The organism is Rhodococcus sp. FG69 (assembly GCF_057808915.1).
In genome coordinates, this window is sequence record NZ_JBMDIX010000042.1 from 1 (window position 1) to 51,234 (window position 51,234).

Annotated in this window: 45 protein-coding genes, 1 pseudogene and 2 riboswitches; of the genes and pseudogenes, 30 read left to right on the top strand and 16 right to left on the bottom strand. The window is 64.5% G+C overall.

The window, feature by feature from the left end:
- The 5 genes and pseudogenes from ACODSO_RS24840 to ACODSO_RS24860 form a co-directional block, all read left to right on the top strand.
- Nucleotides 1–1,005: pseudogene (locus tag ACODSO_RS24840) on the top strand (copper oxidase); the annotation flags it as partial.
- Nucleotides 1,006–1,039: 34 nt separating this feature from the next.
- Nucleotides 1,040–1,855 carry an FAD binding domain-containing protein gene (locus tag ACODSO_RS24845; RefSeq protein ID WP_489039333.1) on the top strand — a complete coding sequence of 272 codons (816 nt, stop codon included), beginning with the start codon at nucleotides 1,040–1,042 and terminating at the stop codon, nucleotides 1,853–1,855.
- On the top strand, nucleotides 1,852–4,551 hold the full coding sequence (locus ACODSO_RS24850) for a molybdopterin-dependent oxidoreductase (protein ID WP_489039334.1): 2,700 nt from the start codon (nucleotides 1,852–1,854) through the stop codon (nucleotides 4,549–4,551). The genes ACODSO_RS24845 and ACODSO_RS24850 overlap by 4 nt, the downstream gene beginning before the upstream one ends.
- Nucleotides 4,552–4,619: 68 nt before the next feature.
- Complete coding sequence (locus ACODSO_RS24855; protein ID WP_489039335.1) at nucleotides 4,620–5,504, top strand: class I SAM-dependent methyltransferase; 885 nt, start codon at nucleotides 4,620–4,622, stop codon at nucleotides 5,502–5,504.
- Entirely contained in the window at nucleotides 5,501–6,202 is a 702-nt protein-coding gene (locus ACODSO_RS24860; RefSeq protein WP_068379582.1) for a type 1 glutamine amidotransferase domain-containing protein, read from the top strand. Before ACODSO_RS24855 ends, ACODSO_RS24860 begins: the two co-directional genes overlap by 4 nt.
- A 1-nt stretch (nucleotide 6,203) precedes the next feature.
- Here the strand turns inward: ACODSO_RS24860 and ACODSO_RS24865 are convergent, their stop codons facing one another.
- From ACODSO_RS24865 to ACODSO_RS24875, 3 genes are all read right to left on the bottom strand, one after another.
- Nucleotides 6,204–7,622 (bottom strand): GGDEF domain-containing protein, encoded by a 1,419-nt coding sequence (locus ACODSO_RS24865; RefSeq protein WP_489039336.1) that lies wholly within the window; start codon nucleotides 7,620–7,622, stop codon nucleotides 6,204–6,206.
- Between the two features lie 75 nt (nucleotides 7,623–7,697).
- Nucleotides 7,698–9,371 (bottom strand): phospholipase D family protein, encoded by a 1,674-nt coding sequence (locus tag ACODSO_RS24870; RefSeq protein WP_489039337.1) that lies wholly within the window; start codon nucleotides 9,369–9,371, stop codon nucleotides 7,698–7,700.
- Between the two features lie 36 nt (nucleotides 9,372–9,407).
- On the bottom strand, nucleotides 9,408–9,767 hold the full coding sequence (locus tag ACODSO_RS24875) for a YybH family protein (RefSeq protein ID WP_489039338.1): 360 nt from the start codon (nucleotides 9,765–9,767) through the stop codon (nucleotides 9,408–9,410).
- Nucleotides 9,768–9,837: 70 nt separating this feature from the next.
- Between ACODSO_RS24875 and ACODSO_RS24880 the strand changes: the two genes are divergently transcribed.
- The gene (locus tag ACODSO_RS24880) at nucleotides 9,838–10,716 is read left to right on the top strand and encodes a LysR family transcriptional regulator (RefSeq protein ID WP_489039339.1); all 879 of its coding nucleotides are present in this window, start codon (nucleotides 9,838–9,840) and stop codon (nucleotides 10,714–10,716) included.
- A gap of 23 nt (nucleotides 10,717–10,739) precedes the next feature.
- On the opposite strand, the gene ACODSO_RS24885 is transcribed toward ACODSO_RS24880, so the two are convergent.
- Nucleotides 10,740–11,885, bottom strand: a complete 1,146-nt coding sequence (locus tag ACODSO_RS24885) for an NADH:flavin oxidoreductase (protein ID WP_489039340.1) — start codon at nucleotides 11,883–11,885, stop codon at nucleotides 10,740–10,742.
- 56 nt (nucleotides 11,886–11,941) lie between these two features.
- On the opposite strand from ACODSO_RS24885, the gene ACODSO_RS24890 reads away from it, so the two are divergent.
- On the top strand, nucleotides 11,942–12,754 hold the full coding sequence (locus ACODSO_RS24890; RefSeq protein WP_489039341.1) for an SDR family oxidoreductase: 813 nt from the start codon (nucleotides 11,942–11,944) through the stop codon (nucleotides 12,752–12,754).
- Nucleotides 12,755–12,827: 73 nt separating this feature from the next.
- On the top strand, nucleotides 12,828–13,973 hold the full coding sequence (locus ACODSO_RS24895; protein ID WP_489039388.1) for an acyl-CoA dehydrogenase family protein: 1,146 nt from the start codon (nucleotides 12,828–12,830) through the stop codon (nucleotides 13,971–13,973).
- A 47-nt stretch (nucleotides 13,974–14,020) separates the two neighbouring features.
- On the opposite strand, the gene ACODSO_RS24900 is transcribed toward ACODSO_RS24895, so the two are convergent.
- The 5 genes from ACODSO_RS24900 to ACODSO_RS24920 all read right to left on the bottom strand — a co-directional run bounded on the left by ACODSO_RS24900 (nucleotide 14,021) and on the right by ACODSO_RS24920 (nucleotide 21,433).
- On the bottom strand, nucleotides 14,021–15,130 hold the full coding sequence (locus tag ACODSO_RS24900; protein ID WP_068379564.1) for an NDMA-dependent alcohol dehydrogenase: 1,110 nt from the start codon (nucleotides 15,128–15,130) through the stop codon (nucleotides 14,021–14,023).
- Nucleotides 15,131–15,140: 10 nt separating this feature from the next.
- Nucleotides 15,141–16,598 (bottom strand): aldehyde dehydrogenase, encoded by a 1,458-nt coding sequence (locus ACODSO_RS24905; protein WP_489039342.1) that lies wholly within the window; start codon nucleotides 16,596–16,598, stop codon nucleotides 15,141–15,143.
- Nucleotides 16,599–16,652: 54 nt separating this feature from the next.
- The gene (locus ACODSO_RS24910; RefSeq protein WP_489039343.1) at nucleotides 16,653–18,293 is read right to left on the bottom strand and encodes a sigma-54-dependent Fis family transcriptional regulator; all 1,641 of its coding nucleotides are present in this window, start codon (nucleotides 18,291–18,293) and stop codon (nucleotides 16,653–16,655) included.
- A 74-nt stretch (nucleotides 18,294–18,367) separates the two neighbouring features.
- Nucleotides 18,368–20,191 carry an NAD(P)-binding domain-containing protein gene (locus tag ACODSO_RS24915; RefSeq protein WP_489039344.1) on the bottom strand — a complete coding sequence of 608 codons (1,824 nt, stop codon included), beginning with the start codon at nucleotides 20,189–20,191 and terminating at the stop codon, nucleotides 18,368–18,370.
- A gap of 114 nt (nucleotides 20,192–20,305) precedes the next feature.
- Nucleotides 20,306–21,433, bottom strand: coding sequence for a hypothetical protein (locus tag ACODSO_RS24920; RefSeq protein ID WP_489039345.1), 1,128 nt, complete (start codon nucleotides 21,431–21,433; stop codon nucleotides 20,306–20,308).
- A 180-nt stretch (nucleotides 21,434–21,613) separates the two neighbouring features.
- Here ACODSO_RS24920 and ACODSO_RS24925 point away from each other — a divergent pair, with 180 nt between their 5' ends.
- The 12 genes from ACODSO_RS24925 (at nucleotide 21,614) to ACODSO_RS24980 (ending at nucleotide 34,392) form a co-directional block, all read left to right on the top strand.
- Complete coding sequence (locus ACODSO_RS24925) at nucleotides 21,614–22,669, top strand: 2,3-butanediol dehydrogenase (RefSeq protein WP_489039346.1); 1,056 nt, start codon at nucleotides 21,614–21,616, stop codon at nucleotides 22,667–22,669.
- Nucleotides 22,666–23,433 (top strand): acetoin reductase, encoded by a 768-nt coding sequence (locus ACODSO_RS24930; RefSeq protein WP_489039347.1) that lies wholly within the window; start codon nucleotides 22,666–22,668, stop codon nucleotides 23,431–23,433. The genes ACODSO_RS24925 and ACODSO_RS24930 overlap by 4 nt, the downstream gene beginning before the upstream one ends.
- A gap of 45 nt (nucleotides 23,434–23,478) precedes the next feature.
- Nucleotides 23,479–24,780, top strand: coding sequence for a GAF domain-containing protein (locus ACODSO_RS24935; RefSeq protein WP_489039348.1), 1,302 nt, complete (start codon nucleotides 23,479–23,481; stop codon nucleotides 24,778–24,780).
- Nucleotides 24,781–24,818: 38 nt separating this feature from the next.
- The gene (locus ACODSO_RS24940) at nucleotides 24,819–26,885 is read left to right on the top strand and encodes an FUSC family protein (protein WP_489039349.1); all 2,067 of its coding nucleotides are present in this window, start codon (nucleotides 24,819–24,821) and stop codon (nucleotides 26,883–26,885) included.
- A 2-nt stretch (nucleotides 26,886–26,887) separates the two neighbouring features.
- Nucleotides 26,888–27,032: riboswitch (cobalamin riboswitch) on the top strand.
- A gap of 102 nt (nucleotides 27,033–27,134) precedes the next feature.
- Nucleotides 27,135–28,124: an ABC transporter substrate-binding protein gene (locus tag ACODSO_RS24945; protein ID WP_489039350.1), complete on the top strand. Its 990-nt coding sequence runs from the start codon at nucleotides 27,135–27,137 to the stop codon at nucleotides 28,122–28,124.
- Entirely contained in the window at nucleotides 28,124–29,212 is a 1,089-nt protein-coding gene (locus ACODSO_RS24950) for a FecCD family ABC transporter permease (protein WP_489039351.1), read from the top strand. The genes ACODSO_RS24945 and ACODSO_RS24950 overlap by 1 nt, the downstream gene beginning before the upstream one ends.
- Nucleotides 29,209–29,976 (top strand): ABC transporter ATP-binding protein, encoded by a 768-nt coding sequence (locus ACODSO_RS24955; protein WP_489039352.1) that lies wholly within the window; start codon nucleotides 29,209–29,211, stop codon nucleotides 29,974–29,976. Before ACODSO_RS24950 ends, ACODSO_RS24955 begins: the two co-directional genes overlap by 4 nt.
- Nucleotides 29,973–30,665: a (2Fe-2S)-binding protein gene (locus ACODSO_RS24960; protein WP_489039353.1), complete on the top strand. Its 693-nt coding sequence runs from the start codon at nucleotides 29,973–29,975 to the stop codon at nucleotides 30,663–30,665. Before ACODSO_RS24955 ends, ACODSO_RS24960 begins: the two co-directional genes overlap by 4 nt.
- A gap of 29 nt (nucleotides 30,666–30,694) precedes the next feature.
- Complete coding sequence (locus tag ACODSO_RS24965; protein ID WP_489039354.1) at nucleotides 30,695–31,213, top strand: hypothetical protein; 519 nt, start codon at nucleotides 30,695–30,697, stop codon at nucleotides 31,211–31,213.
- Between the two features lie 143 nt (nucleotides 31,214–31,356).
- Nucleotides 31,357–32,760, top strand: a complete 1,404-nt coding sequence (locus ACODSO_RS24970; protein WP_489039355.1) for a PepSY-associated TM helix domain-containing protein — start codon at nucleotides 31,357–31,359, stop codon at nucleotides 32,758–32,760.
- The gene (locus ACODSO_RS24975; protein WP_489039356.1) at nucleotides 32,757–33,233 is read left to right on the top strand and encodes a copper chaperone PCu(A)C; all 477 of its coding nucleotides are present in this window, start codon (nucleotides 32,757–32,759) and stop codon (nucleotides 33,231–33,233) included. The genes ACODSO_RS24970 and ACODSO_RS24975 overlap by 4 nt, the downstream gene beginning before the upstream one ends.
- Nucleotides 33,226–34,392 (top strand): Dyp-type peroxidase, encoded by a 1,167-nt coding sequence (locus tag ACODSO_RS24980; RefSeq protein ID WP_489039357.1) that lies wholly within the window; start codon nucleotides 33,226–33,228, stop codon nucleotides 34,390–34,392. The genes ACODSO_RS24975 and ACODSO_RS24980 overlap by 8 nt, the downstream gene beginning before the upstream one ends.
- A gap of 7 nt (nucleotides 34,393–34,399) precedes the next feature.
- Here the strand turns inward: ACODSO_RS24980 and ACODSO_RS24985 are convergent, their stop codons facing one another.
- Nucleotides 34,400–34,888, bottom strand: coding sequence for a hypothetical protein (locus tag ACODSO_RS24985; protein ID WP_489039358.1), 489 nt, complete (start codon nucleotides 34,886–34,888; stop codon nucleotides 34,400–34,402).
- 109 nt (nucleotides 34,889–34,997) lie between these two features.
- On the opposite strand from ACODSO_RS24985, the gene ACODSO_RS24990 reads away from it, so the two are divergent.
- Both ACODSO_RS24990 and ACODSO_RS24995 read left to right on the top strand, forming a co-directional pair.
- Nucleotides 34,998–35,621, top strand: coding sequence for a DUF3159 domain-containing protein (locus ACODSO_RS24990; RefSeq protein WP_489039360.1), 624 nt, complete (start codon nucleotides 34,998–35,000; stop codon nucleotides 35,619–35,621).
- 10 nt (nucleotides 35,622–35,631) lie between these two features.
- Nucleotides 35,632–35,976: a plastocyanin/azurin family copper-binding protein gene (locus tag ACODSO_RS24995; protein ID WP_489039362.1), complete on the top strand. Its 345-nt coding sequence runs from the start codon at nucleotides 35,632–35,634 to the stop codon at nucleotides 35,974–35,976.
- 22 nt (nucleotides 35,977–35,998) lie between these two features.
- On the opposite strand, the gene ACODSO_RS25000 is transcribed toward ACODSO_RS24995, so the two are convergent.
- The gene (locus tag ACODSO_RS25000; protein WP_489039364.1) at nucleotides 35,999–36,868 is read right to left on the bottom strand and encodes a glycosyltransferase family 2 protein; all 870 of its coding nucleotides are present in this window, start codon (nucleotides 36,866–36,868) and stop codon (nucleotides 35,999–36,001) included.
- Nucleotides 36,869–37,024: 156 nt separating this feature from the next.
- Between ACODSO_RS25000 and ACODSO_RS25005 the strand changes: the two genes are divergently transcribed.
- The 5 genes from ACODSO_RS25005 (at nucleotide 37,025) to ACODSO_RS25025 (ending at nucleotide 40,297) form a co-directional block, all read left to right on the top strand.
- The gene (locus ACODSO_RS25005; protein WP_489039366.1) at nucleotides 37,025–37,414 is read left to right on the top strand and encodes a DUF2752 domain-containing protein; all 390 of its coding nucleotides are present in this window, start codon (nucleotides 37,025–37,027) and stop codon (nucleotides 37,412–37,414) included.
- A 111-nt stretch (nucleotides 37,415–37,525) separates the two neighbouring features.
- Nucleotides 37,526–37,723 (top strand): hypothetical protein, encoded by a 198-nt coding sequence (locus tag ACODSO_RS25010; RefSeq protein WP_068379516.1) that lies wholly within the window; start codon nucleotides 37,526–37,528, stop codon nucleotides 37,721–37,723.
- Nucleotides 37,724–37,782: 59 nt separating this feature from the next.
- A complete protein-coding gene (locus ACODSO_RS25015) occupies nucleotides 37,783–38,433 on the top strand; it encodes a GntR family transcriptional regulator (protein WP_489039368.1) in 651 nt (216 codons plus the stop codon).
- Entirely contained in the window at nucleotides 38,430–39,674 is a 1,245-nt protein-coding gene (locus ACODSO_RS25020; RefSeq protein WP_489039370.1) for an MFS transporter, read from the top strand. The genes ACODSO_RS25015 and ACODSO_RS25020 overlap by 4 nt, the downstream gene beginning before the upstream one ends.
- A 2-nt stretch (nucleotides 39,675–39,676) precedes the next feature.
- The gene (locus ACODSO_RS25025) at nucleotides 39,677–40,297 is read left to right on the top strand and encodes a hypothetical protein (protein ID WP_489039372.1); all 621 of its coding nucleotides are present in this window, start codon (nucleotides 39,677–39,679) and stop codon (nucleotides 40,295–40,297) included.
- Nucleotides 40,298–40,300: 3 nt separating this feature from the next.
- On the opposite strand, the gene ACODSO_RS25030 is transcribed toward ACODSO_RS25025, so the two are convergent.
- A complete protein-coding gene (locus ACODSO_RS25030; RefSeq protein WP_489039374.1) occupies nucleotides 40,301–41,647 on the bottom strand; it encodes a M1 family metallopeptidase in 1,347 nt (448 codons plus the stop codon).
- On the bottom strand, nucleotides 41,644–45,579 hold the full coding sequence (locus ACODSO_RS25035; RefSeq protein WP_489039376.1) for a Pls/PosA family non-ribosomal peptide synthetase: 3,936 nt from the start codon (nucleotides 45,577–45,579) through the stop codon (nucleotides 41,644–41,646). Before ACODSO_RS25035 ends, ACODSO_RS25030 begins: the two co-directional genes overlap by 4 nt.
- Nucleotides 45,580–45,781: 202 nt before the next feature.
- Nucleotides 45,782–45,897: riboswitch (SAM riboswitch) on the top strand.
- Between the two features lie 73 nt (nucleotides 45,898–45,970).
- Between ACODSO_RS25035 and ACODSO_RS25040 the strand changes: the two genes are divergently transcribed.
- Together ACODSO_RS25040 and ACODSO_RS25045 are read left to right on the top strand one after the other, a co-directional pair.
- On the top strand, nucleotides 45,971–47,314 hold the full coding sequence (locus ACODSO_RS25040; RefSeq protein ID WP_489039378.1) for an aminotransferase class V-fold PLP-dependent enzyme: 1,344 nt from the start codon (nucleotides 45,971–45,973) through the stop codon (nucleotides 47,312–47,314).
- A gap of 135 nt (nucleotides 47,315–47,449) precedes the next feature.
- Complete coding sequence (locus ACODSO_RS25045) at nucleotides 47,450–47,959, top strand: hypothetical protein (RefSeq protein WP_489039380.1); 510 nt, start codon at nucleotides 47,450–47,452, stop codon at nucleotides 47,957–47,959.
- Between the two features lie 7 nt (nucleotides 47,960–47,966).
- On the opposite strand, the gene ACODSO_RS25050 is transcribed toward ACODSO_RS25045, so the two are convergent.
- Genes ACODSO_RS25050 through ACODSO_RS25060 form a run of 3 tightly spaced genes read right to left on the bottom strand, consistent with a single transcriptional unit; the run spans nucleotide 47,967 to nucleotide 50,445 of the window.
- Nucleotides 47,967–48,440 (bottom strand): YbaK/EbsC family protein, encoded by a 474-nt coding sequence (locus tag ACODSO_RS25050; RefSeq protein WP_489039382.1) that lies wholly within the window; start codon nucleotides 48,438–48,440, stop codon nucleotides 47,967–47,969.
- A gap of 35 nt (nucleotides 48,441–48,475) precedes the next feature.
- A complete protein-coding gene (gene alc / locus ACODSO_RS25055; protein ID WP_489039384.1) occupies nucleotides 48,476–49,435 on the bottom strand; it encodes an allantoicase in 960 nt (319 codons plus the stop codon).
- Nucleotides 49,436–49,440: 5 nt separating this feature from the next.
- A complete protein-coding gene (locus ACODSO_RS25060; RefSeq protein ID WP_068379051.1) occupies nucleotides 49,441–50,445 on the bottom strand; it encodes a hypothetical protein in 1,005 nt (334 codons plus the stop codon).
- A 70-nt stretch (nucleotides 50,446–50,515) separates the two neighbouring features.
- Here ACODSO_RS25060 and ACODSO_RS25065 point away from each other — a divergent pair, with 70 nt between their 5' ends.
- Nucleotides 50,516–51,148, top strand: coding sequence for a TetR/AcrR family transcriptional regulator (locus ACODSO_RS25065; protein WP_489039386.1), 633 nt, complete (start codon nucleotides 50,516–50,518; stop codon nucleotides 51,146–51,148).
- Nucleotides 51,149–51,234: the final 86 nt, after the last annotated feature.

A 51,234-nucleotide genomic window follows, 5' to 3' on the forward strand; every position in this document is an offset into this window, starting at 1 on the left:
CGCCCCCCCCCCACGGTGACACCGTTCCCGGGCTTCGAGGGCACGCCGTCGGTATCGATGGGTGACATCGACGGCGACATGGTGCTCGATCTCGTTGTCGGAACCGGGCCGGGAACCGTCCCGGAAGTCGTGGGCTACAACGGCCTCGGTGCGGCACCCTTCACCGAGGAGCTGACCCGATTCGAACCTGCTGACGGTGCTGCCGACGGTGGAATCGTGGTCGCTACTGCCGACATCGACGGGAATGCGCTGCGTGACAACATCATCGTCGGAACCGGGCCGGGTACGGAGTCCGCGGTGACGGTGTACTTGTCGAGCCTGCCGGCAGAGAACGGCACCGCGCCCGACGTCTTCGACGCCTTCACCCCGTACCCCGGCTCGGACCGCGGCGTCACCATCGCCACCGGCATGGTCGACGCTTCGTCCGGCCGCACGAGCATCGTGACCGCGCCGGGGGCCGGGGATGCACCGCTGGTGAAGACCTTCCGGTACGACCTATTCCAGCCGACCGCCGCCAGTTCCGGATCCGACGAACACGCACACGGTGAGGGACCGACGCAGACCTCGGAGTTCATGGCGTTCGACGAGACCTACGCCGGCGGGGTGTCACTGTCGACGGGCTGGGTTGCCGGTGTGGAAGGCGGTGCGCAGTCGATCGTCGCAGGGATGGCAGGGGGAAACGGCACCGTTCGGACGTTCTCCGCCGGATCGAGACTCGACGGTGGCCCCGCCATGTACCTCGAATCTCCGAATCATCACGGCGGCACTGTCGATTTCGCGCAGACGTCGTCGTTCGTGCCCTTACCCGGCTCTCCGGGCGTCACGATCGCGACGACGGCAACCACGTCGGGAGCTGATCTGCTCGTGTCCGGTGTCGGCGGCGAAGTGCGCAAGTACAGCCTGATCCGTCCCGAACCGTCCGCGGACATCCTGGTTCCGGCCGAGGTGGGCCGTCTCGATTCGCGACCCGGCAATGAAGTCGCACTCCCACTCGGTGGCCGTTGAAATACTCAGGAGGACAGATGTCGAAGGTGGCGCAATGAATCTCGGCACGATCGGTGAGGTCAAGCGGCCCACGTCACTCGATCAGATCGACGGGTGGCGCGATGGCTACACCTGGTTGGCGGGAGGAACCTGGCTGTTCTCCGAACCCCAGGTCTCGAGCGATACGTTGATCGATCTGGACAGTCTCGGGTGGCAGGCTCTGACGGTGTCCGACGACGGGTTGGAGATCGCCGCGACGTGCCGGATCGCGGAACTGTTCGACTTCGACGCTCCCGCCGAGTGGACTGCGGCGCCGCTGTTTCGTGATTGTTGTCGGTCGTTGCTGGCGTCGTTCAAGATATGGAACGCTGCGACGGTCGGCGGGAACATCTGCATGTCACTTCCCGCGGGTGCAATGATCTCGCTGACCGCTGCATTGGAAGGTGTGTACACCCTCGTGCCGCGGTCCGGGGCGTCGCGTGAAGTCGCGGCAACGGAGTTCGTGACCGGTGATCATGCGAACATCCTCGAACGAGGCGAGCTGCTGCGGTCCGTCTCGCTGCCCGCGAGTGCTCTCACCAAGCGCTATGCGTGGCGACAGCAGTCGCTCGTTCACGCGGGCCGATCCGCAGCACTCGTCATCGGAACGTGCGCGGCAGACGGTTCCGACTTCCGGCTGACGGCGACGGCTGCGACGCCGCGGCCGGTACAGGTTGCCTACGAGCGTATTCCGAGCCCGCAGGATCTTCGCGCAGGGATCGAATCCGCGACCGCCGTCGACGGCTTCTTCGACGATGTCAACGGCTCTGCGCCCTACAAACAGCACCTGACCTATTACTTCGCCGAGCAGATCCGTACGGAGTTGTCATGAGTGAATTCGAGGTGGACGGAAAGCTCTTCTCGGCCGAACCCGAACCGGGCCAGTGTCTGCGCACGTTCCTGCGTGACCGTGAGGTGTATGGCGTCAAGAAGGGCTGTGACGCTGGGGATTGCGGTGCGTGCACGGTATGGCTGGACGGCACGCCGTTTCATTCGTGTCTCGTTCCGGCGTTCCGAGCGGCAGGGAAGAAGGTCACTACCGTGCAGGGGCTCGCGAACGGCGACGGTCTGCATCCGATGCAGCAGTCGTTCCATGACGCCCAGTCGTTTCAGTGTGGATTCTGTGCGGCCGGAATGATAATGACGGCGGCGTCGCTGTCGGATGAGCAGAAGGAAGATCTGCCGAGGGCATTGAAGGGAAACCTGTGCCGCTGTACCGGATACAGGTCCATCGCCGACGCCCTTCACGGTCTGACCGAAGCCGAACCGGACGTCGCCGGGAAGGCGTGCGGGGCGAGCCTCGCCAACCCGTTCACCGAGGACATCGTGACCGGACACGCGCGATACACCATGGATATCACCGTCCCGAATGTCTTGCACTTGAAAGTCCTGAGGTCTCCGCACGCGCATGCACGCATCACCGGCATCGACCGCACCGCAGCGATGGCTGTTCCTGGTGTGGTCCAGGTGTTCACCCACGAAGACGTTCCGCAACGCCTGTACAGCACGGCACTGCACGAGGACCATCTGGTGGATCCGGACGACACGCTGATCCTCGACGACGTCATTCGGTTCGTCGGACAGCGCATAGCCGCCGTCGTCGCCGAGACCGAGGCGGCGGCCGAGGAGGGGTGCCGAGCACTGATGGTCACCTACGACGAACTCCCGGCCGTCTTCGACCCGTTCGTAGCGATGGAACCGGATGCTCCACTGTTGCACGACAAAGGATTCGAGGAGAACGGCAACATCTTCGTCGACATCCACGGCGAGGTCGGTAGTGTCGAAGCAGGGTTCGCCAAGTCCGATGCGGTGCACGAGCGGACCTACTCGACCTCCAGAGTCCAGCACGCCCATCTCGAGACCCACGGCTCCATCGCGTGGCGCGGGGACGACGGCCGCTGGCACGTTCGGACGAGTACACAGGGCCCGTTCATCGTGCAGGCCAAGCTCTGCTACCTGCTGGGATTGCGGGCACGCGACGTGCACGTGTTCACCGAACGGGTCGGGGGCGGTTTCGGCGGCAAACAAGAGATGATCTCCGAGGACCTGGTGCTGTGGGCGACCATGAAGCTCGGCCGTCCGGTCAAATGGGAGTGGACGCGCGAGGAAGAGTTCATCGGCTCGACCACTCGGCATCAGATGACCACGCGCGTGAAGCTCGGTGCAACGCGAGACGGGACGCTGACGGCACTCGACGTATACGTGGTCTCCAACACCGGGGCCTACGCCAACCACGCCAGCGAGACTCTCGCCGCCGCGCTGGGCAGTCCGCTGGCTGCGTACCGGTGCCCGAACAAGAAGGCTCTGGGCTATGCGGTCTACACCAATGTCATTCCAGGAGGCGGCTTCCGCGGATACGGCGCCTCGCAGACCACGTTCGCGATCGAATGCGCAATGGACGAACTGGCGCACCTGCTCGGGATGAGTCCGCTGGCGCTTCGTCGCAAGAACATGGTGGGGCCGACGGATCTCGTCGAGTCGGTGTGGGACGGCCCGAGCGACGCGGCCTTCGGTAGTTACGGGCTCGATCAATGCCTCGACCACGTCGAGGCATCCCTCGCGCGAGGCAACGGGGTGGAGAAGCCGGACGGCGAGGATTGGCTCGTCGGAACAGGCGTCGCATTGGCTCTGCTCGAGTGTGGACCTCCCACCGAGCACCGCTCGGGTGCCGAGTTGACACTGCTCGAGGACGGCACGTACCACCTTGCTGTCGGGTCTTCGGAGATGGGGAACGGAATAACGAACGCACACAGGCAGATTGCCGCCGGAATTCTCGGCACACGTGCGGCCGAGGTGGACATCGTCAATGCGGACACGGACCGGACTCTCTACGACACGGGCACCTTCGCGAGTACCGGTACCGTCGTGGCGGGCAAAGCCGTCCATCTGACCGCACTGGCACTGCGGGACGACATTCTGAAGTTCGCGAGCGAATACAGCGGTGTCCCCCTCGACGACTGTGTTCTCGACAACGATGCCGTCGTGTGTGCGGACCGGCGGGTGAAGCTGGCGGAGTTGTACGCGGCCCGTGCCGAATCAGGACGGAAGCTGCACGCAACGAGGAAGGCGTATCTGACTCCGAGGACCATCGCGTCCAACGTCCAGGGTGTCCGTCTGGCCGTGCACCGGGTGACCGGCGAGATCCGGCTCCTGCAGAGTGTGCACGGCGCAGACATCGGCCGTCCGATCAATCCGCTCCAGTGTCGCGGCCAGATCGACGGCGCGGTCGGCATGGCGTTCGGTTGGGCGCTGACCGAAAACATGGTCCACGACAGCAGTGGTGCGGTGGTGAACCCGAACTTCCGCAACTATCGGATCCCCGCGTTCGCGGATCTTCCGCCGACCGAAGTGTTCTTCGCCGACACCTACGACACCATCGGACCGATGGGCGCGAAGTCGCAGGGCGAGTGTGCCATCAACCCGGTGGCCCCGGCGGTATCGAACGCCCTTCTCGACGCGACCGGAATACGGTTCGAGTCTCTGCCGTTCACTCCCGACCGCCTGTTCTCCAAGTTGACGTCCTTGTAACTGACCCGCCCGTCCTTCGGTTTGCTCTGTAGAGTGGTCGAAACTCGTGAGCGCTGAGGGGGTCAGCAATGGATCGAGCGGATCACAACCAGTCTGTCTTCGACGATCCGAGGGTCGCCGCGGAGTACGAGGCGTATGCAGCTCCGACCGAGGGCTTTCTCGATCGGGGCGAGGCAGCGGCCCTGGTGTCCGCGGCTCGGATCGTGCGGGGTTCGCCCGTGCTCGACGTGGGTGTCGGCGGCGGTCGGACGACGTCACTACTCCTGCTGCTCACTGACGACTACACCGCTCTCGACTACTCGCCGAACATGATCGACGCCTTCCGTCGCGGCTTCCCGAGCCTTCCAGCTCATGTCGGTGACGCCCGGGATATGGCCGAAATAGAAAGCGGGAGATACGGTCTCGTGCTGTTCAGCAACAACGGAATGGATACCGTCGAACACGGTGACCGGGGACTTGTCCTCGCCGAGTTCAGGCGTGTCGTCGCCGACGACGGGGTCGTGGTGTTCGCAACCCTCAACAAGGACGGCCCCTCGTTCGGAGAGTCTCCGTTCCAGATCGCACGCCCTACCGAACCTGTCAGGGTGTCGGCGCGCGGACTGATTCAGACTGTCGGACGCAGGATTCTCGACCCATCGAGAGCAGTCCGGCGAGTGACGAACTGGCGCCGCAATCGACGTCGTGAAGAGGATCACGGTGAGTGGGCCGTGGGTCCCCTTGCGGCGCATGACTTCGCGCCGGTGATGCACTTCACTTCGCTGCAGGATCTACGTCTCCTGACGCAGGCCGCAGGTTTCGAGATCCTGGCGATCTACGGCGACGACGGGGTTGCCATCGATCCGTCGCAAACCCATTCGCAGGCAGACAATTTCACGGTGCTGGCGCGGCCGACACCGCTGAGTCGTGAGTCGAGTGGTTCAGTTTCGTCGGAACCGGGCATGCACCGATCATGACGAAATTACTCTTTGCTGTCACGGCCGCCGACCACTGGACATTGAACGACGGTTCCGATCACCCGACCGGGTTCTGGGCCGAGGAGCTCGTCGAGTCGCATCGGACGTTCGTCGAAGCAGGATGGGACGTCGTCGTGGCCACTCCGGGAGGCAAGGCGCCGGTGGTCGACGAGGGCTCACTGTCGGTCGATGCCAACGGTGGCGACGACGCCAAGGTGGCCGATCAGAGGAAGTACCTGGACTCGATCGAGTCGATTCTGCAGAGTCCCGCCCTGCTCGAGGAGCAGCTGGCGGCGGACTTCGACGCACTCTTCGTCCCGGGCGGGCACGGTCCCATGCAGGACCTGGCCGTATCGGATCAGTTCGGTGCTGTGGTGTCCGACTTCCTCGACGGCGGCAAGCTGGTCTCGGCGGTGTGTCACGCTCCGGCGGCGTTGCTGCCCGCGACCCGGTCCGATGGCGTCTGGGCATTCGACGGCTATGAAATGACGGGCTTCACGAACGAGGAAGAGACGCAAGCGGGCCTTGCGGACAAGGCGCCGTGGTTGCTCGAGACTCGTCTGCGTGAATCGGGAGCGCAGTTCTCCAACACCGACGCGTGGGCTCCGCACGTCGTCGTCGATCGCAACGTCTACACCGGCCAGAACCCCGCGTCGACGAAGCCACTGGCAGATCGCGTCGTGGAGGCGTTGTCCTGAGCTACCTGGTCCAGTCGAACTCGTCGGCGCCGCGCGCAAGCACGATGCGATTTCGACCCTGCCTCTTGGCGTCGTAGAGCGCTCGGTCGGCGGCCACGACCAGATTCTCGACGGTGTCGGATCCAGTTGCGATTCCGATACTGACAGTGACTCCGTGGCCGGTCAGGGGCTCGGTGGCGCGGTTGTACTGGCCGATTCGGATCGAATCCGCAAGTGCGAAGGCGTGGTCTTCCGAGGTATCTCGAAGGTAGACGGCGAATTCCTCGCCGCCGAGCCGGGCGAACAGGTGGCCCCCGCGCAGCTGTGATCGAACGTCGTCGGCGAAGCGTTCGAGTGCGGCGTCGCCGGCACTGTGGCCGTACGTGTCGTTCAGCGACTTGAAGTGGTCGAGGTCCAACATCATGATTGCTGCGGACCCGGCGCCCCAATCTCGCGTCAGGTTCTGCACGCGCCGGTAGAATTCGTCCCGCCGCAAGGCCCCGGTGAGATCGTCGTGAGCCACGGCTCGACGCAGCGCGGCCAGCGCAGTTCGGCGCTCGTTCGTCACGCATGCCACCGCCACTGGGGCGATCGCCAGGAACGAAAGCCCGATGATCACCGACAGGGTCACCGGCATCGCATGGTCGAGGCCTGGTATTCCGAGGTGGCCGTCCGCGGTGAGAATCAGCATCCACACCGTGGTGGTCAGGATGAACAACGACGTGACGAAGACACCCGTCATCAAAGCCGCGACGACGAGCGCGGGTGTTGCAAAGGTGATGGCGCCGGCACCGCCGACGAACCACACCAGGATCAACCCGAGCGCAAGCAGCGCCGCTGCTGGGACAGTGCGCCGGAGGAGAGCACTCGCCTCGCGCCGACGTTGAATCCGGCGAAGGTACGTCAGCGTAGGGGCCGTCAGTACAGCTGGCATGACGGACATGTAGTTCAGGAACTCGCCGACGAACCAGCGGGTCGCGCACTCCTCCCACGGTTGCCCGTGAAGGGCCGCGTTGGCGAACCCTCCTGCGACTGCGGCGGCGGCCGAAGCGGCGACGATCAGGGCGGCGAGCAGAGTGAGGGATTGAACGCGTTCGAGCCACGGGCGCGTCTGCCCGATGAAGCGGTACAAGGCGAAGCCCGCCACTACCCCCGCCAGGTTGCACAGGTTGAGCGCGACGTTGGGGACGAGGGGACTGCCGGTGACAGCTTCGGCGAGAAAGAACCCGAGTGCTGCACATATCCAGGTCGCTGGGGTGGCGGATCGGGGACTGCGCAGCAGAATTCCGAGAAGAAGTGCGTTGGCAGGCCAGAACACGGCGAGCGTTCCCGGCAGTCGGGTGGCAATTCCGAGCAGACAGGCGACGAGTACCGCTACCCCGATCAGCGCCGACCGTCGGGCTGCGTCGACGGCTTCGGGGGAGAGACGACTAGCGGCCACAACTGCTCGTACCCGGAGAATCCATCTTGAAACCCAATTTCGGCCGACAACTCATCGTGAAGGATGTTCAGTGTGTCAGAACCGACGCCGAAACCGCATTCCGATCGGTCGGCCGTCGGGGTCCACGAACAGGCGATACGCCACGGCTGCTGCTCGTTGCTGCCACTGAGGGGGTACGTCGATGTCGTGACGGCGCAGTCGTCCGGACGGCCTCGGCGACCCGGAGGGCGCACGATGCCAGGCGTCGAGACGTTCTGCGCTACTGCTCACGGTGTCGAAGAAGGACGTCGGATCGATCAGGTCCGCATCGTCGCCGGTGGCGCGCCCCAGATGTTCGCGCGCCAGTTCGAGTCGCAGTTCGCGTGCGAACACCCGCGCGCCGTCACCGAGGCCACCGGGATCCGCCGGTGCCCGTTCGTCACGCTCGGCGTCGATGATCGCTGCCGTCAATTCCGAATCGTGCGTCCAGGAGCGCCGGTTGAAGTTGTCCGAACCGATCGCAGCCCAGACATCGTCGACGATGCAGACCTTCGAGTGGACGTACACGGGGATTCCTCGATCGTTCTCCAAATCGAGGACCAGCACGCGGTCACCGCCCGCGTCGCGGATCACGTCGAGCGCAGCCGAGTGGCCGAGAAGCGCCGACGGGATGGTGATGGCGCTGTCGTCGTCGAGATACTTCGGGACGACGATGACCAGTCGTAGATCGGGTGAACGTCGCAGGGCTGCCGCGAACACACGCGCGACGTCCACCGACCACAAGTACTGGTCCTCGACGTAGATGAGCCGACGTGCGCGGCGAAGAACCTTCGCGTAGGCCCGAGCAGCGCTGCGCTCGCCTCTCGTCGCGAAGGGATACGCCGGCCGTCGCCGTGGATAGGTCCGCAGCAACTGCACCGCGCACGTCCCCGCCGGCTGGGGCGCGTCGATCTGGACGGGCAGTTCGGACGGCTCACGCGTGACTCCGCGGAGCATGTCGGGGACGGCGTGCCACGGTAGCCGTGACAGGGCGGCCGGATCCTCCCAGCGCTCACGGAACACGTCCTCGACGTCGCGGACGGTCGGGCCCTCGAGCCGTACCTGCATGTCGTGCCAAGCCGGGATCTCGCCGTACTCCGGAGGGAACGGCCTGCTGACCGGGTCGCCGAAATGGTCGGCGTCGTCGCGGCGTGCACGCGCAAGATCGATGCCGCCGACGAATGCGACGTCCGGCTTCGCGGGATCCCGATAGCGGACGACGACGAACTTCTGGTGGTGACTGCCGAGCGCGAGGACGCGCTGATCCAGGATGACCTCACCGCCGGCATCTTCCAGGCTTTGCGCCAGTTTTCGGTTCTTCGGGCCCGTGAAGCCGAGTGTGTCGATGTGCGAGCGCCAGACCATGCCCTTGACGATGCCGCCGCGGCCTGCGACATCGGCAAGGGCTTGTTCGACGGTGACACCGTCGTCGGTCAGCACCTGCTCAGGGTCGCCGCGCCAGTCGGTGAACAGCACGAGGTCCCCGGCGCCCGCCTTGTCGAGGGCGGCGGCCAGAGCTGCGAAGTACGGCTTCCCGTGAACGAGGGGGACAGCGCGGTTGCCCTCGGTCCATGCGGCTATTCGAGTGTCGGGGTTGCCGCGTTCCTCGCTGCTGAGGAACCACGGGTGAGCCGAGTCGAACTTCTGGACCTGGTCGTTCAGAGCGGCGCTGCTTCGGCCGAGGCGCTGCGCGAGCGCGTCGACAGTACGGCGTAGCCGCTGGGGTATCACGAGTGGACATGATGTCAGAGGGTTCGGCGAAGTCGCTCAGGTGGTCGGGTTGAACTCGGGCTGATCGATGATGCGCAGCCACGATCCGTCCGGCTGACGTCTGACCACCTGCGCGCGGGCGCCTGCATCGTCCCTGGGAGCCGTCGAGGTGAGCGCGATGTCGCCGTGATCGAGCGTCGGGAGGCCTTCCTCCAGCTCGAAGCGGGGGCCATGTGCCAGTACCGAGGCCCACAGCTCCCTGATCGCGGCGCGGCCGACCGTCGTCTTGCCGGCGGGATAGGCCATGACGGCGTTCTCGTCGTAGAGGGCGGCCACACCGTCGGCATCTCCGGCGTTGGAACGCTCGACGAACAATCGGGTGATGTCTTCCGGGGTCATTGCCTTGTCCTGTGTCATAACTCCAGGCTGCGTGTCAGCGTTTCAGAAGTCCAACAGATTGTTCTTCTCAAAACTAGAATCCCCAGTTATGGAACTTCGTCAGCTCGAGTACTTCGTCGCGGTCGCCGAGGAAGCGAATTTCACCCGCGCCGCCGAGCGGGTGCGTATCAGCCAATCCGGCATCAGCGCGCAGATCAGGGCCCTCGAGCGCGAACTCGGAACTGAACTGATCGACCGCAGTGCCCGGGTCGCAACACTGACCGCCGCCGGAACAGCTGCCCTCGAACATGCGCGTGCAGCTCTGAACTCTGCTGTGGCACTGCAACGTTCAGTGGACGAAATCAACTCGCTCGTACGCGGGAAGGTCGCGGTCGGAATGGTCACTGCCTGCACGGTCACCCCGCTGTTCGACGCCCTGGCGGACTTCCACACCGACTATCCAGGCGTCGACGTCTCACTGGCCGAGGGCAATTCGGACGATCTGGTCGCTCGGGTGCACGCCGGGATGCTCGACGTGGCTCTTGTCGGGGCAGCCGGCGAGCCGCCGGTCGGCGTGGAATCTGTGGTCATCGTGCGCGAGGGACTGGCCGCGTGCGTCCCGGCGGATCATCCGGCCGCGTCGTCGTCTTCGATGAGCGTTCGTCAGGTCAGCAATTTTCCGGTGGTGTGTCTACCTGCGGGAACCGGAATAAGGACGGTGTTCGACGGCGCCCTGTCGGCGCAGGGACTCGTCGTCGACGTCGCGTTCGCGGCCAGCGCTCCTGGGGCCGTCGCCGACCTCGCCGCGCGTGGAATGGGCGTGGCGATTCTGAGCGAGTCGATGGCGAGTGACTACGCCGACCGGCTGGTGGCCGTACCGATCACCGATGTCGGCATCGATGCGATCCTTGCTCTCGTGTGGTCGAGCAGGCCCAGCGCAGCCGTCGACGAGTTGGTGTCGCGCGTTCGTCGGCGGTTCTTCGGCTGACCCTCGTGCCGCGAGGAGGTGGGCTAGATCAGCGTGGTGATGTGGTCGCGGGAGAACGCGATCCGGTCGTCAAGACGCCCCGACTGCACCTTGTGCACCCACTCCGGATCGGCGAGCAGCGCGCGTCCGACGGCGACGATGTCGAACTCCTCGCGCTCGAATTGCGCGAGCAGCGGTTCCAGACCGGTCGTACCCGACGCGGCGTCGTCACCCCATGCGCCGTCGAACACCTTGTCCAGCCCGACGGATCCGACGGTGATCGTGGGCAGGCCCGTGATCTCCTTGGTCCATCCCGCAAGTCCGCGAACACCTTCCGTGCCGCTCAGTTCCGGGAACTCCGGTTCCCAGTGCCTGCGGGTCGACGGATGGAACACGTCGACGCCGGCGTTGACCAGCGGAGTGAGGACGTTCTCGAGTTCCTGCGGTGAACGAGCAATCTTGGCGTCGTAGAAACCGGCCTTCCACTGCGAATAGCGGTAGACGATGGCAAAGTCGTCACCCACCTCGGCGCGGATGGCAGCGACCACCTCGGCCGGGAAGCGCGTGCGTGCTTCCAGTGACCCACCGAAGCGGTCGTCGCGGACATTCGTTGTCTGCCAGAGGAACTCGTCGAGGAGGTAGCCGTGCGCGCCGTGCAACTCGACGCCGTCGAATCCCACACTCTTCGCATTGACCGCGGCGTCGACCCAATACTGGACGAGCTGATCGAGGTCCGCGCTGGTGAACGCACGCCCAAGTGGATTGCCATCGAGACCGAGTCCCGACGGGCTGACGGTGGTGACCTCGGGATTGAGGCGTGGCTGCTCACCACGCTGGACGCCGAGATGCCAGAGTTGCGGGATGATCGACGACCCTTCCGAGTGAACGGCGTCGACCACGCCCTTCCAGCCATCGAGACTCTCGCTGCCGTGAATGTGGGGGACGCGGGTATCGGGACCGGCTGCCGGATCGGGGATCAACGTGCCCTCGGTGATGATCAGCCCGGTGCCACCTGCTGCACGCTTGCGGTAGTACTCGGCGACGTTCTCCCGCGGCACCCCGCCCGGCGAGAATGCGCGCGTCATCGGTGCCATCGCGAAACGATTGCGCAGCTTCACGGACTTCACCTCGAAAGGAGTGAAGAGCCCGGCGGTAAGGGTTGTCGCTGTGTTCGATGCTGTTTCGGTCACGTCGGGTCGAACCCGTGGGCATCCGACGGTATTCCCCCGCGTGCTATACCTGGGTGATGAAGGTTACAGGCAAGGTTGCCGTCATCACCGGAGGTGGCGGTGGAATCGGGGGAGCGCTTGCCGAACGGCTCGTCGCCTCCGGTGCCAAAGTCGTCGTATCCGACCTGGACCCTGTGTCGGCATCGAACGTTGTCGAGCGGCTGGAAGCCGGAACGGCAGTGTCGCTTGGTGGCGACGCATCGAAGGCCGAGGACATCACCGCACTGATCGCACTTGCCGAGGACACATTCGGACCGGTGGACCTGTATTTCGCGAACGCAGGTATCAGCGGCGCGCCCGGACTGGAGGCGACCGAGGCGGACTGGGATCTGTCCATCGATGTCAATCTCCGCGCGCACATCAGGGCTGCGCAGATTCTGGTTCCGCAGTGGCTCGAGCGTGGCGAAGGATACTTCGTCAGCACCGCGTCTGCGGCCGGACTGCTGACTCAAATCGGTTCTGCCACATACGCGACGACCAAGCACGCCGCGGTCGGGTTTGCCGAGTGGCTCAATGTCACCTACGGAGACCGCGGAATCCGTGTCAGTTGCCTGTGCCCGATGGGCGTCAACACCAAGCTGCTGTACGAGGGCCAGGAATCCGGGAACGCGCTGGGCGCTGCCGCGACGAAGGCCGTGCTGTCGGCAGGAGACGTGCTCGAGCCGTCCGAAGTGGCCGAGATCGTGCTCGCGGCCATGGACGCCGAGCAGTTCCTCATCCTCCCTCACGCAACTGTGCTGGACATGTACCGCAACAAGGGTGCGGACTACGACCGGTGGTTGCGCGGCATGCGTCGCTACCAGAAGGCCCTACTGGGCGAAACCGACTGAGGAGACAAGCCAAGTGTCGTTCTTCGAAACCACCGACCGCGGCAAGAAGTACGAAGCCGACCTACTCGAATTCATGGACTCGCATGTCTACCCGGCGGAGTCGGTGTACGAGCAGCAGATGCGTGAGCTCGGGAATCCGCATGGGCAGCCGCAGATCATCGAGGATCTGAAGAAGGAAGCACGATCCCGGGGCCTGTGGAACCTCTTCCATCCGCACCCCGAATGGGGACCCGGACTGACCAATCTGGAGTACGCACCGCTCGCCGAGATCATGGGGCGAAGCCTGCTCGCGCCCGAGGCGTGCAACTGCAACGCGCCGGACACCGGAAACATGGAGGTTTTCACCCTCTTCGGCTCCGACGAGCACAAGGAAAAGTATCTGAAGCCGCTGTTGGACGGCACGATTCGTTCGGCCTTCGCCATGACCGAGCCCGATGTCGCAAGTTCGGACGCAACCAATATTGCGATGAGTATGGTGCTCGACGGTGACGACTACGTGCTGAACGGCCGAAAGTGGTTCGCGTCCAACGCGATGCACGAGAACTGCCGCGTTCTCATCGTCATGGGCAAGACCGATCCCGAGGCTGCCACGCACAGGCAGCAGTCGATGCTGGTCGTTCCGATCGATGCGCCGGGCGTCACCGTCGTGCGCAACCTTCCGGTGTTCGGCTACGTCGATCGTGAGGGGCACGCAGAGATCCTGTTCGAGGACGTGCGAGTTCCGACGAAGGACGTGTTGAAGGGGCCGGGTGAGGGTTTCGCTATCAGCCAGGCGCGGCTCGGACCTGGGCGAATCCATCATGCGATGCGCACCATCGGCGTCGCCGAGCGGGCGCTGGAGTTGATGTGTCGTCGTGCGTCGGCGCGAGTGACGTTCGGAAAGCCGGTAGCGGCGCGTGCGAACATCCAGGACTGGATCGCCGAGTCGCGCATCGACATCGAGATGACGCGTCTGCTGACACTCAAGGCTGCGCACCTGATGGACACCGTCGGAAACAAGGAAGCACGAACCGAGATCGCGGCCATCAAGGTTGCTGCGCCGATCATGGCTCTGAAGGTGATCGATCGGGCGATTCAGGTGCACGGGGGTGGCGGTGTCACCGACGATTTCCCGTTGGCGATGATGTACGCCCACGTCCGCACCCTGAGGCTGGCCGACGGTCCCGATGAGGTGCACAAGATGTCGATCGCGAAGATGGAGCTGCGCAAGTACTCGTAGGGTTACTCGGTTTGCGGCTCCACTGGTGCGGAGCGCCTGAGCCGGACTCAGAGGTGAATCACCCCGCGCATGTTCTTCCCGTCGCGCAGATCCTGGTAGCCCTCGTTCACCTGCTCGAGCGAGTAGGTGTTGGTGATCAGCTCGTCGAGCTTGAGTTGGCCTGCGTCGTAGAGGCGCAGCAGCCGCACGATGTCGTATTGCGGATTTGCGGATCCGAACAGCGTGCCCTTGATCGTCTTCTGGTTCAGCGTCAGATCCGTTCCGGAGACGTGGACGGTCAATGCCGCGGGATCGGCGAGTCCGGTGATGACGACGGTTCCGCCCTTGCCGATTGCCGCGGTCGCTGCCTGCACCACCTCCTCGTCCACAGTTCCGACGAGAATCAGCGCTTGGTCCGCGCCCTGCCCCCACGTCAGTTCGGTGAGCTTCTCCTGAGCTGATGCTGCGTCCGCAAACGCATGGGTCGCACCGAATTTGAGCGCTTGGTTGCGCTTGAATTCCAGTGGGTCGACGACGAGGACGTGCTTGGCGCCGGCATGGACCGCGCCCTGGACCGCGTTGATACCGAGCCCGCCGATGCCGTAGATGATTACCGAGTCACCGGCACGAACACCGCCTGCGTATACCGATGTGCCCCAACCCGATGGCACACCGCAGCCGACGAGAACCGCTGTCTCGAGTGGCAACCAGTCGTCGATCTTGACGACGGAATGCTGTGAGATCGTTGCGCGCTCGGCGAACGTGCCGAGCATGCACATTGCCCCGAATTCGGTTCCCTTGCTGTCGCGGCGGCGGAAGGAGCCGTCGGGCATGCAGCCTTCGAGAATCGTTGCGCCCATGTCGCACAGGTTCTGTCGCCCCGTCGAACAGTATCGACAGGTACCGCAGTTGGGGATGAACGAGCAGACGACGTGATCGCCAGGCTTGACCTTGGTGACGCCGGGTCCGACCTCTTCGATGATGCCCGACCCCTCGTGCCCGCCGACGATCGGGAAGCGCGGAGGTAGGTCACCGTCGAGCAGGTGGAGATCCGAGTGGCACAACCCGGCGGCCACGTACTTGATCAGGACTTCGCCGGGACCTGGACCATCGAGCTCGAGTTCGAGGATTTCGAAGGGCTTGTGCGGCTCGAACAGTACTGCTGCTTTCGTCTTCATGGAGATTCTCCTATCGGTAGATGGACTTGACGTGCTGGAAGTTGCGTAGAGCGTCGGGGCCGAGTTCGCGGCCGATACCGCTGTCCTTGACGCCGCCGAACGGTGAACCCGGGTCGACCAGATACCGATTGATACCGATGGTTCCGGTGCGGATCTGCTTGGCGACGCCGTAGCCCCGCTCGTCGTCGGAGGTCCACACAGTGCCGCCGAGACCGAAATCGGTATCGTTTGCGATCCGGATCGCGTCGGCCTCGTCGCTGTACGGGATCACCGACAGGACCGGGCCGAAGATTTCCTCCTGTGCGATGGCGTGGTTGTTCTCGACGTCGGCGAATACGGTCGGCGACACGAACCAGCCATGGTCGAGATCGCTCGGCCTGCCACCGCCGGCGACCAGTCGTGCTCCGTCGCCGCTGCCTTTGGCGATGTACCCTTCGACCCGATCTCGTTGGCGCTCACTGGCCATCGGTCCGATCTGGGTTGCCGGATCGAGCGCGTCGCCGACGGCCAGCGAATTGGCGAACGCCTCGAACACCCCGACGACCTCGTCGTAGCGACTACGCGGCGCCAGAACTCGGGTACCGAGAAAACATGTCTGGCCGTTGTTGAGAAAGGTTGCGCCGAAGAGGTCTTCACCGATCTTCGACAGGTCGAGGTCTGCGTCGTCCAACACGATCGCGGCGGACTTGCCGCCGAGTTCCAAGGTGACGGGCCGAAGCAGTCGCCCGCATGTCTCGGCGATCGATCGACCGGCTGCGGTGGATCCGGTGAAAGCGACCTTGTCGACACCGGGGTGTGAGACCAGGTAGGCGCCGACTTCTCGTCCGCCGGGGACGATATTGATCACGCCCGGCGGAATGCCCGACGCGATAACGGCTTCCACGAACGGGATCGAGTCCAGCACCGTTTCCGGCGACGGCTTGATGACGATCGTGCACCCGGCAGCCAACGCCGGTGCGTGCTTGAACGCGGCGAGGGTCTGGGGAAAGTTCCACGGCGCGATCGCTCCGACGACACCTATCGGTTCGCGTCGGACGGTGGTCGTGCCGCCGAGCATGTGCGGATGTGATTCCTCGAACGTCGCCGTGCGCGCGAGGGAGGCGTAGTAGCGCACCACCGCGACAGGGAACCCGGCTTCCAACTGCAGCGCAATCGAGATCGGCATTCCGTTCTGCGCCGAGACTGCGCGGGCAATCTCTTCGCTGCGGGCTTCGAGTTCGTCGGCGAGTCGGTCGAGAGCATCGGCGCGATCCGACGGCTCCCAGTGGCTCCAGCCGTCAGGTGCGTCGAATGCCCGACGTGCGGCCGCAACGGCGGCATCGACGTCGGCTTCGTGCGCCTCGGGGACCGAACCGATGATCTCCTCGGTGCTTGCCGAACGCACCTCGATCCGCGAGGAAGAGCTCGGCGGTCTCCACTCGCCCCCGATGAACAACGACTCCGCATGTATTGCTGTGTTCGTATCCATGCATAGATCGTGACGTGGGTCACGACCGCTGAGTGTTCAGATACTGGACATTCTCTACCCGTGGATGCCCAGTTCTTTCATCCGCTTGTACAGGGTGGTGCGACTGATGCCGAGGCTTTCGGCGGTTGCCGCTTTGTTGCCGCTGCAGCGCGCGAGTTCGTGGACGATCGCGTCGCGCATCGCCGAGTCGAGAGCGGTCATCCGGCTCGACATCCCACGTCCATGGGGTCTGACCAGGTCGTGTTCGGTGATGTCCCCGACGGATCTGCGGGACGACGCGTCGGCGACCTCGTCTCGTAGTTCGCCGACGTTGCCGGGCCAGTCGTAGTCGATCAGAGCGCGCATCGCAGCCGGGGTGAACCGGGCATGCGAATCGAGCTCGGCCATCATGCCGCGGACGAGATCGGGGATCTCGTGACGGCGCGACCTCAGCGGTGCCAGTTCGATGGTGTCGGTGCACAGCGACAGCAGCTGTCGATGCTCCGGGTCGGAAGTGTCCCGTGAGGAACTGGACAGAGCGAACCATCCTCGTGCGCTCTTGAGAAGTGCGTGAAGCCGGTGCGCGACGGGTCCGTCGGCGAGATGGATGTTCTTCACCACCACGTCGGCTCCGGCCGCCACCTGGAATTCGATCGAGGACAACCACGCGGTAGGCGTCGTGACGATGATGTCGGCCGCATCGAACCAGTGCGGACTTCGGGCCGCGGTGAGTCTGGCCAACGTCGTCGACTTTCCCGTTCCGGGCTCGCCGACGACGCAGAGCGGCTTCGACGTCGACACCCGGGCCGACTGGCGTACAGGGTGGTCCTTGATGTCGATCTCGATGACGACGCCGGTCGCGGCAACCGGTCGTTCCCATCGCAGGGAGGCGTGCGCACCGGAATTGAGTGTGAGGGAGTCGATCACACCGCTGCGACGGATCGAATCGTCGGTCAACGAACGCAGTGCGGCGTGGTCGACACTGTCGATGAGCTGTGCGGCGGTCGTGTTTTCGAGGAGCAGCTCGTCGCCGATCGCGATGACCGGCCCGCCGCGGCGCTGAGCGGACGCGTACTGGAACGCGTGGAACAGGCGCTGTTCACCGCTCCGGGTCTCTTCGAGCAGTCGACCTTGGATGTCGTTCGCGGAATGGACGAGAAGCGGTTCGAGAAGCGGATTGTCCTCGCTGGCAAGGAAAGTGATGTCGAGGACACCTTCGATGTGCTTGGTGATCGGATGAATGAGCGGATAGCCGTAGCAGCTGAAACCCTTCATCGACTCCATGTAGTGCTCGTCGCCTCGGACTGCGAGGGGCGATCGAAGTTCGAATGTCGTGGAAATCGAGTTGGTTCCCGACGCTTCTTCGGTGAACGACCGCCCGACGACCGCACCGACGCCGAACACGATGTCCTGCAGTTCGCGGGTTCCGAATCGCAGGTCGACGAGACGCGCATCCCGGTCGGCAAGAAGAACGCAGTACCCGGATCCCTCCAACATGCTTTCCATCCGGTCGAGGATCGGATTGGCTGCGGCGAGGAGCCGGCTGCGACGATCGACGTCGCGCAGGCTCGAGTGCTCGAGCGAATGGGCAGGCTCCAGGCCGCTCGACGCAGAGCGCTGCCACGACATTGCGATCTGACTACGCACCACGGTGTGCTCCTCGATCTTCGCGATGCGTCCGACTCTATCGATCCGTGGTTGTCGGCGTTGGGACATTGCGGGACTCGAGGCGCTCCACGCAAGTGGCGCGGTTGAGTGCACACCCATGCAGTCAACCGCGCCACTGGGGGTCACCGCAGGTGATGAACCTCCTGCAGTCCGTACACCGGAGTATCGATGCCCTCGTATCGCGCCTTGATCTGCAGCGCCAAGTACAGCGAGTAGTGCCGTGACTGGTGCAGGTTGCCGCCGTGGAACCACAGGTTCTCTTGCTGCGTCGGCTTCCACATGTTGCGCTGCTCGCCCTCCCACGGGCCGGGATCCTTGGTGGTGTCCGAGCCGAGGCCCCACACCTTGCCGACCTTGTCCGCGGTCTCCTGGTCCACCAGGTCCGCGACCCAGCCGTTCATCGAGCCGTAGCCGGTGGCGTAGACGATGACGTCGGCGGGCAGTTCCGTTCCGTCGTCCAACACGACGCCGTTCTTGCTGATCCTCGACACTTGACCGCCGACGAGCTTGATCTTGCCGTCCGCGACCAGCTCCGAAGCACCGACGTCGATGTAGTAGCCCGATCCCCGACGCAGGTACTTCATGAACAGGCCCGAGCCGTCGTCGCCGAAATCGTGCTGGAATCCTGCCTTCTCGAGCCGGTCGTAGAAGTCCTTGTCCTGCTCGGCGATCTGCTGATACACCGGGATCTGGAACTCGTGCATGATCCGGTACGGCAGCGACGCGAACGTCAGATCGGCTTTGTTCGTGGTCATTCCAGCGTCGACGGCACGCTCGGAGTACAGGTCGCCCAACGCGATCTCGCACAGCGAATCCGACTTGACGATGTGCGTCGAGGACCGCTGCAGCATCGTCACATCCACACCCGACTCGTAGAGCGCCTTGCAGATGTCGTGCGCCGAGTTGTTGGAACCGACGACGACGACCTTCTTGCCGACATACGCGTCGGGCCCCGGGTGCTCGCTCGAGTGGTGCTGCTCGCCCTCGAATTGGTCCATGCCCGGGAAGTTCGGCACGTTCTTCTTGCCGGACATTCCGGTAGCCATGACGAGCTGCTTCGGACGCAGTACGACTTCCTCGCCGTCACGATCGAGGACGACGGTCCACTCCTGCGCCTTCTCGTCGTACGTCGCGGACTTGGCCGTGGTGCGGGTCCAGTACGGAACCTCCATGACCTTGGTGTACATCTCCAGCCAGTCGCCGATCTTGTCCTTCGGCGCGAACACCGGCCAGTTCGCCGGGAACGGCAGGTAGGGGAGATGGTCGTACCAGACCGGGTCGTGCAGGCACAGTGACTTGTAGCGGCCACGCCACTGATCGCCGGGCCGGTCGGCGCGATCGACGACGATGGCGGGTACGCCGAGCTGCCGGAAGCGCGCGCCGAGGGCGATACCGCCTTGGCCGCCGCCGACGATCAGCGCATACGGCTGGATCGTGTAGCCGAGTTCCTTTTCCTCGATCTCCTTCTTCTCCGCCCAGTTCTGGGTGTCGGCGTTGGAACCGTGGACCGCACCCTTGACTCGGGTGTGGCCTTGACGTTCCTCGTGGCCCTTGAGTTCCTGCAACGTGGTCAGCAGGGTCCACGCCTGGTCGTCCTTCAACCTCAGATGGCCTTTTCCGCGGCTGGTGGCGGTCTCGAACTCGATCCACGCCGAGGTGACGCCGTCAGCTTCGTCGGGAGTCTCGGTCGTGCGAAAGTTCGACGGATCGGTGTCGTCGAGACGCGCGCTCAGCATGTCCACGATGCCGTCACGCCCCTCCACCGTTTTGATGTTCCAGGTGAAGGTGACCAGGTCACGCCAGAAGCTGTCGACGGCGAACTTGGCGGCGACCCGATCGAGGTCGCGGGATGCGAGAGCGGCCTCGAAGTCTGCCAGCCAGGCGTCGACGCGTTCCTGCGGAGTGGGCGTGCGGGTGATCTCGATCGGCTCGATGGTCTGGGTCATGAAAACTCCTTGCGATGAAGAGGTGCTCGTTATGTGACCCAGCACACTCCTGTCGGGGTGTTGGGTCGAGAGTTGCAGCGGGTTGCAGCGCGAATCGGGTGCAGCCGACCGCGCTCACCGCGGCCGGTTGCACCCGATTCGACCGAGACCCAACGACTGGAATCCGACGACGTAGATCAGCGTCCAGAGCACGAGCCAGTCGACGAAACCGAGCGCATTGCCGCTCAGACCTGTTGCTACCTCGGGTTCGTGCAGGATGTGTTCGGCGGCGAACCGGTAGTAGAACAAGAAGGTGCCGAGCGCGAGCGCGAAGGTGAGTGCCGCACGGACCGCCGGGCCGAATTTGTTGCCGAAACCGTTGGCCCAGAAAATCATCCAGAACGCCCAGCACACGCCGATCTGGGCAGGGAACTGATTTACGACGCTGCCGAGTTCGGCGGTCGCCGTCGAGCCGAGGAGGAGCTTCGCGAGCGGGACCATCAGGAAGTAGATGGCGGTTCCGAGAACCACATTGCCGACCGTTGCGGCGAGTGCGGTCCTGCCGCCACCGCCGAACAGCTTCCATGGCCAGTTGTCGAGCGTCTGGCCGGTGAGGATCACGGCGACGACCATCGAATAGAACCAACCGAGCACAGTATCGACCGTCATCAGCGGTTCGGTCGCGGACAGCGAGACAGACGGCAGCCCGAACACGAAGTACAGGGCCAGCGTCGGGACTGCGACGAACGCGATCTCGCACAGCCCGATCAAGGGTTGCTTCATCCCCAGTGCAGTCCACGGCCAATGCTGCCAGTTCAGCACGACCATCACCCACGTCGCGAAGCCGAACAAGACGAAGAGCGCGCCGGCGAAGTATCCGAGTCCGCCCTCGCGAGTTCCGGCGAAGTCGGGGAACAACGAGCCGACGCCACTGCCGAGCAGCCAGGTCACGGCCACTGCGAAGAACCCGGTCGACGCCAGGATGGCCACTCCGCGCAGCGGTTGGGCAAGTGCATCGAATCCTGCGAATTCGCAGTCGAATCCGATGAAGACGATGAACAGGATGGCCCAGAAGAGGGCCGCGTTGAACGGCAGCGGGTAGAACGAGAACGGACTCGTCGTCGGATCGGCGAGCAGGTACCAGGTGGCGAGCGAGAGTACGACGACTACGGCGAGATTCGCCGATCCGAAGGTGAACCAGTGGCCTCGAGGTTTCGAGACCGGTTGTGCGGAAACAGGACTGGAGCTTGCTGTGGTGGTCATGGATCGGCTCTCCTGGGGCGCGGGACAAGGGCGCCGTAACTATGAGCTGGATCACAGCAGTTTCGTCAGGGTTGCCGAGGGTTGCACGGCGTGGGTCGAATGCAACGCGATGCAACCCTGTTGCCGTGTGGGTCAGGTCACATAGATATGAGTGCATCGAACCGACCGAAGGAGTAACCGATGCGCGCAGCTGTGTACTACGGCCCGAACAAGGTGGAGATCGCCGATGTCCCCGAACCCTCACCAGGCGAGGGCGAAGTGAAAGTGAAGGTCGGCTTCAACGGCATCTGTGGCACCGACTTGCACGAGTACTACGCGGGACCGATCTTCATCCCCACCGAGCCGCACCCGTTGACCGGCCAGCAGTTGCCGCTGGTGCTGGGCCACGAGTTCTCCGGCACGATCACCGAGGTCGGTAAGGGCGTCACCGGCATTCAGGTAGGCGACCGCGTCGCCATCGAGCCGCTGTACCGCTGCGGCCATTGCGGTCCGTGTCGTGCAGGCAACTACAACATCTGTCAGCAGATCGGTTTTCACGGACTGATGTCGGACGGCGGTATGGCCGAGTACACCGTCGTTCCGACGAACATGATTCACAAGCTGCCGGACAACGTGTCGCTCGAACTGGGCGCGCTCGTCGAACCGATGTCCGTCGCGTTCCATGCCGCGACGCTCGGTGACCCCGCCCCCGACGACACCGCGATGGTGTTCGGTGCCGGCCCGATCGGCATCGGCCTCTGGTTCGCCCTGCGCGGTAAGGGGCTCGACAACGTGTTCGTCGTGGAACCGTCGCCGACGCGGCGGGCATCGATCGAGGCATTGGGCGCGAAGACTCTCGACCCGACATCGATCGACGTCGTCGGGTTCATCGCCGACGAGACCGACGGCCGCGGCGCCGACGCGATCTACGACGCTGCGGGTGTGCAACCTGCAGTCGAAACTGCGCTGGGATGCATCGGCGCCCGCAAGCCGCTGATCAGCGTCGCGATCTACGAAAAGCCCTTGATGACACCGCTTCAGAAGATCGTGATGAACGAATCACGGATCCAGGGTTCTCTCTGCTACACCTCGGCAGACTACGACGCCGTCATCGATCTGATGTCGCAGGGCACGTACGACACAACCGGCTGGGTGGACAAGATTGCGCTCGAATCGGTCATCGACGACGGTTTCGAGGCGCTCCACGCGGGCACGAAGATGAAGGTTCTGGTCGATCCGAGCGAGGGACGCGCATGAGCGTCGTACTCGTCACCGGCGGAGGCCAGGGGATCGGCCGCGGAATCGCGCTGAGACTGGCCGCCGACGGGCATGACATCGCGCTCGTCGACCTGGCGCCCGGGAAGATCGAGGACGTGGCTGCCGAGGTTCGCGGGATCGGCAGCAAAGCAACGACATTCGTCGCCGACGTCAGTGACCGTGATGCGGTCTTCGCAGCCGTCGGCCATGCGCACGAGGCCCTCGGCGGCTTCGACGTCATGATCAACAACGCCGGTATCGCGCAGGTTGCCCCCATCGACGACGTCCGTCCGGACGATGTGCGGAAGATCTGGGCCGTGAACGTCGACGGTGTGCTGTGGGGAATCCAAGCTGCCGCGGCGAAATTCAAGGCGCTCGGCCAGAAGGGGAAGATCATCAACGCCTCGTCGATCGCTGGACACGACGGCTTCGCGATGCTCGGCGTCTACAGTGCGACGAAGTTCGCCGTTCGGGCATTGACGCAGGCCGCCGCCAAGGAGTACGCGGCGCACGGCATCACCGTCAATGCGTACTGCCCGGGCGTCGTGGGCACCGATATGTGGGTGACCATCGACAAGCGTTTCGCCGAACTGACTGGTGCAGCCGAGGGTGAGACGTACGACAAATTCGTGGGCGGCATCGCTCTCGGCCGGGCGCAGACGCCGGAGGATGTGGCAGCGTTCGTGTCGTACCTGTCCGGGCCGGATTCGGACTACATGACTGGTCAGGCGGGCCTGATCGACGGTGGGCTGGTCTTCCGCTGACCCGCCTTTGCACACTCGGAGTGATTTGGAGCACAATTGTCGGTGATGACACAGTCGACAGGCCCTGAACCTGCGCTGGCCGCCGGTGAAGACCCGCGTCGCTACGCGCAGATCCTCACTGCGGTCTACGACGCGACGATGGCAGGAGGAAGGGCGCCTGCCCGTCCGCGTGATGTGGTCGGTGAGTCGTGGCGACGGTTGCAGACCCTCGGCATCGACCCCGAGCAGCGCAGCGTTGCCTATCAGCAGATCGACGTGTCGGATCTCGAGCTGAGCCGTCGGGAATCGGGGTTGTTCGACATACTCGACGACCTCGCCCGCGGTCTCGAATCGGTGGTGCAGGACGGCGACAACATTCTGGTGGTCGCTGATCGGCGCGGACGAGTGCTGTGGCGCAGCGGCTCGACGGCGGTGCTGGACCGCGCGGATGGGCTCGGCTTCGTCGAAGGAGCAAGCTGGGCGGAGGATTCGGTCGGTACCAACGCAATCGGTACCGCCCTGGTGTCGAGGCGAGCGGTGCAGATCTTCTCGGCCGAACACTATGTGCGCAGCCATCACCCATGGACCTGTGCGGGAGCCCCCATCAAGGATCCGCGAACCGGACACGTGATCGGGGCAGTGGACGTCAGCGGTCCGGCGAGCACCGTCCACCCGACCACGCTGGCCTTGGTCGACGCCATTGCACGGTTGGCGGAATCGCAACTGCGGGAGCATCATCGGCAGAATCTCGATCGGCTCAGATCTGTGGCTGCCCCGATGCTCGCGAGGTTGCAGTCCCCAGCGCTCGCAGTGGACTCCAACGGGTGGGTCGCCGCAGTCGAATCGGTAGCGCTTCGCAACCGGGTCTTGCTCCCGGAAGACCTTGCTACTGGCCGGTTCTGGATGCCTGCCCTGGGGGTGTGCGATTTCGAGCCGCTCCCCGGCGGTTGGTTGGTCCGTCCCACGGGCGCGGGTGAGGACGGAACCCCCTCGGAAACCGGCAACGTCACCACGGTCTGTATCGATCTTCGGCACCCGCAGCAGACTCGCGTGCAGATTCGCAGCGAGGTCGGTGAATGGACGCACGAACCCACGCCCCGACATGCGGAGATCCTGTGCCTGCTCGCCGTCAACAGGGAAGGTCGCAGTGCCGCGCAGATGGCGGCGGATCTGTTCGGTGACGACGGCCGAGCGATCACCGTTCGTGCCGAGATGTCGAGGTTACGCAAACACCTGTCGGGGATAGTCCAGACCCAGCCGTATCGGTTCGACGACTCGGCGACCATCGAACTCCTGCTTCCCGCCGACATGAGTAGGTTGCTTCCGCATTCCACGGCTCCGGCCATTGTGCGGCTGCGCCTCGGGTGACAGCTCGAACATCACTCTCTGACGCATAAGCTCGAGCGATGGCTGCTCGATTCGTCCAGGAGACGCTCCGCTTCCTCGCGGTGTCCGACCCTGGTCGGCTGCGACTACGATCTGCATCCACCACCACGATCACCGTCGTACTCGCAATGGCTGTCCTGCTGCCCGGCGCACATCTCGTCGGCCAACCGCTGACCATCGCGTTGTTGGGAACGGTCGTCGCGATGCAAGCCTCCGCGGCGGTCAAGGACAGGGACCAGCGCAGCCGCGTGATCACGTCGATGCTCCTGGTGTTCCCTGCCATCGCGGCCGTGTCACTGTCGGCGGTCCTGTCACAGTTCGGGAAGGTGGCCGACGTCGGATTCATCGCCGTCCTCTTCGCTGCCGTGTGGGTGCGGCGCTACGGCCCGCGTGGCAACGCGCTCGGGATGGTCGCGTTCATCTGCTATTTCTTCGCTCTGTTCCTCCGCGCCGAACCGGGACAGATTCCGATGCTCGCCGTGTCGATCGTGTGCGGTGTCGCATTGTCGATTCTGGTGCGCACGGTGATTCTTCCCGATCGGCCGGGGCTCGAAGTGAAGCGTCTCGTGCGGGCCTTGCGGGCCGCGTCGATCGACGTGCTCGAGGTGGCGTCGAACAGGGGTGATCGGAATCTGGACCTGCTGCGCAAGAGGCTCGACAAACTCGGCAGCACGGCTCTGATGATCGACGACTGGCTCGACCGCAACGACGCTGCTCAACTCCTCAGTGTCACGAACGACGATCTGTCCGTCCGCATCTTCGACGCGCAGATCGCCACCGAACAACTCGTCAGTGCGCTGTGGGCGCTCGACCCGAAGAACGCGTGGCCGGATTCGCTCGGGCAGGCGACGACGGCACTCGGTTCCTGTCTGCAGAACAATCCGTCCGAAGACCAACTGCGGGCTGCTCGACGCCTTGCTGCTGCCGCGGCCGACAGGGCGGATTCATCCACTCAGGCCGGCATCGCCACCGCAGTCACGATGCGAGCAGTGCAGGCACACATCGCCATTCATCACATCGCCAGCAATGCGCTGAAGTCCGCGCCCGTACCCGAGGAGAAGCCCGAGAAGGTCGACGACGAGCCGACCGGATTGAATCCGAGTACGAAAGCCGCGATCCAGGTTGCTGTCGCGACCAGCGCTGCAACGGTTCTCGGTGAGATCATCTCGCCCGACCGGTGGTACTGGGCGGTGTTGACGGCCTTTCTCGTGTTCACCGGTGCCTCGACACGGGGTGAAATCCTCTCGCGTGCGGGCCATCGCGTCGTCGGAACCATCGCGGGAGTCGTTGCGGGAGTTCTGCTGGCTGCGTTGGTCGGAAACAATCAGCCACTGCAGCTACTTCTGCTCGTGGTCTGCGTGTTCTTCGCTTTCTACCTCGTCACGGTCGCCTACGCGTTGCTGTCGTTCTTCATCACCGTCATGCTCGCCATGCTGTACGGACTGCTCGGCACCTTCAGCATCGAGGTACTCGAACTGCGGATCTACGAAACGGCGGCGGGTGGGCTCGTCGGAATCGCGTCGGCGTACTTCATCTTCTCCACCGGCACCAGAACGACGATGGTCGACAAGATCGACGACTATCTCGACCTCATGATCGCCATCATCGACACCAGCATCGGATCGGTCGTCGAACCGGGTACGCGGACCGACCTGGTGGCCGACATGCGCACGCTCGACAACGCGCTCAAAGACGTTGTCACTGCAGGCAAGCCGCTGGAGATCGGTCCGACGACGCGGACGCGCCGAGGAGTCAAGCGGCTGATGCGGATCATGACGGTCAGCAATCGGTCGTCGCACGCACTTGCCCGCGCCGGTGTCGGAGCCTCTCGCGGCGACCCGTCGAGCACGCCGTCGGAGGAGACGTCGCGGGCGCTTCGGGAGGCCGCCGACGTCACCAAGGCGACCATCGCGAACGTCAAACGGGCCCTCGCCGGCGAGCACGTCGAGCCGCCGGAGAAGCTGACCGACACCTCCGCCACCGACGTCATGCTCACCGGGGCCACGACGCCCGGTCCGGTCCGCAGCGCGGTCCGATCGCTCGGCACACTGAATCGCACGATGGGGGAGGCGCTCACACGGGACTGAGTTCTTCAGTGCATACTGCTGAGCGAAGCACCAAGCTAGCCAGTCGCAGGGGGAAGCCGGTCGAAATCCGGCGCTGACCCGCAACGGTGGGCCGACTCTGTAGCGGAGGCGGCGAGCCCGATTACCCAGCGGCTGTGTGTGCGACACCCATTCGTCGTGGTCTACGAATCGGCAGTCCAGCGCGTGGCCGTTTTTTTGCTGCGCACCCGACTCTCATTTCGTGGCTCGCCAGCTCCAAGTGAGGTTCTCATGTCACGCTCCACCCCCTCCGTCGTCTGCGCTGTGGCGATCGGATCCGTTCTTGTACTTGCGGGCTGTTCCCGCGGCGACACAGCCGACGCATCGCCCCCGGTGACCAAGTTCGCCGAACCCGTGTCGATCACCAATTGCGATGTCACAGCCGAGTTCGACGCGCCACCTCGACGCATCGTCTCGATGAACGATCACGTCACCGAGGTCCTCATCCAGATGGGCGTCGCGGATCGCATCGTCGGGATGGGCTACCGCAACGCGACTCCCACCGCCGAGACGGCCGAGGAGTTCGCGCAGATCGACGGTCTTGCCGACGAGTACCCCACCAAGGAGCAGATTCTCGATCTCGAGCCGGACCTCGTGGTCGGCGGTATGCGCAGCGCGTTCGACGACAAGGAAGGTCGATCGCGGCAGACCTTCGCCGAGCTGGGAATACCGACGTTCCTCTTCTCGGAATACTGCGGTTCGGGGTTCCCGGACATCGGGATGCTCGAAGTCGACTTCTCCCAGCTCGGCGATGTCCTCGGTGTCGAGGGCGCAGCGGACGCGGTCACCAACGGCGTCGTCGACGGCTTGGACGCGGTCGGCACGAGGCTGGACGGTGTCACTCCGACCCCGACCTTTTTCTACGACTCCGGTCAAGACGTGCCGATGACCATCGGCGGCGTCGGCGTCGGGCAGCTGATCGCCGATCACGCAGGCGCCGCCAACATCGTCCCCGAAGGCGAACGGCCGTATCTCGATACCACGTGGGAGATCGTCGGCGAACGCTCACCTGCGGCCATCGTCGTTCTCGACTACGGCGAGACGTCTGCGCAAGAGAAGATCGACTTCCTGAAGAACCAGCCCATCGTGGCGACGACTCCCGCCGTGCAGCAGAACAACTTCATCGTCGTCCCGCTCGACGACTTCTTCGAAAGCCCACGGCTGGTGACGAGCGTCGACACCATCGCTCGCAGCCTTCATCCGGACCGGTTCCAGTCCTGATGTCGACGATGGCCCCGACCCGAACCGCACCAGCGCAATCCCAGGTGCGACGGCGTTCGCGAGTGGGGTTCGGGATGATCGTGGTGATGCTGATTGCTGTGTTGCTGGTGTCGATCGCTGCAGCGGTGTCGTTCGGATCCGTGCGAATTCCCGTCGGCGACGTGTGGGCGATCGTCGCGCATCGCCTCATGCCGGGAGCCTTCGAATCGTGGTGGACCGAGGCGCGCGCAGTTATCGTCGTCGAATCTCGATTGCCGCGAACGTTGACCGCCGCGGTCGTCGGCGCGTCGCTGGCCATCGCAGGTGGCGTCGCGCAGGCAGTGACCCGCAATCCGCTGGCCGACCCGTACCTGCTCGGAGTTTCTTCGGGCGCAGGCTTCGGTGTCGTGCTGGTGATGACGCTCGGCATCGGGGCCGGGACGCTCGGCGTCTTCACGATTCCGACCGCGGCATTCATCGGGGCGATGATTCCGCTGTTCCTGGCGTTGCTCATCGGCGGTCGGTACCCGCAGTCGACGGCGATCGTTCTGGTCGGCGTCGCGCTGGGAAGTGTGTTCTCGGCGCTGATCACCTTCACGCTTCTGGTGTTCGCGGACGAGCACACATTGAGCGGTGTGTTGCACTGGCTCGCTGGTGGATTCGGGGACGCGCGGTGGTCGACATTGACGTTTCCCGCACTGGCATTGCTGGTGATCGGAACGGCCCTGTTGATCGGCGCCCCGAGATTGGACCTGCTCAAGACCGGTGACGACGGCGCCGCAGCGCTCGGTCTGAATGTGCGACGCTTCCGTGTGATCCAGCTTCTCGCGGTCTCCATGCTGGCGGGAGCTGCTGTATCCGTCGGTGGCGGAATTGGATTCGTCGGGCTGCTCGTACCGCACTTGGCGGGGTACATTGTCGGAACCAGGGCACTGAGATTGCTGCCGGTCGCTGCGCTGCTCGGGGCGATCGCGCTGGTCGGCGCTGACACCCTCGCCCGGTCGATCGCGCGCAGTACCGAGGTGCCGGTCGGTGTCGTCACGGCGCTCGTCGGCGCACCGATCTTCGTCTTCATGCTCTACCGGCAATACGGGAAGGTTGGGCGATGACGCTCTCGGTGCTCGACGTGAAGGCGCGTCTCGGTAGTCGAGAAGTGCTGCACGGCATAAACTTCGACGTGCAACCAGGAGAGATACTGGGGCTGGTCGGGCCCAACGGTTCGGGTAAGACCACGGCGCTACGGTGCTGCTACCGCGCGCTGACGCCGTCGGCGGGCACTGTGCTGGTCGACGATGCCGACGCCCACTCCATGGCCCGATCGGAACTTGCGCGGACGGTGGGCGTCGGGACTCAGGAGCCGGAAGCGTCGGTGGGACTGACGGTTCGAGAATCCGTTGCACTCGGCCGGGTACCGCATCGTGGTTGGTTCTCTTCCGGGAGTGCGGCCGACGACGACATCGTGACGGTCTCGTTGAGCCGGGTCGACCTGACGGCTCTCGCCGACCGCGACGTCGGATCGTTGTCAGGTGGCGAGCGCCAGCGCGTCGCTATCGCTCGGGCGCTGGCCCAGCAACCTCGAATCCTGCTGCTCGACGAACCGACGAACCACCTGGACCTGAGGCATCAGCTCATCGTGATGAACGCCGTCCGGGATCTGGCCGCGGACGGCCTCGCCATCGTCGTCACCGTGCACGATCTGCGTTTGGCCGTCGAATACTGCACGTCGCTCGCCGTGCTCGACGCAGGGCGCGTCGTGGCCTCCGGGGAGACCGCCCGGACCCTCACCGATCGGTTGCTTGCAGACGTATTCGGCATCCGCGCGACGGTGCGCGCGCATCCGCGTCCCGTCATAGATGTTCACGGACTGGCATGACGGTCTACGCGGAGGCCGCGAAGAGGGTGCCGGGCCTGGAGGAGTACTTGCAGGGTCCGTTCGACCTCCCGGCGTCGTCGATGCTCGATACGGACTGGATGCGGGCGCGAGTCGTCGAGACAGGCAAACGGTGGAACTGTGCCGATGCGCGCGTGAACGGAACGCTGTGGTGGTATTCGGCAAGTTCGACGTTGGCGTTCGTGGCAGTTGCCACCGTCATGGTCACGGGGGAGGCGGCCGATCCGACGCTCGAGGACGCGCGATGCTTCCTGCGCTCGAACGGCTACCTCGGCGGCGTGGTGACCGACCGGACTATCGCCGCGGAGCTGCTGCCCGAGAGGTTGACCTCGGCGTTCACCGGCATCATCGGCGCGCTGTCTGTTGCATCGGGAGCGCGATCGCGGTCGCTGTGGGCTATCGCGACGGACTCGATCGCGAACCGAAGTCTGGATGTCGGGGCCGCCCTGGGCGACAGATCGCTCGGCAGTGCCTTCGCCCAGCAGCTGGTCGAACAGATGGCTGCGCCCATGCCGGCTCCCCGTTTCGTGGACGTCGCCGGTCGAAGGTTCACTCGTCGCTGCTCATGCTGTCTGTTGTTCGTCACGGAGGAGGCGGACATGTGCACGAGTTGTCCACGTCGCACACCGTCGGATCGGCTGCGCGGCCTCGAGGCCGCAGCTCGCTACTAGCTTCCGTAGTAGTCGTCTAAGGTATCTGCATGACTACCGTGCCCGACGCTCGCGTACGGATGCGTGGCGCCTTCGTCGGTGCTGCGTCCGGCGCGTTGAGTATCGGCGCGCACGGTGTCGGCGGCGGGGTCATGATGCCGAGCGAATCGGCGCTCGTGCTGCTGGTGGTCGTCAGTGCGGCCGTGGGCGGCGCCGTGACGATTCTGGGCGACCGTGTTCCTACGGTGTTCGTTCTCGCCCTCGGCCAGTTGCTCGGGCACGCAGTTCTTACCATCGCGAGCGAACACCACCACGGCGCTGGCCTCACGCCGTCCATGCTGGCGGCGCACGCGGGTGCGACGGTGCTGTGCGCGATACTCATCCGCGGTGCCATCGTCGGTTACAGCCACGCGCTGTCCGTGCTGCGACGGATACTTCCTGTGCTCGGTGTCGTACTGCCGGTGTCGGACACCGAGCGTGCGAATCAGACGGACTACCGACCGAAAGTTGTTCTCCGACTACTGGTGTGCTCGGGAGCAGGTACTCGCGGGCCTCCCTGCCCCGTCTGAATTCTCCTTACTCATCTCTCGGTAATAGGGGCTCCGCCCCCAGTGGCACGGTCAAGCGCGCTGGGGTGCACTCAACCGTGCCACTACGGCGGAGCCGTAGCCACCGAGCGACTTTCGAATTCTCAGACGAATCGAGTACACCCATGTCCACAACCGACACAGTCGTGCCCGAAATCGGGCCGTCGGCATCCGACCCTTCTCCGCCTCCACCGTCCCTGGTGATGAGGCTCCACTTCTATGCAGGAATATTCATCGCACCGTTCATTCTCATCGCTGCCCTCAGCGGAGGCCTCTACGCACTCGCGCCGACGGCCGAGAACATCCTCTATTCCGACCTACTGCGCACCGATTCGACCGGACCCACCACCTCGGTCGCCGAACAAGTCGACGCCGCAACACAGATAAGGCCCGATCTCACCGTCCATGCTGTGCGGCCCGCCGCTGAGCCAGGTGACACCACTCGCGTCATGTTCACCGATCCGTCGCTCGGCGAATCCGAACGACGAGCAGTGTTCATCGACCCGGTCACGGCGGAATCGGTCGGCGAATCCGTCGTGTACGGCAGCAGTGGCGCACTTCCCATGCGTACGTGGATCAGTGGATTCCACCGACACCTGCACCTCGGTGAACCGGGGCGCATCTACAGCGAACTTGCCGCCTCCTGGATGTGGATCGTCGCACTGGGCGGTGTCGTCCTGTGGGTGCGGCGGTATCGCCGCGGAGGTCGACTGCTCACGGTCGACAGGTCGGTCACCGGCCGGGCGCGGACACGCAACTGGCATGGTGGCGTGGGGATCTGGATCGCGGTCGGCTTGATCTTTCTGTCGGCGACGGGCCTCACCTGGTCGAAATATGCAGGCGAGAACATCAGCGAGCTGCGAACCTCCCTGAGTTGGACGACCCCGACGGTGAGCTCGTCCATCAGCGGCAATGCAGCGCCGGCATCCGGTGACCACGGCGGCCACGACATGTCGGCGATGCCGACCGAGGAAAGCGTGCCCGACGCCGGAATCGGACGCCTGGATTCCGTCCTCGGCACCGCCCGCGCGGCTGGAATCGACGGAGCCGTCGAAGTGACCGTTCCTGCAGCATCCGACACGGCGTTCGTCGTCTCGCAGACCAGGCAGCCCTGGGTGTTCTCGACGAGTTCCGTCGCCGTGGACGCAAACACCAACACCATCGTCGACACCAACCGGTTCTCCGACTGGCCATCGGCAGCGAAACTCGCGGCGTGGGGCATCGCCCTGCACATGGGGATCCTGTTCGGTCTGGCCAACCAGATCGCATTGGCGCTCCTCGCCGTCGCACTGGTCACCGTCATCGTGCGCGGGTACCTCATGTGGTGGCAACGGCGCCCCAAGGGGCACTTGCCTTCTCGCGGGGCGATGCGCCGCTTGCCCGCATGGCAGATCGCGTTACTCGCAGCCGGTACCGCGGTGGTCGGCTGGTTCGTCCCGCTGCTCGGGATCAGCCTGGTCGCCTTCCTCCTCGCTGACGCCCTGATCGGGCTTCGGCATCGCACTCGCACAGTGGAGACATCATCATGAAGATAGTCACAGCAATGCTCATCGCCCTGTCGTCACTCGCCTTGGTGGCGGGTTGCAGTACCGAAACCCCGAGCGCAGAGGCGGATTCGGTGACCGTCAGAGAAGCATGGGTCAAAGCCACCGACACCGGAATGACCTCGGCCTTCGCCGAGATCCAGAATACGGGCGAGTCGCAGGTGCGGGTGGTATCGGCGGCGTCTCCAGCGTCCTCGATGATGGAACTGCACGAGGTAGTAAGTGCTGCAGACGGTTCGATGGTGATGAAGCCCAAGGAGGGCGGCTTCACTGTTGCGGCCGAGCAGACGAAGATTCTCCAAGCGGGTGGGGATCATTTCATGTTGATGGACGTGACGTCACCGCTCACCCCCGGTAACGACACCGACATCACGCTGACCTTCGAAGACGGTTCCTCCTCGACGTTCACCGCGCAGGTCCGCGAATTCGCAGGCGCAGAAGAAAACTACGGTGGGTAGCACGGCACCACAGCGTGGCACGGAGATCAGTCGGCGACGCCTCCTCGCAGGAGGCGTCGCTGCCCTCGGTGCCGCGGGAGTGGCCTACGGATACACCCGAGAATCCGGGGAGCCGGTTTTCGGCCGACAGTCGTTGTCGTTCTTCGGAATACACCAAGCAGGGATCGCGACTCCTCCGCAGGGGCACGGCACGTTCGTCGCGCTCGACCTGCGCGACGGTGCCGGACGAGATCAGTTGATCTCCGCTTTGAAGATCTGGACGACGGACGCGGCGAGGCTGACGCAGGGATTGCCGGCGCTGGCGGACACGGAACCCGAACTGGCCGCGGAACCTTCCGCTCTCACGATCACGGTAGGTCTCGGGCCCGGCGCGTTCGCTGCTGCCGGTACACCGTCTCCGGTCGAGGCATTGCCTCCGTTCGGTATCGATCGGCTCGAAACTCAGTGGAGCGACGGCGATGTGCTGTTGCAGGTCTGCGCCGACGACCCTCTTGCCGTGGCGCATGCGGTACGGGTGCTGACGAAGAATGTCCGAACGATGGCGTCGATCCGATGGGTTCAGCGGGGCTTTCGCTCGGCGCGAGGTGCACAGAAATCCGGGACCACGATGCGTAACCTCATGGGTCAGGTCGACGGCACCGTCAATCCGGACCCCGCGGTCGACTTCGACTCTCTCGTCTGGAATCGAGACGGGGGGACCTCGATGGTCGTCCGTCGAATCGCAATCGAGCTCGACACCTGGGACGAATTGGATCGTGGCGGAAGAGAATTCGCAGTCGGTCGCACGTTGGATACCGGTGCGCCGCTCACCGGGCAGTTCGAGCACGACGAGGCAGATTTCGACGCCACGGATCGGTTCGGAATTCCGGTGATCTCGCCGGCGTCGCACATCGCCCGAGCACGCCATACCCATTCCGGTGAACAGTTCTTTCGGCGGGCGTACAACTACGACGAGCCCTCGTCGGGTGGGGTGACAAGCAACTCAGGGCTGATTTTCGCTGCGTTTCAGCGTGATATCGGCACCCAGTTCTTGCCGGTCCAGCAACGACTCGACGAGCACGACGCGCTCAACGAGTGGACGACGCCGATCGGTTCCGCGGTGTTCGCGATTCCGGCGGGTGTCTCCGAGGGCGGATTTCTGGGTCAGGAGCTCCTGTGAGGCGCTACTAGGGGACCCACCAGTTGCCGACACCGCGGATGAGCGTGAACCCGCCGGGAATGTCGGTCCAGGCCGAGACATCGCCCGAGCCGGTTCGGATCGGTCCGGCGGGCAGCGGCCCGGGGAACGCGACGCCGCCCTCGCCGGTGGTGTGGTTGAACCAGTTGATGGCGCAGTTGCACCAGTTGTTGAGGGAGAAGTCGGTGAGACCCGGGAAGTACGGGTCGGTGCGCACGAAGATCGGTTGGTTGATGATCGACTGGTCCAACCGCCACTCGATGACGGCTGCCGGGTCGAATCCGATGGTCGCACTGATCTGACCGGCCGGCGCGAACTGTGTGGGCCGTGCCTGCGCGGATGTAGAGCCGAGAAGTGCCGTCGCAAGGACGATCAGCAGTGTCGCCAACGCAGCGGCGCTGGTACGGGCACGGTGTGTCGTCATGAAGATGGAGCCTCTCGGTTTGAACGATTCGGCGGTGATGTTACCCGAGCTCATGAGCCGGCACCTCTTGTCGCTTCTGGTCGCACGGGGTGGCCCACCCTCGACGGGTGAATTATCACGGGTGACGAGCCTCGAGCGTGCAAAACAGGCAGTGTGGCCTGCTATGAAGTTCGGTCAGATGGTTATCGGCTTGGTGCCGTGGTTTCTGTTTTCGATCCTCACTGCCCGGCTCGGCGACAACCAGGTCGCCCTCGCCGCGACCTTGTCGGCAGTTGCAGCGATCGCGGTCGCGTTCTACCAGCGCGGCAGTGGGGTGAAGCTCATCGACATCGCAGGCGTAGTGACGTTCGTTGCCATCGCGGCGGTCGGGTTCATCGCAGGCCATGATGTCGACGAGTTTCTCGCCAACTTTGCACGCGGAGGGACCACTCTGATCCTCGGCGTGGTGATGCTCGTGTCGGCCTTCACCGTCCCGTTCACCGAGCAGTATGCGCGGGAGAGCGTCGACAAGGCCTTCTGGGATTCCCCGCGATTCCACGCGACCAACCGCAAGATCAGCGCGGGATGGGGCATCGTTTTGGTTGTCATGGCTGCCTCCCACTTCATCGCCGGCGCCCTCGATCCGATCGGTGAGGCCGAAACAAGTGGCGCCCGTACGGTCGACCTGGTGTGCAACTGGGTGATCCCGATCGTGTTGCTGGTCGGCGCGGTGAAATTCACCCAGAGGACCGCAGCGCAAGCCAAGGCGGAAGGGGATGCGCAGGCCGCCGAACACGCCGGTCCGTAGCGTAGGACGGGTGAGATCACCGTTCGCCGTGCTGGGTGCAGTCCTCGTTTTCTCGACGATGGTCGGGTGTTCGTCGGACATTGCCGAACCGGCGGCGCCGCCCGTGCCGAACCAGGTGACCGTCGCCGATCGCTCGTATTCGCCGTCGGAGATCACGGTATCGGTCGGTGAGACCGTGACCTGGGTCTTCGACGACGGCGGTATGGCACACGATGTCGTGGCCGACGATCGTGCGTTCCGCAGTCCGCTGATGGTGTCGAGCACCTTCACCCATACCTTCACCGAGCCGGGGACCTACAGCTACCACTGCACGCCGCATCCCGACATGATCGGGAGTGTGATCGTCGTCCCCTGACGTATGACCACGCGTCCGCGGGTTAGACCGTGACGTCGATCGGAAGTCCGCGCGCCCGCTCCTGTCGGCGCAGGTAGCGGAGCGAGTATCGGCCGATGCTCGGATCGTAGGGGCGATGCAGTACGAAGAGCAGTATGTGGAACGTCCAGTGGACGCGTAACGCACGAGCCGTGCGCTTGGTCGACCTTCCGTGCAATTCGAGTGTCTTCGTGCCCGAATCTATGTACTTGAAGAATTCGATGGGCGGCGTGAGCGCGCGCCTCGGCGAAATGTCGACGTGCATTTCGGTCAATTGTGCGATTTCGACATTTCGGTGAACAAGGGTGAGAGCCAGATCGAGATCTTCGTGAATATCCGATGCGACGCTGACCGAATCGGACACCGAATTCCACACGGACTTTCGAATTGCCATATTCGCACCATGGAGATTCTTTATCCTGCGTTCGCCCCCGAAGATTCCGCGCCGAATTTGTCTACGAACGAACCAGCCCTTCAGTGAACGAAACGGTGAGTCGTAAGAATTGTTGAGCCCGCTCACTGCACCGACGCATGCGGCGTCCTCGCGTCCTAGGAAGTCTGTGACCGAGCGCGCCCAGCCTGGGCTGACACGGCTATCTGCGTCCACGCGTCCCAGTATCTCGGAGGCGGCAACATCGAATCCGGTATTCCGGGCATATGCGACACCTCGTCGCGTTTCGTGCAGTACTTTCACTTTGGATGATCGATTTTCGAAGCTATCGACAATGTGAAGCGTCGAATCGGTCGAACCATTGTCCACCACAATTATCTCCGAGATTTCGTCCGCTTGAGTCAGCAGCGCCTCGAGGCATTCTCCGATGTAATTTTCCTCGTTGTATACGGGCACGATAACCGACAGCGTGGGTGTTGCCATGATCGAGCACGATATTCGTGAAACTGCTTTCGGTCAACAAACCAAAAGGTCTCTGAAATCGAAGCCGCTAGTCGATATTCGACCCGCGAGAACAGCGTCGAACATACTTCTGGTTTCTTTCGAGCGCGGTTCGAGCGATCACGATATCGTGGGCCGATGGTCGTCGACGCGCCGCGTAGAGCCCGTTCCGCGCCCCTCGCCGTCGCAGCGCTGGCGATTGCAGCGGGGGCGGCGCTCTATGTCCGCGATCCGCGCACCTCGGCGTATCTCCCGTGTCCATTTCATGCACTGACCGGACTCTGGTGCCCTGGATGCGGAGCGACCAGAGCTTTCGGTGATCTGGTTCGAGGAGATCTCGCGTCTGCTGCGTCGTCGAATGTGCTCGCGGTACTACTTCTCGGTGTGGGAGTGGTCGCATGGGGTCTCTGGGTTCGGGGCCGCAGAATGCGGGCCCCGTCGCGATGGGTAGTTGTGTCCGGAGTGGCCATCGTTCTTGCGTTCACCGTGCTCAGGAACTTGTCCGCTGGAAGTTGGCTGGCCCCCTGAAGGAGAGGAGCAGACCGTGTGGCTCGAAGTGTTCTCGGTAGTGGTTCTGGTAGGCGCGCTGGTGGTGTTGATCCCGACTGCGCGTCGAGTGTTCAAGAAGGGTGACGACGAATGAGCGACACCCTCAAGGTCCGCGTTCGGGCGAAGATGCTCGAACAGCTGGAGGGCGACGGCGGCACCGATGCCGAAGTGGCCGAGGGCGACGACCCCCGCTTCGTCGCGATCAGGGACGACCTCGCTGCGCTCGACGAGGTGGCCGACGACGACCCGCTGGTCGACCAGCTTGCCACGAAATACTGGGCGCCCTGACGTAGCTGCATTGTCTGCCCGATGTGGACAGCAAGGCCGAGTCATCTAGTATCTATGTCGTGTCCAAGTCGTATTCAGCATCCGAGCAGGCCTACGTGGCGGTCAAGGAAATGATCGTCACCGGCGAACTCCCCGGCGGTGAGCTGGTCAGCGAGGGCGACATTGCCAGCCGCTTGGGGATGAGCCGAACACCCGTCCGCGAGGCATTCCTCCGCCTGCAGGTCGAAGGCTGGATGCGGCTCTACCCCAAACGCGGCGCACTGGTCGTGTCCATCGCACCCGGCGAGGCGGAGCATGTGGTCTCCGCACGGTGGCTCGTCGAAACCGGCAGTGTCCGAGCCTTCGCAGCCGACGATAAGGTCCGCGAGCAACTCGTCGCCTCGCTGCGGGCCAACCTCGAACGGCAAAGCGAGATCGCAGCCACCGGAACGAGGGCCGAGTTCAGCGCGGCCGACGCCGACTTCCACCGGCTGATCGTGCGAGCAGGCGGCAACCCATTGCTCGATGCGTTCTACGACGGACTCCGCGAGCGGCAGCGACGGATGACGACACATTCGCTGGCGCGAGACCCGGATCAGCTGTCGCAAATCGTCGACGAACATCGCGAACTTGCGGACTCGATCGAGGTGGCCGACGTGGACGGATTCGCGACCGCTGTCGACACGCACATGCGTCGAACGCACGGACTGAACGACAGGGGCACGAGATGACACTCACGGCGTCGACCGAGACGAAAACCCGGCAGTGGATTCTGGTGGCAGCCGGATTGTTCGCAGTGGCGTGGGGCGGAAACGAGTTCACCCCGCTGCTGGTCATGTACCGCCTCGAACACGGGTTCTCGGCCGTTGCCGTGGACATGTTCCTGTTCGCGTACGTCATCGGAATCGTTCCGGCTCTGCTGATCTGCGGACCCTTGTCCGACCGGGTCGGTAGGCGCCCGATCATGTTGCCCGCGACGGCGGTGGCCGCCGCCGGGTCGATCCTCATTGCGTTCGGCGCCGACACCGCGGGCATTCTGTTCGGCGGACGCATCCTCAGTGGCGTCGCGCTCGGAATCGGCATGGCGGTCGGCGGTAGTTGGATCAAGGAACTGTCCGCGTTGGATCCGCAGAGTGCCCCGGGCGCAGGTGCGCGTCGTCAGGCGATGAGCCTCACTGCAGGATTTGCACTCGGCGCCGGCGTCGCGGGCATCCTCGCCCAGTGGGCACCGTGGCCGACCCATCTCGCCTACGTGGTGCATGTCAGCATCTGCATCGCCGCGGGAGTCGGGATGATCACCGTGCCCGAGACACGCAGCGCGATGCCCCGCGCGATGCGCGCACCGTTGATCGACGACCTGAAGATTCCAGCCGCGACGCACCGGCGCTTCCTGACCATCGTCGTCCCGCTCGCGCCGTGGGTGTTCGGCGCGGCCAGTGTCGCGTACGCCGTGCTGCCCTCGCTGATGGCCGATCGAAGCGGGGGTCACCCGATTGCGTTGTCCGCGTTGATGTCCGTCATCGCACTCGGCGCCGGATTCGGGATCCAGGCCGTCGGACGCAGAATCGACACCCCCGACGCAGCACGCGGTGCCCTCGTCGCGCTGACGATTCTCGTCGTGGGCATGCTGCTCGCGGCGTGGGCGGCATCGGTGCTCACCATCGCCGCCGCATTGATCGCCGCCGCCGTTCTCGGGTGCGGCTACGGCATGGCATTGGTCTCGGGATTACAAGAGGTGCAACGGATCGCCGGGCCCGACGACCTCGCGGGGCTCACCGCCGTCTTCTACTCGCTGACCTACCTCGGCTTTGCGATTCCGGCGATCCTGTCCGCCCTGACCGAGACGTGGCCGGGCATCGTCACCTATCCGACGATGTTCGTGATCGGTGCAGTGCTCGCCGCGGTCTGCTGGGTGTTCGTTCGTATCCGCTCGACCTCCCACCTTCCGGCCGATGGGTCTAAGCTCAGCTGACTATGGGGGACCCTTCGCCGGCGTCGCGCAGGCGGGTCCCGCTCATGGTTCCCGTCACCGGACTGCTGCTGTGGGATTGGCGCGAAAGCTACGTGGTTCTGCTGGCACTGGTGGTCCCAGGCGTGCTGATACTCCGCTTCCCCGTCCTCGTTCCGGTGATTCCACTCGTCCTCGTCGCGGTCGGACTCGGTGTGCGAGTGCGCACTGTCGCTGGGTGGTGGCGACTGCTCCGGTCGGGCGAGGTAGCCGCCGTGGACAGCGTCGAAGAATCGACCGACGGTAGCGGTACGGTCCGCGTCGCGCATGCGACGGGGTGGCGCGTCGAGCGTGGGTGGTTCACCGGCGCGCTGACCGACAGCACCATCACCTACACGATCGCCGAGCAGGAGCGGAGCCTCGCTCTCCGAGGGCTGCCGTACACGTCCGGAATCATCCTTGCTCATCCGTCGCGTCCCGATGCGGTGTGCGTCAGCGCTTTTCCGTTCGACCTACGTCTTCGTGAGAACGATCGCTGGTCGGTGTCGATTGCTTCGACGTTCTGGTTCGGTGCACTCGCGACCGCAGCGTTGTACGCAGCCCTCGCCTGTGGCGCAGTGATCACAGCACGAAACACGTGGTTCTGAGCCTTACGGTAAGCCCGGCAGCTGGGTGGAGTTCAGCCATGCGTCCCACAGAGTGCGCGGATACCCGTACCGGGACGCCAGATCCGTGAAGTCCGCGGTGCTGACGGTGGAGTAGCGGTACGTCGACGTCCACTCCTGGATCAGCGCGAAGAATTTCTCGTCGCCGATCGTGGTGCGAAGTGCGTGCAGCGTCAGTGCTCCGCGTTTGTAGACGCGATCGTCGAACAACTTGGCAGGGCCGGGATCAGAGAGGATCAAGTCCCGGGGGAGGCCTCGCTGCATCGTGTGTACCCGTCGCGCCTTGTCCCGCGCCGAGCTGCCGCCGGAGTTCTCGGCCCAGATCCACTCGGAATAGCAGGCGAAGCCCTCGTGCAGCCAGATGTCCCTCCATCTGCCGAGCGTGAGACTGTTGCCGAACCACTGGTGTGCCAGCTCATGCGCGACGAGCCTTTCGAAGTACCGCGTCCCGGAACAGTGGTTGGCGCCGAAGATCGACAAACCCTGTGCCTCGATGGGGATTTCGAGATCGTCATCGGTGATCACGACGGTGTATGCCGCGAACGGGTACGGACCGAAGAGGCGCGTGAACGTGCTCATCATCTCGGTCTGGCGGCCGAAGTCGTGATCGAAATTCTGCCGAAGCCGATGCGGGAGAACAGCTTTCATTGCCACCGGTCCCGCCGAGGTGGTGTGCTGGCTGTACGGTCCGATCTGGATGGTCGCAAGGTACGTGGCCATCGGCTCGGGCTGCTCGTACACCCAGGTCGTGCGGCTGGCGCGGGTCTGCTTGCGCACCAACGTGCCGTTTGCGACCGCGTAGTAGGGCGAATCGGTGGTGATGGTGATGCCGTAGCTGGCCTTCGAGACCGGGTGGTCGTCGCACGGAAACCACGACGCCGCGCCGTTCGGCTGACTCGCGACGATCGATCCTTCGGTCAGTTCGTCCCACCCGACCTCGCCCCAGAACCCGTGGATGGGTTTGGGGGTTCCGCCGTACTGGATCGTGACGACGAGCGCAGCACCGGATGCGATGGGTTTCGCCGGAGTGATCTTGAGTTTGCCTCGCTGCTGGCTGAACTTGACCGAGCGAGATCCGTTGACCGACACCTTCGACACATGGAGCGCAGGCCCGAGATCGAACGAGAACTTCGAGATGGTGGCGGTGGTGACCGCGGTGATCTTCGCTTTGCCTGCGAGCCGGTTGCTCTCGACCTTGTATTCGAGATCGAGTTCGTACCGGGACACGCGGTACCCGCGATTGCCGTTCTGCGGTAGGTACTCGTCGATCGGCGCGTCCGAACGGTCGACATCGAACACCGGAGTCACAAGTTTCGAGCCACCGAACTTCATGGGCTGTCCTGCGCGGCCACGATGCGTGCGTAGGGATCGCCCTTCGCCCACGGCGCGATCGGGTTGCCCTGCCAACGAGTGTGGGCGGGCACGGTGTCGCCGCGCATCACGAGAGACGCAGGCCCGACGGTCGCGCCGTCGCCGATACCGGCGGCCGGAAGCGCGACGCAGTGCTGCCCGAGAGTTGCTCCTCGGCCGAGTGTGACGCTGTCCATGGACATGATCCGATCATGGAACAGGTGCGTCTGCACAACGCACCCTCTGTTCACTGTTGCACCGTCTTCGAGCGTCACGAGATCCGCCTCGGGGAGCCAGTATGTTTCGCACCACACGCCGCGGCCGATGTGGGCTCCGAGCCAGCGCAACCACATGTTCAGTACAGCCGTTCCCTCGGCGGCACGGGCGAACCACGGCGCCGCGACGGTCTCGACGAACGTGTCGGCGACCTCGTTACGCCACACGAACGAGCTCCACAGTGGGTGCTCGACCTTGTCGATCCGGCCGACCCACGCCCATTTCGCGGCGGCGGAGACCGCTGCAGCGACTGCACCCGCCACGAGCAACACGACTCCGCTGAGCAGTGCGGCGAGCCAATACCCGAACTCCTCGGCCATCGCGGTCAATCCGAACAGCACTCCGAGCCCGATGCCGAACGTGACCATCACCGGAATCAGACGGCAGGTCTCGACGAACGACCGGGCAAGTTTGAGCTTCATGGATGGATCGAAGGTGCGCGAGGAGTCGGCGCGCCCCGCGGAACGTCGCAACCTCACCGGCGGGCTACCGAGCCACGAGGACCCCGATTTCGCTTTGTCCGGCGTCGCCGACAGCACCGCGACGAGACCGTTCTTGGGGACGGTTCGACCGGGTCCGGTCATGCCGGAGTTGCCGAGAAACGCCCGCTTGCCCACCTTGGCGTCGCCGAGGTGCATCCATCCGCCGCCGAGTTCGTAGCTCGCGACCATGGTGTCGTCGGCGAGGAACGCGCCGTCGGCGACGGTGGTGAACTTCGGGATCATCAGAACTGTCGACGCTTCGACGTCTTTGCCGATCTTCGCACCGAGCGCCCGCAGCCAATGCGGAGTCAACAGCGAGGCGTAGAGCGGGAACAGGAACGTGCGAGCGGAGTCCATCAAACGCTCGGTGGCCCACACCTGCCACCCGATCCGGCTACGCACCGGGTGATAGCCCGCGGTGAGGCCGATGCTCAGCAGACGCACCGCGACCAGTGTGATCAGCGCGAACGTTCCGAGCGAGACGAGCGTTGCGACGGGCAACATGATCGCGGCGCGGCCGATGGCGCCGAGCAACGTCGTCGCCGTGTGCAGCCACCAGCCCATCAGCACCAGCGACACCCCGAGGGAGAAGATCGCCATGCCCGAGAGGAACAACGATGCGATGCCGTATACGAACACCCACTGGGTGGCACGCGGGGGAGCGTGGTCGGGCCACGGGTGCTCGGCTTTGCCGACCTTGGTGGCGGGCGATCCCGCCCACAGTTGACCGGCTTTCACGCGTCCGACGACGGCTGAGCCCGCGCTCACGACCGCGTTCTTGCCGACGGATGTGCCGGGAAGCAGCGTCGATCTCGCGCCGACGGTTGCACCCGCGCCGATCTTGATGGCACCGATGTAGACGATGTCGCCGTCGATCCAGTGACCGCTGAGATCGACCTCGGGTTCGACGGAACAGCCGTCGCCGAGTTCGAGCATGCCGGTGACCGGTGGCATGGTGTGCAAGTCGACGCCTTTGCCGATCTTCGCACCGAGTGCGCGGGCGTAGTAGACCATCCACGGCGCTCCGGACAGGTTCGACGCCCCGCTCGCGTCGGTGAGACGCGTCGCCGTCCAGAGGCGGATATGGGCGCTTCCGCCTCGTCGATAGGCGCCTGGCTTCAGGCCGGCCAACAGCAGACGGGAGCCGACGACCGAGATCGCCATCCGGCCGACCGGTGTGATGAACAACAGGAACGCGACGAGAATCCACCACCAGGACAGCGTCGGCGCCCAGGGCACGTCCGCGAACCACGACAGGACGTTGAACATGATCCCCACCCACGTGATCCACTGCAGCCCCGTCAACGTGGTCAGTGGAACGGTTGCGGCGATCTGTATCCACTGAGCTGTGCGCGACGTCGGCTCGACGTCGCGGGGTATGACCTCCACTGGAGGCTCCAGCTCGTCGAGATACCGGGCGAGCGATCCGAGCCGGGGGTGGTCGTAGAGCTGCGCGACGGTGATCTCCGGGAACCGTTCGCGCAGGGCCGTCACGAGCTGGGCCGCGGACAGGGAGCCGCCGCCGTTCTGGAAGAAGTCGGCATTCTCGTCGGAGACCTGGGCACCGAGAATGTTGGTCCACAGTTCGGCGACCCAGCCTGCGGTGCCGCTCAGATCCGACGTCTCGCCCATGCCGGGCAGTGGCCACGGCAAAGCATTGCGGTCGACTTTGCCGGAGGTTCGAGTCGGCATCTCCTCGACGAGTGCGAGCCGCGGGACGAGAGCCGACGGCAACTGCTCGGCCAGAATCTTCCGCGCGGCGTCGAGGTCGAAATTGGGGTCGGTGCTGGCGAGGTAGCCGACAAGGACAGAGTTGCCCGCGCCGGTCTTCCGGACGGCTGCTGCGGCTCCGCCGACTCCGGGCAGGGCTTGCAGCGCGTTGTCGATCTCGCCGAGCTCGATGCGTCGGCCGCCCAGCTTGATCTGGTCGTCGGCGCGGCCCTGGAATAGCAGTCCTTCGAGTTCGAGCCGGACGAGGTCGCCGCTTCGGTAGGCGCGGTCCCAGCCCAGCGTCGGCATGGGAGCGTACTTCTCGGCGTCCTTGGCGGGATCCAGGTAGCGCGCGAGCCCGACGCCACCGATGACCAGTTCGCCGACCTCGCCGATCGCGACGGGGTTTCCCGACGCGTCGACGACGGCGAGATCCCAGCCGTCGAGTGGAAGGCCGATCCGAACTGGACCTTTGCCGTCCATGATCGACGCGCAGGCGACGACGGTTGCTTCCGTCGGCCCGTAGGTGTTCCACACTTCGCGGCCGTCGACGGCCAGTCGCTCCGCCAACTCGGGTGGGCAGGCTTCGCCGCCGAAGATCAGCAGACGTACGGCTTCGAGGGCGACGGCAGGCCACAGCGCAGCGAGGGTGGGGACCGTCGAGACGACGGTGATGTCCCGCGAGACCAGCCATGGCCCGAGGTCGAAACCGCTTCGAACGAGGGAGCGAGGGGCCGGGACGAGGCACGCGCCGTTGCGCCACGCCAGCCACATCTCCTCACACGAGGCATCGAATGCCACCGACAGGCCCGCCAGCACGCGGTCGCCGGGTCCGAGCGGATCGTCCTGCATGAACAACACGGCTTCGGCGTCGACGAACGCCGCTGCGTTGCGGTGGCTGACAGCGACGCCCTTCGGAGTGCCGGTCGAGCCGGACGTGAAGATGACCCAAGCATCGTCGTCGGGACTCGGAGTGGTGAGAGTTTCGGGGGCAGGGGTGTCCTGTTTCTCGGCCGTGCCTGCGGCGATACCACCGGCAGTCACGACTGCGGTGACCTTGGCTTCGCCGAAGACCAGTTCGGCGCGCTCGTCCGGGTCGTCCGCGTCGACGGGTACGTAGGCGGCACCGGCGTTGAGGATCGACAGAATGGCTACGTAGAGCGAGAAGGATCCCGACGGCATCCTGATTCCGACGCGGTCGCCGCGGCGCACCCCGGCACGGGCCAGCCACTGTGCACCCTCGTCGATGTCCTCCAGTAGCTCACGGTAGGTGACCGAGACCGTGCCGTCGTCGATCGCCGGAGCATCGGGGAACCGAGAGGTGGTCGAGCGCAGGACATCGATGAGCGTCCGCTCCTTGGGAGCGCGCTCGGATCGCAAGAATTCGACGGGGACCGCAGCGGAGCGCTGCGTGCCTGTCGAATCCGATTGTGATTGCACAGACAACCGGGTGTCCTTCTTCTCGTGTAGCACCGAAATGCAAGTGGACGTCAGTACGCGTGACGGTGGTTATCTCATATTCGGTTGGCCAGAAGGTGAACGGACGTGGGCTACGAACGGGTTCAGCACTGGGGCAGTTTAGTCCAGTTGCGGGTTTCCTACCTGCTGGGTTGACAATCCCGCGTCGTATTTGTCATCCTCTTGTTCAGGTCATGAGTACCAGCATCAAGCCCCGGCTTGCTGGTCGGCAACCCTCCTCCGCGGTGGGGTGCTCCGGGTGACGACCAGGCTGGCATCGGAAAACCGATGCAGCAAGCGCGGACTCGACGGTATTCACGTGTGATTGGACATGTCCATGTGATTCCGCAGGTCCCTTGATCGACAAGGGTTATTTGTCATGACTGCTGTTCTCGACCACTCGTGTGCTTCGTTCGCTTCCGTCAGCGGAGCTGATCTGTCGGTGCCACTCGTCGATGGAAGTTCCTGCACCTACGCCAATTTCGACTATGCGGCCAGTGCGCCCGCGCTTGTCGCGGTCACCGAACGCATCGCCGAGCTCCTGCCGTTCTACTCGAGTGTGCACCGTGGTGCTGGATACGCGTCGCGGGTGTGCACCGCCGCCTACGAGAAGGCGCGGGTCACGGTATCGGACTTCGTTGGTGCACAGAGTGATTCAGTGGTGATCTTCACCAGGAACACCACTGATTCGCTCAATCTCCTGGCCGGATGCGTTCCGGGGGACACCGTCGTGCTCGACATAGAGCATCACGCGAACCTGTTGCCGTGGAACGGTCGCCGCGTCGTCGTCGCAGCCGAGTCCATTGCCGAGACACTTGTCCGGCTGGACGTCGAATTGTCCACGAAACCTGCTGCGCTGCTCGCGATCACCGGCGCATCGAACGTGACGGGTGAAGTGCTCCCGATAGCAGAACTCGCCGCGCTCGCGCACCGGCACGGTGCACGCATTCTTGTCGACGGCGCCCAGCTCGTTCCCCATCGGCGCATCGACATCGGCGACCTGGGCGTCGACTATCTCGCGTTCTCCGGCCACAAGCTGTACGCACCGCACGGGGCCGGCGTTCTCGTCGGCGCGCGTGACTGGCTGGACGCTGCCGAGCCCTATCTGTCAGGCGGAGGCGCGGTGCGCTCAGTCGGCCTCGACCGAACCGAGTGGGCGCCCGTTCCCGCGCGGCACGAGGCCGGCACGCCGAATGTTCTCGGTGTCGTGGCACTGGCGGCCGCATGCGAGGCGCTGGCGCAGCACGAGGCCGCAGGCTCGGTGGAACACGAGCAGGTGTTGTCCGACCGGTTGCGCGACGGACTGAGCGCCATCGGCGGTGTCGAACTGCTGACAGTGTGGAGTGACGCCCCGGAAAGTGTGGGCATTGTCACATTCACGGTCGACGGCTACGACCCGGGCGAGGTCGCGGCGTACCTCTCCGCCGAGCACGGAATCGGTGTTCGCGACGGGAAGTTCTGCGCGCATCCACTGTTGGCTCGCATCGGGCACCCACGCGGTGCCGTACGCGCCAGCCTGGGCCTCGGCAGTTCGGGCACCGATGTCGACCGCCTGATCGATGCTGTCGGCGAGCTCGTCACACGTGGACCGTCCTGGACGTACGAGGAGGAGAACGGGTGGTGGAATCCGGTCCCCGACCCGCGCCCCTTTCCCGGCCTCGCAGATGGCGCCGCAGGTGTGGGATCCCCGTGCACCCGCCAAACGGCTAGCATCGCTTCATGACAGCAATTGTCTTGTCGCAGAGCCGCCTCTGGCGCGATCGGTACGTCGATCTGTGCCGGACGGCATCGGGGTCGTGTAGGCCGTCGGCGTAGCCCGCGGACATCGCTCACCTCACGCACGACAGGACAACACTTCATGTCGAACACTTCAGCTGTCCGAGTTGCTCTCACGGCATCCGGAACCTGGACCGAAATCACCGATGCTCGACCGACCGAGACGTTCACACGCGTTCGTGCCTCGGATCTCCGTGAAGGGCAGCAGGCCCGCTCTCGCGCGCGAGCCGAGGTCGTGGAGGCAGGCAAGGACGCCGACAGCGTCGCGGTCTTCCTCGACATCGAAATCTACATTGCCGACGACGCACGGACGGCGCGTCGAGAGTTCGTGGCGCTGAACGCACCCGACGTGCCTGATTCCATTCGGTACGTCGGTACGGCGTCGGGGTTGGCAGGGCTTGTCGCCGACGTGAACGCCGCTGACGTGGCCGACGGTGTGACGTTGATACCGATCGGACCCGAGCAGCGAAACCTGGAGCGGGTCGTGGGCGGCGTCGTTCCGTGGCTCGAAGACCGCGGTGTCACGTTCTCCGGCGACGCTGTTGCGTCAGCTACCGGATCGCGCGCGCCCAGCCGAGTTCTGGCGTCCTGACACCGGATCAGGTGACATCTACCGCGAGCCCTGCAGTGATCCGGAGGAGTTCGGAGTATGTGGTTCGGAACACCGTGTTGGGGTGTCCGGCTGCAGCCCACAACTCGGGGTAGCCGGACAGGGTCTCGTCGATGAACGTCGGCAGATTGGTCGGGTGACCGACCGGCGCGATACCGCCGATCGGCTGGCCGGTGGAGTGCTTCACCAGTTCCAGTGGGGCGCGCGTCAGAGTGCCGTCGAGGCGCTTGCCAGTTGCTTCCAGGTTCACTTGATGCGCTCCGGACACGAGCAGCAGCACCGGATCGTCGTCGAGTAGGAAGACCAGCGACTTCACGATCGCGCCGACGCTGACACCGTGCGACTCGGCGGCGGCGTCGGCGGTCGGCGTCGGCTCGGGGGATGTGACTACGACCCCGTGATGACCGCGTGAGATCAAGATGTCGGCGACGTGTGCTGCGTTCGGGTGAAGAAGCCGGGGCATCTTCCAAGGGTATTGCTACGGCGGCAAGTTCGCAGTCAGGCCGCCAAGTCTCCGAACAGTCTGAGCCTCGCCATGCCGCCGTCGGGGTAGATGTCCATACGGACCTCGGACACCGGTTCGGTGTGGGCGAGAAGGAACCGGTGACGGGTATCGGGCTGGAGTCGGGTGCGAGGAAGGAGATCGATCCACTCGCCGTCACCGAGCCTGCCCTTCAGCGATGCTGCACCGGGTGCGTTACCGAGGAAGCACGAAGTGTCCAGCTCGGCCAGGTTGATCGTTCCAGTTCCAGCCAGGTGGACCTGAACCCAGTCGTTGGCGTCGTTGCGCCTACGTGAGGTCTCCCACCCTTCGCCCATCGACCGCGGAGGGCCGGGGAAGAGCAGGTTGTTCGGCGAGCTGTAGAACATGTTGGAGCAGGCCGAGACGTACCCGCCGTTCTCCAGGGCAGCGAGGTCGAACGGTCCGGCTGCGATGAACCGCGGATCGGGACGTCCACGGCCGAGAACGCGCAACCGTGCGACGCCACCGTCGGGGTAGATCGACAGCTTCACGTGGGTCCAGCGCTCATCGGACGCAACCTTGAACCGGTTCTCGGTGTCACCCTCGACGGGACTCTTGGCGACGATGGTCTGCCACTCGGTCTCTTCGTGTAGCTCCTGCGCGGATGGGAAGCCCTCGACCGAGGCCGCTTCGACGGAAATCTCCGGCGGGTAGTTGCCGGTGAACCAGGCTGTGTCGACGATGACAGCATCCACGACGCCGGGGGCCCCGAGACGAACGATGGCCTCGTCGTATCCCGCTTCCCGACGCCTGCGCGTCTCCCAACCGTCGTAGATCTGTCCTTTGTGGCCGAACGTCGCGGTCTGGTAATCGGCTTTGCCCGGCTTGACCAAATTCTCCTTCTCCGCGAACGTTTCGTCGTTCGCCCACACGACTGCGCCGCCGAGGGTGCGGACGGCGAGATCGGGCAAAGGGAGGGGGAAAGTTGCTGTCATAGGGGTCAGAATACTGGGAGCGGCTCGGACTTCTCGATCTCTGGTGACGCCACCCGGGACTTGGAGAAGACGAACAGCAGGCCGACACCGATGATGGAATACAGGGCGAGTGCCAGTGCGGGTTGGCCCAGGCCGGTTCCGGAGAAGTACACGATGCTGCGGACCCCTTCCGTTCCGATGCCAGGAGTGATCCAGCGGCCGACGGCCGCATAGAAGTCGGGGAGGACGTTCGGTCCGAATGCCCCACCCGCGCTGGGGTTGCCGAGGATGACGAACACGATGATCGCGATCGGAACTGCCGCGACGCCGATTGCGGCGCGCAGGCCGAGTGTGAAGACCGACGTCGCGAACACGACTGCCGTCCCGAGCAACCACAGCGGGAACCAGTGACCGGCGAACGTGCCGAGTAGGTGAGTGACGATGAATGCTCCCAGTGCTCCCGAGAGGACCGAGTAGCCGGCGAAGATCCCCAGTTGGGCGGCTGCGTCTCGACGAGATTTCGGTGCTCCGACGAGCAGGCCGATGGCGGCGGCCAGCAAGTATCCGCCGACGACCCAGCCCACGGCAAGGTAGAAGCCGGACAGGCCGCGGTTGTCGTGGATTCCGACAGGAATGTCGTCGCGAACGACGAATTGGCGGTTCTGAGTCTGTTCGATCCCCGTGAAGATCGACTCCAGCGCAGCGGAGATCGAGCTGCCCGCAGCGCTTGCGGTGATGAGGGTGTCGGTGCCGGTCGGGCTGACCACGTAGGCGCCGAGCACGTCGCGGTTGCGGATGAGATCGCGGGCTTCGGCGGTGCTGGACGCGGTTCGAGCCGACAGAGGCGTGCCGTCGATGGCGTTGAGCTTGGCGACGGTGTCGGCATCCAGCCCGGCGGGAAGTCCCTGTTCTGCGACCACGGCGATGGGGATCTCGTGCGGTGAAGGCTGGTGGAAGGCCGCGACGTAGCTGGCGATGAAACCGAGTTGGAGTATCAGAACTCCGATCGCAATCAAGACGACCTTGCGCATGTGGACTCCTTCGCGATCTGTGTGGTTCTCCGACTGTTCAATACCCCGGGTATTGAATACCCTAGGTATCGTGACTACTGAGGGTCAAGGAACGTGGGCATCGACACAGCGGCCGGGCCGGGAGAACGTTCGAGAACGGCTGCTGCAGGCGGCTGCCGACGAGTTCACCGAGAACGGTTACGCGGCAGCCAAATTGCAGGACATCGCCCGGAGGGCCGGCTTCACCAAGGGGGCGGTCTACTCGAATTTCGATTCCAAGCAGGCGCTGTTCGCGGAGCTGTTGTCCAAGCGGTCGATGGATCTCGCAGCGCGGGTGATCGACACTGTGTCCGGTCTCGGCCCCGGCGACGCCGCAGGTAGAGGCGGTGACGCTATCGCAGACTGGGTCGTCGACGAACCGCGGTGGCCACTGCTCGTCACCGAGTTCGGTATCCAGGCCGGTCGAACACCGGAGCTTGCCGAGGGTTACCGACGTGAGCGTCGTCGCCTCCGCGACGAACTCGAGCGACTGATTGCCGAGCGGGCTGCGGCATGGGGGGTCGCCGATACTCTCGACGCCCGCAGAGTAGCCACATCGCTGCTCGCGTTGATCTCGGGCCTGGCCGTCGAACACTCCGTCGATCCCGATGAGATCGACCAACACGCGATCGGCGATGCGATCACCGAATTGTTCGCCGGTGCGATCGCGCGAGCGCAGCACTGACATCCGGCAGCACCCGGGGTCGTGCCGGTCCTTTTCTGGCGGTCGGTCAGAAGGGTGGGGGTTCGTTTCGTTCGCGGAGTTGTTCG

What these genes read in the sequence shown, in the direction of transcription:
- ACODSO_RS24975 (WP_489039356.1), top strand. Translation starts at nt 32,757, where the DNA reads ATGAAGATAGTCACAGCAATGCTCATCGCCCTGTCGTCACTCGCCTTG.
- ACODSO_RS24910 (WP_489039343.1), bottom strand. Translation starts at nt 18,293, where the DNA reads ATGTCCCAACGCCGACAACCACGGATCGATAGAGTCGGACGCATCGCG.
- ACODSO_RS24900 (WP_068379564.1), bottom strand. Translation starts at nt 15,130, where the DNA reads ATGAAGACGAAAGCAGCAGTACTGTTCGAGCCGCACAAGCCCTTCGAA.
- ACODSO_RS24915 (WP_489039344.1), bottom strand. Translation starts at nt 20,191, where the DNA reads ATGACCCAGACCATCGAGCCGATCGAGATCACCCGCACGCCCACTCCG.
- ACODSO_RS25050 (WP_489039382.1), bottom strand. Translation starts at nt 48,440, where the DNA reads ATGCCCCGGCTTCTTCACCCGAACGCAGCACACGTCGCCGACATCTTG.
- ACODSO_RS24895 (WP_489039388.1), top strand. Translation starts at nt 12,828, where the DNA reads ATGGACTCGCATGTCTACCCGGCGGAGTCGGTGTACGAGCAGCAGATG.
- ACODSO_RS24860 (WP_068379582.1), top strand. Translation starts at nt 5,501, where the DNA reads ATGACGAAATTACTCTTTGCTGTCACGGCCGCCGACCACTGGACATTG.
- ACODSO_RS24950 (WP_489039351.1), top strand. Translation starts at nt 28,124, where the DNA reads ATGTCGACGATGGCCCCGACCCGAACCGCACCAGCGCAATCCCAGGTG.
- alc (WP_489039384.1), bottom strand. Translation starts at nt 49,435, where the DNA reads ATGACAGCAACTTTCCCCCTCCCTTTGCCCGATCTCGCCGTCCGCACC.
- ACODSO_RS24990 (WP_489039360.1), top strand. Translation starts at nt 34,998, where the DNA reads ATGAAGTTCGGTCAGATGGTTATCGGCTTGGTGCCGTGGTTTCTGTTT.
- ACODSO_RS24935 (WP_489039348.1), top strand. Translation starts at nt 23,479, where the DNA reads ATGACACAGTCGACAGGCCCTGAACCTGCGCTGGCCGCCGGTGAAGAC.
- ACODSO_RS25025 (WP_489039372.1), top strand. Translation starts at nt 39,677, where the DNA reads ATGGGGGACCCTTCGCCGGCGTCGCGCAGGCGGGTCCCGCTCATGGTT.
- ACODSO_RS24960 (WP_489039353.1), top strand. Translation starts at nt 29,973, where the DNA reads ATGACGGTCTACGCGGAGGCCGCGAAGAGGGTGCCGGGCCTGGAGGAG.
- ACODSO_RS25040 (WP_489039378.1), top strand. Translation starts at nt 45,971, where the DNA reads ATGACTGCTGTTCTCGACCACTCGTGTGCTTCGTTCGCTTCCGTCAGC.
- ACODSO_RS24940 (WP_489039349.1), top strand. Translation starts at nt 24,819, where the DNA reads ATGGCTGCTCGATTCGTCCAGGAGACGCTCCGCTTCCTCGCGGTGTCC.
- ACODSO_RS24855 (WP_489039335.1), top strand. Translation starts at nt 4,620, where the DNA reads ATGGATCGAGCGGATCACAACCAGTCTGTCTTCGACGATCCGAGGGTC.
- ACODSO_RS25005 (WP_489039366.1), top strand. Translation starts at nt 37,025, where the DNA reads ATGGTCGTCGACGCGCCGCGTAGAGCCCGTTCCGCGCCCCTCGCCGTC.
- ACODSO_RS25010 (WP_068379516.1), top strand. Translation starts at nt 37,526, where the DNA reads ATGAGCGACACCCTCAAGGTCCGCGTTCGGGCGAAGATGCTCGAACAG.
- ACODSO_RS24850 (WP_489039334.1), top strand. Translation starts at nt 1,852, where the DNA reads ATGAGTGAATTCGAGGTGGACGGAAAGCTCTTCTCGGCCGAACCCGAA.
- ACODSO_RS25020 (WP_489039370.1), top strand. Translation starts at nt 38,430, where the DNA reads ATGACACTCACGGCGTCGACCGAGACGAAAACCCGGCAGTGGATTCTG.
- ACODSO_RS24905 (WP_489039342.1), bottom strand. Translation starts at nt 16,598, where the DNA reads ATGGATACGAACACAGCAATACATGCGGAGTCGTTGTTCATCGGGGGC.
- ACODSO_RS24925 (WP_489039346.1), top strand. Translation starts at nt 21,614, where the DNA reads ATGCGCGCAGCTGTGTACTACGGCCCGAACAAGGTGGAGATCGCCGAT.
- ACODSO_RS24880 (WP_489039339.1), top strand. Translation starts at nt 9,838, where the DNA reads ATGGAACTTCGTCAGCTCGAGTACTTCGTCGCGGTCGCCGAGGAAGCG.
- ACODSO_RS25045 (WP_489039380.1), top strand. Translation starts at nt 47,450, where the DNA reads ATGTCGAACACTTCAGCTGTCCGAGTTGCTCTCACGGCATCCGGAACC.
- ACODSO_RS25000 (WP_489039364.1), bottom strand. Translation starts at nt 36,868, where the DNA reads ATGGCAACACCCACGCTGTCGGTTATCGTGCCCGTATACAACGAGGAA.
- ACODSO_RS25030 (WP_489039374.1), bottom strand. Translation starts at nt 41,647, where the DNA reads ATGAAGTTCGGTGGCTCGAAACTTGTGACTCCGGTGTTCGATGTCGAC.
- ACODSO_RS24965 (WP_489039354.1), top strand. Translation starts at nt 30,695, where the DNA reads ATGACTACCGTGCCCGACGCTCGCGTACGGATGCGTGGCGCCTTCGTC.
- ACODSO_RS24875 (WP_489039338.1), bottom strand. Translation starts at nt 9,767, where the DNA reads ATGACACAGGACAAGGCAATGACCCCGGAAGACATCACCCGATTGTTC.
- ACODSO_RS24945 (WP_489039350.1), top strand. Translation starts at nt 27,135, where the DNA reads ATGTCACGCTCCACCCCCTCCGTCGTCTGCGCTGTGGCGATCGGATCC.
- ACODSO_RS24890 (WP_489039341.1), top strand. Translation starts at nt 11,942, where the DNA reads ATGAAGGTTACAGGCAAGGTTGCCGTCATCACCGGAGGTGGCGGTGGA.
- ACODSO_RS24845 (WP_489039333.1), top strand. Translation starts at nt 1,040, where the DNA reads ATGAATCTCGGCACGATCGGTGAGGTCAAGCGGCCCACGTCACTCGAT.
- ACODSO_RS24955 (WP_489039352.1), top strand. Translation starts at nt 29,209, where the DNA reads ATGACGCTCTCGGTGCTCGACGTGAAGGCGCGTCTCGGTAGTCGAGAA.
- ACODSO_RS25060 (WP_068379051.1), bottom strand. Translation starts at nt 50,445, where the DNA reads ATGCGCAAGGTCGTCTTGATTGCGATCGGAGTTCTGATACTCCAACTC.
- ACODSO_RS24930 (WP_489039347.1), top strand. Translation starts at nt 22,666, where the DNA reads ATGAGCGTCGTACTCGTCACCGGCGGAGGCCAGGGGATCGGCCGCGGA.
- ACODSO_RS24985 (WP_489039358.1), bottom strand. Translation starts at nt 34,888, where the DNA reads ATGAGCTCGGGTAACATCACCGCCGAATCGTTCAAACCGAGAGGCTCC.
- ACODSO_RS24920 (WP_489039345.1), bottom strand. Translation starts at nt 21,433, where the DNA reads ATGACCACCACAGCAAGCTCCAGTCCTGTTTCCGCACAACCGGTCTCG.
- ACODSO_RS24970 (WP_489039355.1), top strand. Translation starts at nt 31,357, where the DNA reads ATGTCCACAACCGACACAGTCGTGCCCGAAATCGGGCCGTCGGCATCC.